A 57,671-nucleotide genomic window follows, 5' to 3' on the forward strand; every position below is an offset into this window, starting at 1 on the left:
CCGGGAACTTTACCATACAATGCAGCCGCAAAATTGGTTGGTGATGTTTTAGTGATTTCGTCAGCTTTTACTGTAGTAGTGGCATATCCCAAGGATCTTTTTTGCTGGCCAATTCCTAAAGCGGTTACTACCACTCCTTCAAGAGCGGAGGTTGATGTATTCAACACAATTGTTATGCTTGTTTGATCACCAACATGCAATTCCTTGGGTTCAAAACCAACCGAGGAAAGTTGCAAATTGTCTGTAGATGCTGCCTGGATGCTAAACTTTCCAGCCCCGTCGGTGGCCACACCTTGTTTTGTTCCGGCTACCTTAATAGTTGCCCCCGGAATTGCGTTACCGTTGTTATCTCTAACATAACCGGTAATTGTTCTTTTTGCCTGGGAAAAGGCAAGAGTACTCCACATGCCCAGAAATAAGCACAAGAGTATCCGAATTGCTTTTCTTTTCATAATAGTTGTTTAATTTTAGTAATAAAGTTTAAGATTAGGTTTTACGTTTCTTTGGATATTAAAGCAGTTTATTTAAAAATCAGTTAGTAAATGTTATTTATTGTCATTGGTTCTAGACAGCCTTTAATATGTCGTTGTATTGAACTAAGTGTTCCTTTTCAAAATGTTCCATTACGAGAGCCGCAGCCCCAATTAATTCCGCCTTCAGGCCTAATGTCGATATTTCAATATCGGTACTTTGCAAAAGCTTAGGAATACAATGTTCATTTAATGCCTGTTGAATGGGAGCGAGCCATATCTGCCCGGCTGACGAACCTCTACCACTTAGAATGATTTTTTTGGGATTCAAAAGGTGAATTAAGATTGCGATCCCTTTCCCGATGTTATAACCCGCTTTTGAAAAAAGCTCTATTGCAAATTGATCTCCATCTTCAATTGCTTTTATTATGCCTTCAAAGGTAAGCTCAAGGTCATCGAAAGGAAGCGAATTCAATTTGGAAAGTCTTCCGGATTTTAGTCCTTCTCTTGCTTTTTCAATAATGAGCAATAGCGAGGTTTCCGTTTCGAGACAACCTACTTTTCCGCACCAGCATAACTTCCCGTTGAGAAATAAGGGTATATGACTAAATTCACCGGCGAAGCCTTCGTGTCCTCTAAAAAGTTCACCGTTAAGAATCATTCCAAGTCCAATTCCCCACCCAATATTTACCACCATAGCATTTTTCTCGCCACGTGCACCGCCAAAATAATATTCCGCCAACGCTATTAGGCTCGAATCGTTATCGATAAATACCGGCAAACCGATTTTCTCGTAAATATGTTTTGTGATGCTTTTGTTATTGGGCAATTGTAAGAACGAATAATTAATACCCTTTTTTACATTTACAAAACCAGGCATACCTATTCCAACTCCGACAAATTTTTCTCTTGATATGCCGGACGCCTCAATTACGGCCGCAATTTTTTCTCTCAAAACCTCCAGGGCATTAGGATTATCAGGCAAAGGCAAAATGACTTTCTCTATTGGCGAAACAAAATTGTTATGCATATCCATGATGGCAATTTTAGTAACAAACTGATCCATCGCGACAGACACTAAATACATCATATCCTTTTGGATTGAGTACGTTAATGGCCGTCTGCCTCCCGTTGACGGGGCATAACCAGTTTCTATTACTAAATTTTCCGTGATCAATTCTTCAATTAATTTTGCTGTTATAGGAAAACTTTTACGAATTCTTGTACTTAAATCCACACAAGACAGGTTATCTTCAAAGTATAGCTCCTTCAAAATTTTACTCCGGAATAATAACTTCTTTTGAGTCATGCTATTTTCTCTTTAAGAGTCCCTGCCTTATTAGTTTTAAAACAAAGCTATTGATTCTTATTAAATTATTAAAGAAGTTTGCCACTTTTTTTTAACCTTTTATTAATATTAATCATAATCTGCTTGAAATTAAGCCGTTAGCAACAGCAAGATTTTTTAGAGAATTGAGTTAGGTCTGTAGAATTGTTAATAAAAATCCAACAAATGTATTTTTTCAAGGGATTTTTTAGCAACAGTAAAACATATCTGAAATAAGGGGAATTAACTGATTGGGGATTATACATTTAGTGAGCAAATCCATTAAATACAGAGATTTATAATAGCGCCGTTCTGTTAAGTCGGGATATAAACCAATAGTTCTGAATACTTTAACCGAATAACTGAAAATGCTGTTATAGCTAATGTTACTTAATAGCGCATTAATTTCGCGAATTAATTAAGGCCACCTTGTCCACGATATAATCGTATCGGCTTATCCAATATTAATTTTAATACGGTCATATAGGGGTCTTTTTCCTGCAGCGGTACATTGATAAAAACGAGCCCCGGAACCGGGCTCCACGATATCTTGCCCACAATTTTTGGTTGTAAATGCCTGGCCGTTCCTACCACCTGGATATCCTTTATTGTATTAATTAAGCCCTTTAGCATCACGTTCCCGGTAGTTTGACCAGGTAAAAAAAGATATAGAATTGTGGAATCTTTTGACATGGTAGTTGGCCCATAAAAGTGCCCTTGCGGTAAGCCAGGTAATGTCCCAAAAATTGCTTCTCCATTTTTTTTATTCCATTTTCCCAATTCCTTCAAAATATGTACTTGTTCAGGAGGAATGGTGCCATCCGCTTTGGGGCCTATATCAAGTAAAAGGTTTCCTCCATTGCTCACCGCATCAACAAAAATGCTAATCACTTCAAATGGCGTTTTATAGTTGGTATCATCAGGATGATATCCCCAATTGTTATTGGTTGTCATGCACAGTTCCCACCATTTAAATTTTGGGCGGCTTACCGGAAAATTTTGTTCCGGTGTATCGTAATCGCCATATCCCTGGAGCCTGCCATTTATAATAGCATTAGGATTAACATTCAAAATTTCTTCCCTCACTTTCTGAGCCTGCCATTCTTCCGGACTATGTTCCCAGTCGCCATCAAACCACCATAGGTCGGGTTTATATAATTGATTCACTTCTGCAATTTGTGCCTGGAAAAAATGTTGAAACTTCTCCCATCTTTTCGGATAGGCAGCTACGTTATACCTGCTGCTGTCTTTCAAGAATCCCGGGTAATCAGGGTAACTCCAATCAATTAATGAGAAATAAGCGCCCTTCCTGATGCCATCTTTATCCAATGCTTTGTAAAAAGGCATTAATACATCGCGTTTGGCAGGAGTATTTTCCGGCACATTATAATGATTTTGCTTGGTAGGCCATAATGCAACGCCATCGTGATGCTTCGTGGTGATGACCGCATACCGTGCACCACTTTCTTTTATCAAATCAGCCCATGCCTGTGGATCATATTTTGAAGCGGTAAAGCCATTCAATTGCTTCATATAATTTTCAAAGCTGATTTTCTTATTATGAAAACTCCAGCTTTCATCTATACCATTGACTGAATAAATTCCCCAGTGTATAAAGATGCCGAGCTTCGCATCCGCAAACCATTGCATTTTTTCCCGAATGGAATCAGGGTTAATTTTTTGTTGCGCCACGACAGGGCTGGCGGAAATAAAAACAACAAATATTAATAGGCCAGATAATAAAAAATACTTTCTTTTCATTGTGCAAAATTCAAGATTAAATACTTAGCTAATATAGCTTTTCCGGTTACATTGTTACTGACTAATTAAAGCCATTAAATTAATTTACAAGTCATAAAAATTGGTTCCTTTACGAAACAAAACCAAAATCGTTGACAGATGAATGGCTATTAATATTTATTGTTCCGCAAAATAAGAACCTGCGGAAAAGAAACAACACCCTTATAAAGAAGTTTGGTAAGCTCAGACATGCTGTAGATGTAGGATCCTAAAAAAATGTCTTTGTCACCATCCTTGTCAATATCCCCGATATCCATCGTCAGCCATTTGCCTTTAGCAGCCAGTTCTGTGGTTGAGGCTGTAAACTTTAAGTCACCTTTATTCTCCAAATACATAAAAGATTGTTCAGGCTTGGCCGGGTCATCATAAAATGATATTGCCGCAATGTCAAGATCACCATCGCCATCAAAATCACAAGCCATTGCCTTACTCGCTCCATAAAAAGGAATAAATAATTTCTCCGTGAAATTATTCTTTCCATCATTCATGAATATTCTAATACCGTGATAAAATTTTCTGATGGGCGAGAGGTCCCAGTTATCTCCGTTAGTTAAAAGTATATCCGGATGGCCATCATGATTGAAATCTGCTGTTTCAAAATAACTAACTCCATAAACAGGGGGAAACTGGTAAAGAATCTTTTCAGTAAACTGGCCGTTTCCCTGGTTCAGAAAAAGAACCAGTTCTTCCTTAGCCTGCGCCATCAATGCAATTATATCCGGTTTGCCATCTCCATTAAAATCTTTTACTTCAACTTTTCTTGCACCGGGCTGAAGCGCCAAAACGTGTTCTTTGCCAGCATCACCTCCATCAAACCAACTCAACTTTCCGGTATGATTTCCGAATTGGCAGATGATCAAATCTTTTTTCCCATCACTGTTCAAATCGGCATCTGCAAATTGAACAGGACGGGCCAGCTTTTCAAACTCTTTAATTTGAAGTTCGGATACAACAGAACCTGAATCTGCAATATATAGTCTTCCTTCCTTTTTTTCCGAAGGACTTATCGATCCGATGCAAAGCACGCGTGGAACACCCGGAGCCGGAAAATCAACATCAACCGGCGGACTATCTACTTTCCAGGAAGCACTAACCTGCAGGTCATTATTTATGGCATACAACTCATTGTTAGCATCGCCGACGTATAACAATGACGAAGTAGTATCAAATTTTACCATACAGGTCTTAGGCGTTAATTTCTGCCCTACAAAAACTTCCTCCGCATGAAAACCTTTTAGTTCATTTTGAAATGGCAACACTCCCTTTTGTGGTAACGGCTTTTGAGGTGCTGTTTGAACATAATAGTTAACGATCTTCTGCCAGTTATCTTTTGTAATGAGAGGTTCCAGCGGATATACATTTTCAGCCTTGACAATTTCGGCCTCATCTGGCTTCATATCAGCATACGGATCCTCGCCTGCTTTTCTTATTCCAAGGCGCCAACCCATATTTTGCAGTACGCTTTTTTGCCATGTTGATTTATCAAGCAAGGTGGGTGAAGGGAATATATGGCAGGTGGCACAATAAATTTTAGCAAGCTCCTCTCCTGTTTGAACAGGCTTATATAAGGAATCTTTTTTATCAGATCCGGCAAGTTTTGAAAATGATATTATTAAGAGTGAAAAAAGGATAATTATCGCGGGAGTTAATAAATTATTCTTTTTCATTTTTGAATTTTCAGGCGCTAAATTATTAATAAGATTCTATTGTATGGTTAAAGAAAAATAAAACATGCCAGATATTTCGTGAATTGTATAATAGAACAGATACATTCTTAATTTAGTTAATCTCCATATATCTAAATACAAATCGAATTAAGAACGAATTTCTCTAAAAAAAATGTCAATTAGTAAAAAGTTAATTGACTTAATGGTTTCGTGTAATTAAACAGTAATAATCAGGTGTGAAAATCTCATTTAATTTGTTTAGCTCATATTTGTGATTAAAAAATAAATTCGAATTATTTAATTATCTGCTATGAATAAACTTAGATTTTCGCTGGCAATTGCTCTTGTTTTTTCCACTTCACATTTATTTTCGCAGGACACTATTTATTTTAAAAAAGGATTGATGATAGCTGCGCCCGCTCAATACGGACGTGAAGCTATTGTTACCGACGAACTGGCTTACCGCCTTTATACCGACAAGCTCCAAAGACCGGTTGAGGGTGACGTTTTTGGAAAAGACGAGGATGGAAAAGATATAAGCTGGCAACCTCTCGTTGCTGATAGTCTCAACAGGCTAAGACCACTAACGAGGCCAGATAGACGCAGATGGCGCTTTGGCGGAGACTATATCTATCTCACTTACAATTCTGATAAAAAACAACCTGCGTTATTAAATATAAAGGGTAATAGTTTCCTTTTCCTAAATGGTCAACTTCATACGGGCGATCCATACGGTTCCGGCTGGCTCTATATTCCCGTGGAACTTAAAAAAGGTTTGAACGAATTTTATGTACGCGGCTATTTTCAAACTACGGCCAGCCTCATTTTTCCAAAGAAACCGGTTTCAATAAACACGGAAGACGCAACGCTTCCTTTTATTGTTTTGACACATAATAATAATTTGCTTCACGGCGCCATTGTAATTTTAAATGTTTCCGGCAAAGAAGTAAAAAACCTGCAAATAAAAAGTAGCATAGAGGGCAGGGAACTTATTACTACATTACCCACCATACCATCTTTAGCGACGAGGAAAGTAAGTTTTGATTTTGATGCGGGCAATATTTCGAAAAAAGATAAATACAATTGCAAACTAACGTTGCTGGATAAAGGCAAAGTGCTTGATGAGAAAATAATAGATATTGAAGCAGTAGATCCTTCGGACCACTATAGCGAAACTTTCACTAGTGATATAGATGGAAGCCTTCAATATTATGCAGTTACCCCTCAGTCTACACCTGAAAATAATGCTGCGTTGTTCTTATCAGTTCATGGTGCAGGCGTGGAAGCCATCGGCCAAGCAAGGGCCTATCATTCTAAAGATTGGGGAAATTTAGTTGCGGCAACCAATCGGCGTCCGCGCGGTTTTAACTGGGAAGATTGGGGAAGATTAGATGCGCTGGAGGTAATGAATATTGCAAAAAAAGAATTTCATCCGGATCCGCAACATATCTATCTCACCGGTCACTCAATGGGCGGACATGGAACCTGGTTTTTAGGAGCTACTTACCCGGATAAATGGGCAGCCATCGGCGCTTGCTCTGGCTATCCTACATTAAAAGAATATGGCTCTGCAGATGGTTTGGTGCCTGATAGCAGCAGATCCACCATGGAGCAAATGTTGTTGAGAGCGGGCAACCAAAGTGACGTAATTAAGCTGGCTCATAATTATAAAGCATTTGGCGTCTATATTTTACATGGCGATTCTGACAAAGTGGTTTCTGTAAAATATGCCAGGCAAATGAGAAAAGTGCTTGGAGATTTCCAGGCGGATTTTAGTTATTATGAATACCCCGGCGGAGAACATTGGTTTGGCAACCAAAGTGTTGACTGGAAACCTCTTTTTGATTTCTTTAAATGGCATTCCCTGCCCCTGGATAGCACCGTTAATTCGATAGATTTTACTACCGCCAGCCCTGGAATTTCTGCGGATTACCATTGGGTTTCCATTCAACAACAAATACATCCCTTACAGTTGAGCCATATACAACTATTAAGAAATAAATTAAACCGCAGTATTTCGGGAACTACTGAAAATATTCATTTGATGAAAATGGCGCTTAATGATTTTAATGCCGGCAGTGAGGTGAATATTGAACTGGACAATAATTCACTTCATTTCAAAACGGTTAGTAACAACGACAGTATTTTTCTTTTGCATGAAAACAATCAATGGTCGTTTGCAGGTAGGCCTTCCAGTTATGAGAAGGGTCCGCAGCGATATGGAACTTTTAAAGAAGCCTTTAATCATAAAATGGTCTTTGTGTATGGAACCAGCGGCAACAAACAGGAAAATGAATGGAATTCCAATAAGGCAAAATATGATGCAGAAACATGGTACTATCGCGGCAATGGCGCCGTTGATATTATACCTGATAAAGAATATTCCATTGAAAAATATCCTGGAAGAAATGTAATTATTTATGGAAATGCCAATTCAAATTCGGCATGGAACAGTCTGCTAGCCGATTGCCCTATAACGGTAACGCGTAGTGGTATTAAAGTAGGTGACAAAAACTTTACCGGTGATGACCTTGGAGCCTATTTTGTATGGCCGATGAAAAATTCACCATTAAATTCTGTAGGCGTAATAGCCGGTACAGGTATTAATGGAATGAATGCAGCAAACCCAAATCAATATTTTGCAGGCGCCAGTGGATTCCCAGATTTTATGATATTCAGGCTGGGCATGTTGCAATCCGGCGCAGATAAAGTTGAGATGGCCGGGTTCTTTGACGATAAGTGGAACCTTATGCCTGAAGAAATGGTCAGCAATACAAACTAACTCCGGAATTGGATTTATACACTACCTGTTTAGTCCGTTATATCAATAACTGCCGGCACCAGTATAAGTTAAATGTCAACTAATGGAAATGCCGGTAAAAATAGTTGGTTATTTTATTCTCATATCAAGCAGAACTTTCTTAATAAAATTATTTGAAAATATTTTTTCAGTCAATCAGAATTAACCGTACAAAAACAATTTTAAAACTACTTCTTCAAATCGGCAGCAGCCATGTTTTTTTCAGGATCTTTCAAAAATTCATCTTTACATTCCTTTGAACAAAAGCCAAGTACTTTGCCCTTGTAATGAGCTGTATCTCCAATACCAGCAGACACGGGCATTCCACAGGAAGGATCTTTTTTATTATCTACCATTGCAGCAGTAATTTTTACTGTGTCAGCATTCGTTACCAAAGCAACATTCGGTTCAAGATTTTTTTTTGATTGTTGATCGCTGCACGAAATAATCAACATCCCTGCTAACAAGAAGCTAAATAATATTGGTATGTTCTTCATATAAAAAGTGTTTGTGCAAATTTATTTTATTTTTGTCGGAACAGGCTCGCACGCAAGGTTCTATTATGTTGAAATAAAAAATAAACAAAAATTAATTTTCAATTATTGTTTTGTAATGTTCCACCATTGGAAATGGATCATAATAATGATGTAACAAGTTCTTCCAATGTTTATATTGCTCAGATTTCCTGAATCCTTCAACATGGTCTTCCAAAGTATTCCAATCTACTAACAGCAGGTATTTGTTAGTTTGTTCAATGCATCTTTTTAGCGTGTGACTTTTGTACCCCTTTACCGAACTGATATATTTTCCCGCTATCCTAAAGTCTTTTTCAAACTGGTCTTCCTGTCCATTCCTTACAATTAACAAAGCAACTTCCTGTATCATGATCAGATTATTTATACCCCTTAAATATCCATTCCCAAACTTCTCCATCCTCTGGATCGATAACTGTCCCGCCGAAAACAAAATCATTCTTTCTGAGAAGTTTCGTGGAGAAGTTTTCTTGAGGCAATGTTCGTGCTGTGATTGTTACTGAAGGATCTGTTTTTAATGACAAGTTTACCAACTGCCTGCAGATTGATGTGCCAATTCCCTGGTTACGGTATTTCCCGAATGTGCCATAAGCTATTTCGATTTTTCCGTTTACAGGCTTTCCTTTAAAAGCTGCGGCGCCTACTAATTCATTTTCGATTTTAACGTAATAAGAAATCCATGGTGGATTATATCCAACTTTTTTATAAAAATCAATCGCCATGTAAATTGAATCCTGGCATAAGGGATTTTCAACAAATGCGCCATTCTCTTCAAGTAACTCTTTTATTGGGACCAACTCCATCTTTTATATCTTTTACGACAGTAAATAATATTTCAATTGCTCGTAATTCGCTTTTAATTTAATGCTTCGCTTTTTCAATAATAACAAATCATTTATCAAAGCAGGCATTGGGATCTTTTCATTAATGACCGGCTCTACTACATCATAAAATTTTACCGGGTGCGCAGTTTCCAAAAACATTCCCTTTATATTGAGATGCTCTTTTAAGTATTTTTTTAGCGCCCCATAACCAACCGCACCATGGGGATCTACTAAATAACCGTCATTCAAATAAACTTCTTTTAAGATACCTTTTGTCTCTTCATCGGAAAAGGAATAACTGCTCATAACATTTTTGAGCGATTGAAATTCTCTATGAAATAATTCGAGTATCCGCACAAAGTTGCTGGGGCTTCCTACATCCATTGCATTAGATATTGTTGCGACAGATTTTTTTGGTACATAATTACCCGTCCGTAAATATTCTGTCACAACATTATTATCATTGCAAGCGGCAATGAAATGACTAACGGGTAACCCTGAACGATGCGCCAGCAATCCTGCACAGATGTTGCCAAAGTTTCCACTGGGAACGCTTATAACAGGCGGATTATTTTTATCCTTCCATTGCTGATAGGCAAAGAAATAATAAAATTGTTGTGGCAGCCATCTTGCAACATTGATAGAATTTGCAGAAGTGAGAAATAGTTTTTTATTCAGATCGACATCCGCAAAAGCCTGTTTCACCATTTGCTGGCAATCATCAAATGTGCCATCAATTTCGAGCGCCTTTATATTTTTTCCCAACGTGGTTAGCTGTAATTCCTGTACACTGCTCACTTTTCCCGAAGGATATAAGATAACTACATCTACGCCTTCCACATTATAAAAGCCGTTAGCAACCGCACCGCCGGTGTCGCCTGATGTTGCCACCAGAACTGTAACTTTCTGTTCATTGCCCTTGACAAAATAACCAAGGCAGCGGCTCATGAATCTTGCTCCAACATCTTTAAATGCCAATGTAGGACCATGAAATAATTCAAGCGAAAAAATATCTTCTTCAACTTTCACCAAAGGAAAATCGAAATTGACCGTTTCAGCTACGATACGTTCCAGGTTTTTTCTTGGTATTAATTCACCTATATAAGGCTGAATAACTTTAAAGGCAATTTCTTCTTTAGAATATTGTTCAATTTCACTAATGAACCCTTTATCCATTACAGGAATTATTTCAGGAAAATACAAACCTTTGTCAGGCGCCTGGCCCTTGATCGTCGCCTCTTTAAAATCAACTATGGGAGAATTATTGTTGGTGCTGAAGTAGCGCATAGCGAATTTCGGTCTCACCCCAACCCCTCTCCAGGGGAGAGGGAACTAAACACCTTGCGTCGCATTGTTTATTGGGATTGACTTTTGTTTGTTTAATGATTATTGATTAATAATTTTTATTCCTTCGTTATTGATTGTTGTAACATAGGTATGATATTTCAACCCGGTGCTATCATAAATATTTTTCATTATTTTTTCAACTTTTAATGCAGTATTTTTTTCTTCACACAACATAAAAATGGATGGACCCGAGCCGGAAATACCGCCACCTAACGCCCCCGCCTCAACGCTTTTTTTCTTTACGTCATCAAAGCCGGGAATGAGCATGCTACGCACGGGCTCTATAATTACATCTTCCAGCGAACGACTAATTAGTCCGTAATCATTTTTCATAAATCCGGCAACAAGGCCTGCAATATTTCCCCATTGTTTAATAGCATTTTTCAATAAGACTTCCTTGCGAAGAATTTCCCGTGCATCAGAAGTTTTAACTTCTATCTGCGGATGAACCACCGCAACAAACATGGGCGGTGCCGTTAATGATACAATGTCCAACGGAAAAATGGAACGTATTAATGTAATTCCGCCATAGATGCCTGGAGAAATATTATCAGCATGTTTCACACCGGAGGCAAGTTTTTCACCAGCCATAGCAAAGCGTACTAAATCTTCTTTTGAAAAAATATTGCCGAGCAAATGGTTAGCAGCCACTACGGCTCCAGCTGCGCTTGCAGCGCTGGAGCCCAAGCCGCTTCCGGGTTTTATATGTTTCTCAATAATTAAATCAAATCCAATTTTGTCATCAATTTCCTGCATCAATTCTAACAGCGACACACCTGCAACATTTTGTTCAGGTATTGCTGGAAGGTTAAAATCATCATTATGCTGAATGCGAATACCTGGTGTGTCACTGATTGATAACGTCATTAAATCACAGGGATCGTTTAACGCAAGGCCTAATACATCAAAGCCACAAACAAGATTAGCAATAGTGGCCGGCGCATAAACAGTCACACTATCCCTACCCCCTAAATGGGAACTACCTACATTTTCTTTTTGCTCCTGCTTGTACATATTCTATCTGTATAATGCTTTTAAATATCGTTACCCACTTTAGGGATAGAGTTGAATTTATCCCGCTGCTCTTATTATATCAGCAAACACACCAGAGGCAGTCACTTCAGCGCCTGCGCCTGCACCTTTAATAACTAATGGTTGCTCCGTATAACGGTTAGTATAAAACAACACCGCATTATCTTTTCCGTATAAATGATAAAAATCGCTTTGCGGATCAATATGCCTCAACCCTACCGACGCTTTTCTATCTTCAAACTTTGCGACAAACTTTAATTTCATACCCGCTTTTTTTGCTTCGTTTACAAACTTCAAAAAATGATCTTCATTCTTTTCCATCTCTTCGTAAAAATTCTCAACATCCCCATCCATGCATGAGGCAGGCATAAACGATTCATTGCTGATGTCCTCCATTTCTAACGTTTCGCCGGATTCCCTGGCTAATATCATAATCTTTCGCATTACATCCTTTCCGCTTAAATCAAGCCGCGGATCAGGTTCTGTATATCCTTCATCCTGCGCCTGCCTTACTACCTTTGCAAAACTTTTTTCACCGGTGTAATTGTTGAAAACAAAATTAAGCGTGCCACTTAAAACCGCCTCTATCCTGTTTACTTTATCGCCGCTTCTCAGCAAATCATTCAAGGTTCCAATAATAGGTAAGCCCGCGCCAACATTGGTTTCAAATAAAAATAACGCATTAAATTCCCTTGCAAGGTCTTTTAATTTTTTATAATATTCATATGATGATGAACAGGCAATCTTATTGCAAGCAACTACCGAAATACTTTTTTGCAGATATTCAGGATAGGTTTTAGCGATTGCGTCATTTGCTGTTACATCTACAAAAACAGAGTTGCGTAAATTCTTTTTTTGGATAGTGCTGATAAAATCATTCGTATCCATAGCTGCGGCACCCGACAATAATTCATTCCATTTAGATAAATCAACTCCTTCATCATTAAATAACATTTTTCTGCTGTTGCCAATTGCGGCTATGCGTACCTGTAAGCGAAGGTGCTCCAGTAAATGTTTTTGCTGCTGCTGCAATTGTGCCAGTAGTTTGCTCCCTACATTTCCGGTTCCGCTTATAAAAAGATTTACCTGCTTATAGGTAGTTTCAAAAAATTCTTCATGCAACACATTGATCGCTTTCTTTACATCTGCCAACGCAATTACTGCCGATATATTTCTTTCCGACGAACCCTGTGCAATCGCCCTTACATTCACACCATTTCTTCCTAAAGCGCCAAACATTTTTCCGCTGATTCCGGGATGATTTTTCATACTATCGCCAACCAAGGCAACTATGGCTAACCCTTTCTCTACTACAAGGGGTTCTACTTTTTTTATTTCTATCTCATAGGCAAAAGCCTCATCAATAACGGTTTTCGCTCTATCGGCATTTGCTTCTTCGATTCCCACACAAATGGAATGTTCTGAGGAACTTTGGGTAATAAGAATAACATTGATTTTTTCATTTGAAAGCGCTTCAAATAACCTTTTCGAAAATCCCGGAATACCCACCATGCCGCTTCCCTCAAGGCTTATGAGCGAAAGATTATTAATGCTAGAAATTCCGCGGATCGCATTTACATTTCTCGCAATATCATTACGAATCCATGTGCCAACATCGGAAGGTGCAAAAGTATTTTTAATCACTACGGGAATCCCTTTATTCATCAAGGGTTGAATCGTAGGTGGGTAAATAACCTTTGCCCCGAAATGAGAAAGCTCCATTGCTTCCTGGTAAGAGATTTCCTGGATGATCTTTGCATTGGAAACTAATCTTGGGTCTGCTGTCATCATCCCGGAAACATCAGTCCAAATTTCAACAATAGAGGCATTGATTGCGGCGCCGACAATGGCAGCGGTATAATCAGATCCACCTCTTCCCAAGGTGGTAGTGTTACCACTTTTATCTTTCCCGGTAAAGCCGGGAATGATAATTACCGAATTTTCAACCGTAGCCATAAAATCATTTATGTTCTTATTCGTTGATAGAAAATCGACGTTCGCATTTCCAAAATTTGAATTGGTTACAATAAGCTCGCGTGCGTCTTTCCAGGTATTATTGATGCCAAGTGATTTTAATTTTGCTACGAATATTTGAGATGATAATAATTCACCATAACTCACCACGGAATCTTTTGTGCGGGCTGACAACTCTTTCAATAAGAAGACCCCATTACAAGTGTCTTCAATTTCATTGCATCGCTTCTTAACCATGCTTAAAACGCTGCTTTGCTTATCGAGCGGAATTAGTTCCTTTACCGTTGTAAGATGACGCTGTTCAATAGCAAGTAATTTGTCTTTATACAACTGATCGCCTTCTGACGCCAGCGTTGCTGCTTCAAGCAAGGCATCTGTAATACCGCTAAGAGCCGACAGAACAATTACAATCCGATCGTTATCTGATTTAATATCTGCCTGTAACTTTTCCTGTACAATCGAAACCACGACATTCATATTTTTTGCATTCGCTACTGACGTGCCGCCGAATTTTAAAACTTGCATGTATTAATTATAAATTAAGAATTGAAAATTAAGAATTAAGACCTGAGTAATCACAACATTTTTTGTTTTGATTTTGAAATAGCCGAAAGCCCAAGGAACTATATGGAGATGTTTAACCCTTACGGGTTGTTGTAACTGTGGTAATAGAAGTGGACATCACTGCTGACGGAATAAACGGGTTGATATAATTGTTATTGTTTACCACGATGAGAGCCGAAATTACATCAATTGCCCGTAAAGAGAAAATTTAAACCAAAATTTTGAAGTATTTTCATGCCTCATTACGATTGCTGCATTTTTTGATTTTTAATTTTTGATTATTTATGGACAACCAGGCTTCCCGAGGGCTGCAGCACTTTAAAAACTATGTTGGCATTAAGTTTCAACTGTATAACAGCCTTTTTACATCATTACCGTTTCACCGAATTGAAAAAACGGGCATACTTCTATCTTTATTTGTAAACATTTGCGAAGAAGGCTATAAAAAGAAGTTGAGCCCTACGGAAATTATTAAGGAGTTCTTTAAAAAACATACCTCATTTACTTCGCAAGCTGACCAGCTTGACCTGCTTTTCCGCTTTACACAATTTGTGGAGAGGCAGGTTGTGTTATTTGATGCGCTGGAAGATGCAGCTTTCGTACATGTGCACGATATAGGCGGGGCCGGTACATTAAAGCAATTGGAACTGGAAGTAATTCAAAAAAATAAAGAAGCTGAACTGGCAAAAAAGCTGGAAGATTTTTCTATTGAACTGGTGCTTACCGCTCACCCTACACAATTTTACCCCGGTTCGGTTTTAGGTATCATTAATGATCTTTCAAAATCATTATCAGAAAATAATGCTGCGCAGATAAATATGTACCTGCAACAATTGGGCAAAACGCCTTTCTTTAAAAAGGAAAAGCCTACCCCATATGATGAAGCGCTTAGTCTCTTGTGGTATCTCGAAAATGTTTTCTTTGCCGCCGCGGGGCGGATAATTGCATTTTTAAAGAGCCAGTTTCCTGACGCCGTTGATGATGATAATCCGATAATAAAAATGGGGTTTTGGCCTGGCGGCGACAGGGATGGCAACCCCTTTGTAAATACTGACATTACGTTGAAGGTAGCTGATGCATTAAGAGGTGGCATTATAAAATGCTATTATCTTGAAATACGGAAACTCAGGCGCAGGCTTACTTTTAAAGGTGTGGATGTGCTCTTGGCAGACCTGGAAAAACAATTGTATAACAATATTTTTATACCGGGTAACCGTACCAGTTTAACCAGTAAAGAAATTATTGATGTATTAAATACAGTGAAGCAAAAAATAATTTATTATCATAATGGCTTATTCCTGCACCTGGTAGATAATCTTTTAAATAAGATAAACGTGTTTGGCCTCCACTTTGCGTCTATTGATATACGTCAGGATAGTTCCATACACAAAAAAGTATTCCAGGCATTAGCTTCGTCAGACAATATTTTACCAACAGACTATTCCAGGTTAAGCGAGGAAAAAAAGATTGCATTCCTGACCAATAATGATCAGGCGCTTGATAATAGAGATTACAAAGATCCCGTGATCAATGATACCATTGAAAGTATAAAAGCCATTAAATTAATACAGGAATATAATGGCGAACAAGGTTGCAACCGCTATATCATTAGTCATAGCAGCAGCGCTCTGAACGTATTGGAAGTGTATGGCTTGTTTATTTTATGCGGATGGAAAATAGAGGAATTGAATGTAGACATTGTTCCGCTTATTGAAACAATTGAAGACTTGCAAAACGCAGGAAAGATTGCAAAATCATTGTATGAAAATGAAGTGTATCGCAAACACTTAAAACGGAGAAAAAATATTCAAACTATTATGCTTGGCTTTAGCGATGGCACGAAAGATGGTGGTTATTTGATGGGTAACTGGAGCATTTATAAAACCAAGGAAGAACTTACAGCCGTTTCAAAAGAATATGGAATTGACGTTGTTTTCTTTGATGGGCGCGGCGGCCCACCCGCCAGAGGCGGTGGAAAAACACATAAGTTTTATGCTTCCATGGGCAAAAATATTGCTAACAAAGAAATACAGCTAACTATTCAGGGGCAGACCGTTAGTTCCAATTTCGGAACTATTGACGCGGCTCAATATAATATTGAACAATTAATACATGCTGGCATTTCAAACGATATTTTTTCGGATAAATCCATTACCCTGGAAGAAGACGAAGAAGCGTTGTTGCAGGAGATGGCAAATGAAAGTTTTGATGCTTACACAATCCTGAAGAATCATCCGGACTTTATGGATTATTTAATCCACATAAGCCCGTTAAAATTTTACAGTGAAACTAACATTGGCAGCCGTCCTGCCAAACGGGGAGGATCGGGTAAAATAAGTTTTGAAGATCTTCGTGCAATTCCATTTGTTGGGTCATGGAGCCAGCTTAAGCAAAATGTTACGGGTTACTATGGCGTGGGAGCCGCGTTGGAAAAGATGGACAAAGAAGGAAAATTGCCCCAGCTAAAATCACTATATCAAAATTCATTATTCTTTAAAACCGTTATTGACAATTGTGAAATGGCCATGAAGAAATGTTTCTTTCCCCTCACGGAATATTTATCGAAAGATGAAAAATACGGTGAGATATGGAATATGATTTACGAAGAATATGTAAACACAGAAAAATATTTGTTTCAACTTACAGGCAAAAATGAGCTGATGGCTGAATATGCAATTGAGCAACAATCAATCGGTATGCGGGAAAAAATAGTTTTACCGTTAGTTACCATTCAGCAATTTGCTATTTCAAATATCCGTGAAATTGAAAAGGAACTTGTTAATAACGAGATAAAAAATACATACGAAAAACTTGCCATGCGCTGTTCCTTCGGAATTATAAACGCCGGGAGAAATTCTGCCTGATATTAGTTTTTATCACCTAATGGTTTCATAACTCCGAATCACACATTTCGAGTACACTACCCCGTAATGAAAATAACTTTAAAAAAGGTGGCAAGCTAATTGTTTAGGTAATTCTGAACAAAAAAAAATAAAATGAAAAAATTATTATTACTGGCAGTGTTTACCATAGCCGTAGGCTTTGCCTCACAAGCACAGGACTCCCAAACAAAGGTCAAAAAGACTTCTACCGAGGGCAGAAAGTCCACAACACGTTTAGTAAACATAAACATCACAATGGATATAAAGTGAAGAAAGAAAGAAACGGCGTAAAACATAAAACCAAAGTGAACACCACAACCGGCGAAGTAAAACAAAAGACTGACAAAGATAAATAGCATGATGAGCCGTGTATATTTACCCGGCTTAAATTTGTTACCCGCCCTTAAAAAAAAACGAAAAAGTATTGCAATAAAAGCAATACTTTTTTAATATCTATATTCCATATTTCTGGAAATATCCCGTGATCATTCGGATACGCAATTAGGTATGTCGATCATAAACTTTGTCCCCACATTAATTTGCGATGCTATTTTTATCGTACCGCCCAATTTTTCGATTGCATCCTTTACAATATAGAGGCCAATACCCGAACCGGTAGTTATTTTATTCGCCCTGTAAAATAAAGTGAAAACATGATCAAGATGTTTTTCATCGATACCTTGCCCGTTATCTTCTACCATCAATTCTGCCCGTTTGTCAGTAGTATTCACCACAATCTTCAGGTAAGGATTCTCCTGTTCTTTGTTATGATATCTTAAAGCATTGGATATTAAATTACGCAGTACCATATCCAGCCTTGTTTTGTCGGTTACAAAATTTACCGGTTGATGTATTTCGACAATTCGACTGATACTTTCAGAGTTTTCAGAGAAAATATGGTCCTCTAAAGCACTTTCTATTAACTCCCGAAAATCTACCGGCTCATAATTCAGTTCTATTCTCTTATTTTTTGCAAAATCCAATGTATCCGTTATTAAGGAATCCAACCTGAATAAGGTATTTTTTTGCATGTTAAGATATTCATTTCTTTTAGCCTCATCCTTTTCTTCTTTAATAATTTCCACGAGCGTAAGAATTGAAGTTACAGGCGATCTCAAATCGTGAGAAGTTCTATAAACCAGACTATCCAGCTCCGCATTTAATTTGGTTAACTCTTCATTTGTTTCGTTAATGGTATTATTCTTATTACTTAACTCATCGTTTATTTGTTCAAGTTGTGCATTCACTATTTCAAGCCTTGAAAAGGTCCAGAAAAACTGCCTTGAAAGAGCTATCCCCTGCGAAACAACAAAAACAAAAAGGCCTGCATACACCAGGTGCACGCTTTCAATAATAAGGCTGGTATAAAGCAAATCGTTAATAAAAGTGATAAAAAACAAAACAAATCCGATCAAAAAGTAAACGCTCCCCGGCCTCTTATGTCTAACGGCGTTTGCATAAACATACAAGCCATAGCATGCGGTCAGGAACATATATACCTGGAAAAGGCGCAAGGAATACCGAAAAATGAGAGGCGAAGAGATCAACGTTATCAGTACAAATGGAACACTAACGATTACGATCATACGAAGTATTCTCTTTGAAAATTCATCGGGAAATAATTCATAAGAGAAAAGAGAGAGTATAGGAACTGCTAAATATAAAGACACAAACTCAATATGCTTTATAAATTGCCAACTCCAGTAGGCAACATAGTAAATGGCCATTTCATCGGTTACCAGCGGACGAATGGCAACTAATATACAAAAGATACTAAAATATAAAGGCGATAATCTCCTTCTGAAAAAGAGGTAGACTACAAAATAAAATACGCCCATTAGGAAAAAGCTGCCGGCAATAAAATAATCACGCGACACATTTTTTATCCAATAAGCATCAATCTGTTCCTTCGGTCCTAATTTTATGTAATCCCATAAACCTCCTGTGCCATAATCAAAATTTGATACCTGTATCAATATATTCAGTTCATTATTTTTCGGAATTACCGGAACGATTGCAGGCACGAAGGCGGCAGTCGCAGCAGCTTTGCTCGTTCCAACATTCCCCATTTGGAAGATTTGTTGGCCGTTTACAAATAATTTATATGCAGAGCTAATGGTCAAAAACTTTAGAGCAAGCTTTTCGTTAGATGGGGGACATAATACTTTCAGCCGGTAAGTAGCATAACCAAATCCTGGCTCTAATATTCCTTTTCCGGGAATAAGGCGATTCCAAAACCCAGGTACATTAGCATACGCACGGGACGATATATCAGCGGTGTCAAACGAAGAAGGTGTATATAATTTATTCCAATAAAACTCCCAATCGCCATTTAAATCAGTAATGCCATCTTTGTTCCAGTTCCAGGTACTAAGATCTAGTTCTCCTTGCTTTGCAGATATCTTTGACTGACAAAATGAAACATTTGACAGCATAAGCAACATTAGAAAGTAAGCCGGTTTTCTAATGCTTATCCACGTGACGCTGCATATGGGTGCCCTGTTGAGCTTCATAAATTCACCTGTTGATTTTAAAACATACGTATTGAATTACTTATCTAAAAAAAACCATTACGTGCTGCCGTAAGAGTTTACGGAAAATAAGGAGACTTAAATAAAATTCAGGAACTGCGTTGCGTAAGTTTTGATTAATGGGGTTATTATCACTAAAACTAAAAATGTTTTACGTCAAATGCAAATTTTGTCAAATTTTTTTATAAGCAAAAATTGGTATTAAGTTTAAATCAACGGGTCGACAGCCAGTAAGTTAGGTCGTTCGCTGGAATCAACTTTTGTCGAAATCCTTAAAATTATTAAGGCACGATGAGGGGGGAAGCTACGCTGTCAAGCCGGGCGCTTGTGAAAAAGATATCATGTAAATAAATAAACGCCGCATCTAACGGCCCTTATTAACTGATCGCATGTTTTCACTGATGTCCTGCCCCGGGGTTTGACTTACCTGGTTACGATCTTGCTTGCCGTAGCCGTCTTTCCTGCTCTGTGCCGGCGCGGAAATAAAGAATAAGGCAGCTATTAGTATTATTATTAACTTTTTCATCTTTTTAATTTAAGCGCTTCATCTTTTTCGAAAGTTGCCGCTTCCTTTTTTAGAAGTCGTTCATCTTTCTGAAATGAGCCTCATCTTTTCTGAAAAATATCAGAGTCTTTTGACAGTCTTAAAATATTTTACCCTAATTATTCACAAAGGACAGATATACAAATTTTATTTGGGTAAATCCTATATTTTCGCCAAAAAAGGTTTAACAAATTAGTTTTTTGAAAACAAATGACCTCAAGAAGTCGATATTCACAAGAAGTAATCTACATATAAATATTTATAATATAATAAACAACAGTAAGGCATGAAGTATTACGGGGCATTTGCACTTTTTACTCTGAAATCGCCGGTACTTTCACAACTGGTCCACGCGGCTACTTTGTACAATAGAATTTCCTCCAAACGTTTCGTTCATAACAGTCATCCATCCCACTCAACTGCCGAGGTTAAAGCATGTAAACCGACCCGGGGGGAGGATTTATTAAACAGGAACAGCGACTCAAAAATATTTATTACCCAAGCCGGTAGAAATACCAGATTTAGCAAGTCTTCTAATATCATTAGCAAACAGCGCTTAACTAACCTTTTCCCTTACCTGTATGTACCTTCAAATATCAATAGGGATCTCAATCTTGAGTCGACACTTATTTTCTTCCCGTTTCATGCTTTCTGGTGATTGGAATTCTTATACGCTCCTGTTGTAATACTAACTTTAAATGCATTGCTTTCTGCGGATACATCCTTTTAATAACAATTATCATTATATCTAACTATTTATTCTCAACTACCAAAATATACCAGCGTGAAAAAATTTGTTCCTTTTGCCATACTTCTACTAATCCTGATACTGACACTTATTTTCCCTTCTCATTCACTTGTACACATTGAAGGCAACAAAATTGATTCCGGCGATACAGCGTGGATGCTAACAGCCACCGCTCTCGTATTGATAATGACGCCTGGGTTGGCTTTCTTTTATGGCGGAATGGTTCGCAAAAAAAACGTACTCTCGACAATGATGCAAAGTTTTGTATGCATGGGTGTTATAACCGTCATCTGGGTAATTTTTGGCTTTAGCCTGGCTTTCGGGGATGATGTTCATGGCCTCATAGGGAATCCTTCGACTTTCTTCATGATGAAGGGCATGCTCGGCAATGCAACCTGGAAACTGGCACCCACCATCCCCATTGTACTTTTCGCCATGTTCCAGTTGAAGTTTGCAGTTATTACGCCTGCTTTAATAACAGGGGCGTTTGCTGAAAGAATCCGGTTTAATTCCTATCTTATTTTTCTGTGTCTTTTTATGATTTGCATCTACGCGCCGCTGGCCCACTCGACATGGCACCCGGATGGCTTAATGTTCAAAGCAGGTGTGCTGGATTTTGCGGGCGGAACAGTTGTGCACATGTCTGCAGGTTGGGCTGCGTTGGCATCGGCCATATATCTTAAACAAAGGCATGTTCAGGTGCATCAGCCCGCAAGAATCAGCTATGTATTATTAGGGACCGGGCTGTTGTGGTTTGGCTGGTTTGGATTCAACGCCGGGTCTGCATTGAGTTCAGGAGATTTGGCTGCTACCGCATTGGCCACCACGACTACAGCATCTGCTGCCGCTGCGATATCATGGATATTCTTTGATATTTTACGGGGTAAGAAACCGTCGGTAATGGGAGGCTGTATAGGAGCCGTTGTGGGTCTTGTTGCCATAACCCCGGCCGCAGGTTTTGTTACTATTCCGAACTCACTAACGATTGGCATAGTTGCCGCTGTTGTGAGCAACCTGGTTGTCATCTGGCGTTCCAGAACTTCAATTGACGACACCTTGGATGTATTCCCCTGTCATGGAGTTGGTGGCATGGTAGGCATGCTGCTTACCGGCGTATTTGCACATCAAAATGTAAATGCTGGTAATACCACGGGAAATGGTCTTTTTTATGGTGAGACGCATCTATTTACGGTGCATCTTATAGCTTTAGCAGCGGTATCGGTATTTGCGTTTTTCGGGTCGCTGTTGTTGCTGAAGATAACTGATCTCATCAGTCCTCTCCGGGTTTCCGCAGAAGATGAAATTGCGGGGCTTGATGTGAGCCAGCATGGAGAAGAACTATAAGCTGGTCCAATGTTTATTATGTCTTGATCATTGCTCCCACAAACCTGCCTGTCGGCAAACAGGGCCACGAAGAACACTAAGGATTCCGCATTGTGATCTTAGTGTATGCTTCATCTTAAAGTTGACACAACATTATATTTTTTGAACATCATAGTGCCTTGTATCAAACTTTAAACATGTAAATTGACTGCCTATTTACTGCCTTAATCCATAAATATTTTGGCTTTGAATAACAACAGTTTTTTAGGTTGAGATTATTTATTTTGAACAATTTGAATAAAATTCATTTATGAAAAAAATCCGTTGGGACCTTGTTGGAATTCTTGGTGGCATCGCGGGAGTAATTATAGCGGTGAGAGCTGTACTGAAGGCGGGCGGGCCAAACAGTATTCCTGTCGCTTTTGCGTTGGTTGTTGTTTTCGGCGGCATGGGCTATTTCTTATACAAATTTTTATGGCAGCCGAAATTTAATACCCGGCGATTACAAACCGAAGGCATTCCCGCGAAAGCGAAGATATTAGAGGTGCACGAAACCAATATCACGGTTAACCAAAACCCTCAATTCAAGCTTCTAATGGAAATTAAAAATAAGGAGGGGCAGGTGTATACGGCGGGTTGTAAAACAATCGTTTCCCGTAAACGAATGATGTTTTTTCAACCAGGCAAAGAAATAAACATTAGAATCGATCCGAAGAATGAAAAGAATGTGATTGTTGATGTCAGCTAAATCCAGGAAATGGTATTATCATCAGGCAGCTTTGGTTTTGATAACAGTCCCGTGAATTTATGTTTTTGCATTTTTCATTTTATTTACAACAGCAAGGTCGTTCATTGATAAAGAATCCCACCATTCGTCGGACACATCATCGAGCCTGTATTCTGTGTCGATATCGTAGTCGCCATTGGCATCAATTTCGTAGAAACAATTATTGAGAGTATCCAGTACACTGTTTACCGATTTCAACTCTACAAAGAATAGCCTGCTTACGATTTTTTTGTTTGCCTGTTGTTCCAGTATCTCTACACGCTTTCCGAGATCACCAATCCTGTCGTCCCGCCAGGCAAGAAAAATAACGGCTAATACAATTACCAGGATGAACCCTATTACTATTAACGTTGACATAATGATTTGACTGTTTTAATTGCTAAGCGTCAATTTATACAATTTCTTTAAAAGATGCCATAATACCTGAACTTTTCACTCCTGAAAGTTCAGCGCCCGAATTTAAAAAAGCCTTTCATAGAAATGAAAAGCTTTTTAGTTTCCAAAAGGGAAAATATTTCAAATCTATTTTTAGCAAGCAGCCAATGTTGCGCTCCAGTATTTAACCCATTGCCAATGAAGCCTGCGAATGTGTTAAAGGAGGTCGTTTGTGAGCAGGCTTTACAACAACCTTTGGATGAATCATTCTAAAATAAATAAAACTAAATAACATCGATAATACGAGACTTAAAAGAATCGAAATTTTCGCAATATCTCTATATGTTTCTTCGTGAAAGGCAAGCGCTGTGGTAAAGATCGACATGGTAAAGCCTATACCTGCCAATGAACCGACACCTAATAGCTGCTTCAAATTTGTATTGGTAGGCAGTTTTGCAATCTTAAGCGCAATCATAGCCCTGCTGAAAATAAAAATACCAATCGGCTTGCCGAGAACTAGTCCAAACATAATTCCCAAACTCACACTATCGTTCAATGAACCTACAATATCTGCAGGAATCATAATAGCCGTATTGGCTAAGGCAAAAACTGGCAGAATAAAGAAGTTAACCAGCTTATGAATAGCTTTCTCGAATTTTGGTAATGAATTTACAGGAATAGTAAAGGCAATTAGCACCCCGCTTATACTCGCTTCTATACCAGAATTAAATATCAGGTACCACAATGCAAACGAAAGAACAAGTTGTATAACACCTTGTTTCACCTTAAAGTAATTAAATGTCCAGATAGCTCCATATGCAAGCGCTGCTCCTAAAAGGAACATCCATTTTATTTGGTTGCCATAAAAAAGTGCAATTACTACAATGGCACCCAGGTCATCGATAATTGCCAATGCCATCAGGAATATTTTTAAACTTGCGGGCACTTTCTTCCCAAACAAAGAAGCAATACCCAATGAAAATGCAATATCAGTAGCTGTGGGTATTCCCCAACCATGAGCGAAGCTTGATGTTATATTGAAAGAAGAATAAATAAGAGCAGGGACGATCATTCCTCCCAAAGCCGCTCCAAAAGGCAACACCGCTCTTTTAAAACTTGACAATTCACCGGTTAACAGTTCGCGTTTTATTTCCATACCCGCGAGCAAGAAAAAAATGGCCATTAAAAAATCATTGATCCACGTTAAACCCGAATGAGGAAGTGGAAAAGGGAGTCCCAAATGGATATCGTTATTCCATAATCCCCTATACGCCTCACCGTTAGTTGAATTGGATAAGATTAATGAAACCGCTGTACATGCTAGCAATAATATTCCTGTAAACCTGCTATCCGATATAAAAATCCTTATAGGATCGATAGCTTTTCTGATGAATTTTGTCAAACCTAATTTTTTAAAAATTCCGGAAGCGCCCCAAAAGAGCGCCCCGGAAATATGGTTAATTAATCAACATAACCGTGAACACCCATTTCAGGAATATCAAGACCTCCTATTTCTTCCTCAGCAGTTGACCTGAGTCCAATCGCTGTACCTTTACAAATCTTGAAGAATATATACATTACCACAAATACAAATACAAAGCATGTTAAGGCGCCAATAAATTCAGCTAAAAATTGTTTACCATCGCCATAAAACAAACCTTTTACCGTACCAGCAACTCCGTTCCATCCATCGCCGTAAGAACCATCTGCAAATAACCCGAGAGAAAGAACACCCCAGATACCATTTGCACCATGAACAGCGAATGCACCTACCGGATCATCAATTTTTAATTTTGTATCAACGAATATTGCTACAACTATTACCAGTATGCCTGCAATAACACCTATAATAACTGCGGAGAGGGCATTTACAAATGCGCAAGGAGCAGTAATCGCAACCAGACCAGCCAGCATACCATTGGCCATCATTGCCGGATCCCATTTTTTTGTTTTTGCTTTCATATATAAAGCCGCTGCAAAAGCTCCGCCTGCACTGGCAAGCATTGTATTTACGGCAACAATTGAAATACGTAGGTCAGTTCCGGCGAGAGTTGATCCGGGGTTAAAACCGAACCAGCCAAATGCGAGAATAAACGTTCCTATTATTGCCATTGGAATATTGTGACCGGGAATAGTATTTACTGATCCATCTTTACCATATTTACCAATACGGGGGCCAATAACGATAGCTCCTGCCAAAGCTGCTACGCCACCTACTTCATGCACTACTGAAGAACCTGCAAAGTCAACGTGTCCATGTCCTAATCCAAAGTTGGCGCCAAGTTGGGATAACCATCCGCCACCCCAAACCCAGTTACCGAAAATTGGATAAACGAACATGGATATGAAGAAACCGAAAACAATAAAAGATTTGAAATGCCATCTTTCTGCCATTGCGCCCGTAGGTATGGTGGCAGTGGTATCCATAAACACCATCTGGAAAAGGAATAATGTGAAAACTCCTACATCATAAACATTACTATTTAGGAAATATCCTGCTTTACCCCAAAGTCCAAAATCATGTCCAAATAAATGGACTGTGAATTCACTGCTCGCAACTCCTGCAGCACCTCCTAAAGATGCCACGTTCAGGGCTCCTCCAAACATAAATGCGAAACCGCATATCCAGAAACCGAGCATACCAATTGCATACACCATAAAATTCATGGTCATGGTGTGGGCCACGTTTTTCTTCTGTGTAAAACCGGTTTCAACCATTGCAAAACCAGCCTGCATAAACATTACGAGGAAGCCTGTAATGAGCGTCCACATTATATTAATTGCAATTTTATTGTGGCCGGCCTGGTCGCCAATTTCTGTTACGGTTGGTTTCCCAACTGTAGCTGAAGTAACATCATTTATTGTTCCGGTTTTTGTGCCGGCGGCGTCCTGTGCAACAGCCGGAAGTGCGATAGTAATAAACAATACCATCAGCAGCGGGATAAAGATTTTGAAAAATCCTTTCCGCGAAAAGTAAAAGCTTTTAGTGAAATCAGATAATCTCATTGTTAAGGTTTTTGTGTGTAAAAAATGGTGGTTAAAGATTTAAAAATGATATGTGGCTGCGAGTATACCTGTAACCGTTGTTTTGGCGCCGGTTACGCCGTCACCTTTGAGAAAAATTTCATTGCTACCCGCATCTACTCTCAGCTCGGGAATTATAGTAAGGTTTCCTACTCTGAAATTAGGTGATAGTGTTAAATCAAATATGCCGGAAGCGGGCGCAGCAACCACGGCTTTTTTGTTATCAAAATATTCGCCGCGCAGTGTGATTCCAAAAGCAGCTGTAGGATCTGCTGTCAGGTAAACTGCAGAGCCCCACCAACTGGCACTTGAGCCGCCTTCCGGCTTTGTTGTCTGCACCGTGCCGTTATATCCAATGCTGAACTTGTCAGTAACAGCCGCGGTTAACACAGCGTCAAACTGGGTAGTACTGAAAGAGCCACCATACGAACCCTGGTAGTTCAAATAAAACTTTACTTTGTCGTCTGATGTGCCAGTACTGAATTGGGCGATTGCATATCTTCTCGAACCGGCCTCAGCCACTACATCAGTTGTGTTAGCTACGCCCAACATCAAGGCGCTCTTTTTACCAAGGCCTATATCAGCCTTAAGACCAGTGTGAGAAAAAGGTCCGTAAGAAAACATGTAGTCCATGCTGTAGTTACGATTCAGGTAAGCATCAGTTACTTCATATCCGATATGGGTTGCCCATTTCCCTATAGTAAGTTTGAATTTATCGGAAATCGCATAACTAATATAAGCTTGCTTGACTGCAAATAAAGTTGGATGATTTGGATCTCCGTAAGCAAATTCTTCAGCTCGCGTGCCGAATCCCAAATCTATTGTGGCGCTTGCTTTCCCGAAACTATGGTCAGCCCTTATGCTCGCCATCCCCAACTGGAAGGAATTCTGTGCATTTGTGAAACTGGTAAAATTGTTGGTGTGATCCTTTGGATCATTAAAATTATACCGGAAATAAGCATCAACGGATCCAGTGATCGTTGGCGCCGGCGAAGGTGGCGCTGTGGGTTTTGTAGAATCAGACTGAGAGAAACCTGAAATAAAAGTTAGACATACGATTGCACCTAAGAAAATTTTTCTTAACATTGTTTTAGATTTAAAGATTAATAATGAAAGGGGTGTAACTGATTAACTTTTCTCAGAAGTTAATCGATCAGCTACGCTCCTTTCCTTTTTTGGGCTAAAGCACCAGTAAATTCTACCAGCATCGTACTTTGTAAATGTTTTTCATACTGTAAGGATACTTGTTCATTTCCCTGACATTTTTGCTATGCCACGGAAAAATGTTGAGTTCGAATAATTGCTCTTGGCAGGCATACGAAAAAATAATAATATAATAATAATCGGAATAATTAATTTCGAATTTATTTCTCTATTATTTAAGTTCATAAGTCAAACATATTTAATTTTTTGATTTTTTAATCAATATAATTATATATTTATATTTATAATATATCTAACAATTTTATCAACAATATGATTATCAATTAATTACATCAATATTCCACAATTAACCACTCTCGATGTTAATAAATATTTTTTTATATATTTTAATTTTTAATATAAAATTTTCAACCTAAAAAATCCTGCTCGGCGCAGGACTCTTTTTAATATAAAGAATTATCTAAATCTCATGTAAAATATTCTGGTCTTTTGCCTCAAGCAAAGAATGCCCCATAAGATATTCATCTACTTTCCTAGCGCATTCCCTACCCTCCGATATTGCCCAAACAACTAATGACTGGCCTCTGCGCATATCGCCGGCCGCAAATATTTTTGAAATGTTTGTGTGATAATTTTTTTCCGAAGCTCTTACATTGCCTCTTTCATCCAGTTCAATTTCAAGCTGTTCAAGTAAGCCTTCGTGCTGAGGATGCAAAAATCCCATTGCCAACAACGCAAGCTCGCACGGAATTTCAGTCTCACTTCCTTCTACCTCCACAAATTTCGCCGGCCTATTGTCATCTGTAAATTTCCACTCAAGACTAACAATCTTCAAAGCTTTAAGATTACCTTCTTCGTCTCCAACGAATTCTTTAGTAGCAATTGCCCAATTACGCTCAACACCTTCTTCATGGGAACTGGTTGTCTTCATTAACATTGGATAGGTTGGCCAGGGCATATAAGAAGTGCGACTGTCGGGAGGCTTTGGCAATAGCTCGAATTGGGTTACTGATGCTGCTTTGTGCCGATTTGATGTACCGACACAATCGCTCCCCGTATCTCCACCGCCAATTACCACCACATTCTTATTAGAGGCAAAAATATTTTCCGCTTCTGTTTCAATATCCGAAACTCGTTTATTTTGTTGTTTCAAAAAATCCATCGCGAAATAGACTCCTTTTAATTCTCTTCCGGGAATACTTAAATCCCTAGGAATGGTAGAACCTCCTGCCAATACAATTGCGTGATATTCACGAAGCAGATCATTGATACTTATATCAACTCCCACGTTTGAATTACAATTGAAAACAACACCTTCTTCCTCCATTAATTTAATTCTGCGTTCAACAACCCATTTTTCTAATTTGAAATCGGGAATTCCGTATCTCAGTAATCCTCCAGGCATGTCGTCGCGTTCAAACACAGTAACCATGTGGCCTGCATAATTCAATTGTGCAGCCGCTGCCAGGCCAGCGGGACCGGAGCCCACAATGGCAATTTTTTTGCCTGTTCTTACATTTGGCTTTTTAGCCCTTACAAACCCGTGGTCGAATGCAATTTCAATGATATGTTTTTCTATTTCTTCAATTGTAATTGCGGGTTGATTAATACCTAATACGCATGATGTTTCGCAAGGAGCGGGGCAAATACGCCCGGTAAACTCAGGAAAATTGTTTGTTGAGGTGAGAATGTCGTAAGCCTCTTTCCAGCTTTTTCTGTAAACGGCGTCATTAAATTCCGGAATAACATTGCCTAACGGACATCCGTGATGACAAAAAGGAATTCCGCAATCCATGCATCGTGCCGCCTGCTGATTTAATTTTTCATCTGTATATCTCTCCACGAATTCATAGTAATCATTAACTCTTTCGCCCGGCGGTCGTTTTTGGGGAAGTTCCCTGGTAAATTCTAAAAATCCTGTTGGTTTTGCCATTCAATCTAACAATTAAATATTCTTATTTTTAAAAATCTTTATAAATTATAAATGCTTGTATTATTTTACGGGAATCATTTCTTTTCTTTCAACCAGTATTTTCTTGTAATCTTTCGGAAATACTTTTACAAAATTTTTCAATTGATTTTCAAAATCATTTAGAATGAACTTTGCAATAGTGCTTTTGGTCAGTTGGTAATGCTGACCGATCATGTGACGCAGTAACTTTTCATCTTTGCTGTCTCCGTCGACGGGATCCAAGTCAACCATTTCTTTATTACACAATGAATCGAAATTATGCTGGACATTATATACATAAGCAATTCCCCCGCTCATACCTGCAGCAAAATTTCTTCCCGTTTCTCCCAAGATAACGGCGTTACCCCCGGTCATATATTCGCAACCGTGATCCCCTACTCCTTCTACTACCACATTTGCGCCTGAATTACGAACACAAAAACGCTCTCCTGCTTTTCCGCGGATATAGGATTCTCCCGAAGTAGCGCCATAAAAAGCCACATTCCCAACGATAATATTTTCTTCGGGAACAAACCCTGCATCCTTTGATGGATAAACAATTAGCTTAGCGCCGCTAAGGCCCTTGCCAAAATAATCGTTAGCGTCTCCCTCTAATTCAAGCGTCACACCTTTTGTATTAAATGCCGCAAAACTCTGACCGGCAGTACCGGTAAATTTGAAGTGAACAGTATCATCGGGCAATCCCGCTGCTTTATATTTTTTTGAGATTTCATTTGATAAAATCGTACCAGTGGTTCTGTCAGTATTTTGAATATTAAATGATTGCTTCACTTTTTGAAGGTGATCAATAGCCGGCTCTGCCGCTTTTAATAACTTCCAATCAAGCACATTAGCTAAGCCATGATCCTGTTCTTCCGATTTGAACAAACCTGTAAATTCAGACGCTGGCTCTTTATATAAGATGGGTGACAAATCCAATTTAGCAAACTTAGGATGAGTTATATTTTCCCTTTTTTCAAGATAATCTACCTGGCCCACCATCTCATTAATAGTTCTAAAACCAAGCTCAGCCATTATCTCTCTTAATTCCTGAGTTAAAAATTTAAACAAATTAACAACATGGTCAGCATCGCCTGTGAAACGTTTTCTTAGTTCAGGGTTTTGAGTCGCAACGCCTACCGGGCAGGTATTTAAGTGGCATTTCCGCATCATGATACATCCTTCCACCACCAAGGCTGCCGTTGCAACACCCCACTCTTCGGCACCTAACAAAGTTGCAATTGCAATGTCCCTTCCCGTTTTTAATTGTCCGTCCGTCTGCACAATTACACGGCTGCGAAGTTTGTTTTTTACTAATGTTTGATGCGTTTCCGCAAGACCAAGTTCCCATGGTAGCCCTGCATGCTTTATAGAACTAAGCGGCGAAGCCCCTGTACCTCCGTCATGACCAGAAATCAAAATAACATCAGCCTTTGCTTTTGCGACACCTGCGGCAATAGTACCTACACCTGCCTTTGAAACTAATTTTACATTTATCCTGGCATTCCTGTTAGCATTTTTTAGATCAAAGATTAATTGAGCCAGATCTTCAATGGAATAAATATCATGATGAGGTGGAGGCGAAATTAACCCAACTCCTGCTGTTGCATGGCGAACCCGTCCAATCCAGTCGTCAACTTTATGTCCGGGTAATTGTCCACCCTCGCCTGGCTTGGCTCCCTGAGCCATTTTTATCTGCAGTTCGTCCGCTTCTGTGAGATATTCACTTGTAACGCCAAACCTGGCAGATGCAACCTGTTTTATAGAACTGCGCATTGAGTCACCGTTAGGCAATCTTACATACCTTACTTCATCTTCTCCACCCTCGCCAGTATTACTTTTACCGCCGAGCCGGTTCATTGCGATGGCCAGGGTAGTATGGGCTTCCCATGAAATGGAGCCAAAAGACATGGCACCTGTAGCAAACCTTTTATAAATATTTTCTGCAGGCTCTACGTCGTCTATCGAAATTGAAGGTCTAATATTTTTAAATTGAAAAAGACTTCTTAGTGTAGCAGCTTTTTCAGTTTGATCGTTTACCAGTTTTGAATATTTCTTAAAGATTGAATAATCATTCATTCTTGTAGAATATTGCAGCAAGTGGATTGTTTGTGGATTGAATAAATGAAATTCTCCTTTACGTTTCCATTGATAAGCGCCCCCAACAGTAAGCCGCTCAATCGGAATACTCTTCCTACTAAAAGAAAAGAAATGTTTGACTAACGTCTCCGTGGCGATTTCATCTAGTCCCATACCTTCAATTCGGGAGGTTGCTCCAATAAAATATTTGCTTATAACCGACCTGTCAATTCCTATTATTTCAAAAATTTGCGCTCCCTGGTAAGACTGAAATGTAGAAATGCCCATTTTTGAAAATACCTTCAGTAATCCGTCATTGACCGCCTTTACATAGTTTTTCTTAAGATCAGTCGAATTGAGATCTGTAATCAATTTCCCCGAAATCTTCATATCTCGTATGGTTGACAAGGCCAGGTACGGATTGATACACGTAGCACCAAAGCCGATAAGGCAAGCGAAGTGGTGCACTTCCCATACATCCCCTGCTTCAATAACCAAACCTACCTGCCCACGCAAACCTTTCTTAATTAAATGATGGTGAACGGCTGAAGTTGCCAACAAAGAAGGAATTGCAGCATGCTCTGAATCAATTGCTCTGTCTGATAATATCAATACTTCAAAACCATCAGCAACTGCATCGACAGCATAACGGCACAGGCGTTCAATACCTCTTTGTAATGAACCCGGCTTACCATCAGCCATAAAATAGGTCTGTAGCGTTTTTGCCTGAAAAATCCCGGTATCTATACTCCTGATTTTTTCCAATTCATGATTAGATAATACAGGATGTTTAAGGGCAACACAATGGCATGACAATGGATCTTCCTCGAGAAGATTTCCATTATTACCAACGAAAGTTGCAAGAGACATCACTAACTTCTCCCGGATCGGATCAATGGGAGGATTTGTTACCTGTGCGAAAAGCTGTTTAAAATAGCTGCTCAGGTGCTGGGGTTCATCACTCAAAACTGCTAATGGTACGTCGCTGCCCATTGAGCCAGTTGGTTCTTTTCCGGTCAAAGCCATCGGTGCAATCAATAAATCCAGGTCTTCCGTTGTATAACCAAACGCTTTTTGATATTTAAAAACCTGCTGGTGCTCCAGGTGGGTAAACATAACCCGCGGTTCCGGCAATTCTTCCAGCCGGATTTTATATTTATTCAACCATTCACTGTAAGGTTTTTGTGAACAGATTTTATGTTTGATTTCATCATCACTAATAATTCTTCCTTCTCCCAAATCGACAACAAACATTTTCCCCGGTTGTAATCTTCCTTTTTCCTTAATAAGTTTTGGATCTATGGGAAGTACCCCTGTCTCTGATGCCATAATTACCCGATCATCGGTAGTAATACAATACCTCGAAGGCCGAAGTCCATTCCTGTCTAAAGTTGCACCAATCAACCTTCCATCTGTAAATGAAATGGATGCAGGTCCGTCCCAGGGTTCCATAAATGAAGCATGGAATTCATAAAAAGCTTTTTTTACAGGATCCATATGTTCGTTACCGTCCCACGCTTCAGGAATCAACATCATCATAACATGTGGAAGAGAGCGGCCACATAATGTAAGCAATTCTATCATGTTATCAAGGCTGGCCGAATCGGACTGTCCCTGCTCCACAACGGGCAGCAACATTTCCATATCTTCCTTGCTGAAATATTGAGAAACAAAACTCTTTTCGCTTGTGCGTAACCAGTTTAAATTTCCCTGTAAAGTATTTATTTCACCGTTGTGGGCAATATATCTAAACGGCTGCGCAAGCTTCCAGGAAGGAAAGGTATTAGTTGCAAAGCGGGAATGTATAAGGCCAAATGCTGACACAATTTTTTTATTACTCAGATCAGGATAATAATTTCGCAATTGTAGGCTGGTAAGCTGTCCTTTATAGATAACTGTTTTGTAAGAAAGTGAAGCAACGTAAAACCCAATCGCATCCTTTCTTACTGTATTGTTAATTGTTTGTGCGGCATAATTTCTTAACACAAATAATTTTCTTTCAAAATCATCAGGATTGTTGATATGATCCGGGCAGGCAATAAAAACCTGCTCAATTTCTGGTTCTACTGATAATGCTGTAAGACCGATACCATCAGTATTCACGGGTACTCGACGATAACCGAGAATTTCCAGTCCCAGAGTTTCCGCAGAACGGTTGAAAATATCGCGACATTCTTCTCTAAGCCTGATGTCTTTGGGGAAAAACAAAACACCTACCCCGTATTTACTATAGGTTGGTAAGTGAATCCCCAACTTTAAACATTCATCAAAGAAAAATTCGTGTGGTGTCTGAATCAGGATCCCTGCTCCGTCACCTGTATTGGCTTCGCAACCACAAGCTCCCCGGTGTTCCATATTTTCAAGAATCGTCAAAGCATCAGAAATTATCTGGTGGCTTTTATTGCTTTTTATATTGGCAACGAATCCAATTCCACATGAGTCATGTTCAAATTGCGGATTGTACAAACCTTTATTGGCCATATTTACATTAAATATTTAAACTAAAATTAAACAGCAGTCCTCTAAATGTGATGACGGGCTAATTATTCTGATATCTGAAGCAACTGTAAAGTTGGTTAATTCTAAAAGGAAATTGGAAAAATACATCCTCCCCAAATTATTCCTATTCAATCGGGTATGGAAAACAAAAAATGTTACATTTTACAATGGGCAAATGTAATTATTTATCACGAAACATAGTGTGGTAGAAGGATTCTTCAATAAATATCTACAATGTCCAACCGGCAATCGAACAGCATCTTTTTAAACCTGATTTCATTTAAAATTGTGAATAAATTGTAGAATACTTCATTGCGGAAATGTGAAATAGAAACAGATAATTAATTTTCGGTTAATACTAATTTATTCCACGAGTTAATTAATCATTAGGGAGGTCATTGTGAGTGAGCCGGCCATTAATTTATCGTTGAAAATATGAGCTACCTCATTTTTACCTTGCAACCCCAATGTATATAAAAGCGGATAGTAATGATCAGGTGTGGGGATTGCCAGTTTCCCAGCGTTTCCAAATTTTTCATAATTAATTAACGCCAGGTGGTCGCGGTTCACGATGTTCTTTTTGAAAACTTCATTCATTTCAACAGCCCAATCAAAACCAAACTCTGTGTCAATTTTGTCGAAAGATACTAACCTGAGATTGTGAACCATATTACCGCTTCCCATTATAAGCACGCCTTTGTTGCGCAGAGACGCAAGCTCTTTCGCAAGGTCATAGTGATATTGTGCACCTTTGGTATAATCGATGCTTAATTGTAATACCGGGATTTTAGGCTCAGGATACATATTCTTCACAACAGTCCAGGCACCGTGGTCGAGGCCCCAATCATGTGTTAATTCCACATCAGCAGTTTTAATTAACGCTGCTGTTTCTTTTGCGAGCTCGGGATTGCCAGGTGCCGGGTATTCTACCTCGTACAATTCCCTGGGAAATCCTCCGAAATCATGTATCGTTTCGGGAAAATCCATAGCTGTTATTTTCGTTCCGCGGGTCAGCCAATGTGCAGACACCACCAAAATAGCAGCGGGCTCCGGAATCTCTTTTGCCAATTGTGCCCAATTATTGCTAAACTGGTTATGTTCAATCCCATTCATGGGTGAACCATGACCAATAAATAAAACAGGCATCAATTGATCCTGTTTCTTAAGATTTGCAGTAAATAACTTAAAGTCTGATAATGTTGTCATCGTTTCTGAGGTTAAAAAAGACGCCATATTACAATAGATAATTTAAGATCATTTATTCTTAGTAATTGCTGCATCAACACTCGCTTTTCCACCACCAGCGATCAACGGCATAACTACCAGGCCAAACAATAAAATAAAATATTCGTAGCCTTCGCCATGGTTAGGCTGCATTCCCCAGTTCATAAAAAAACCGTTGCCAATATGAACTGTAAATAACACTCCCAGGAAGCTAGCCATAGTTGCGAAGGCAGCAATGCGTGTGAGGAAGCCGAATATCAATAGAAGTGAACCAAAAAATTCGATTAAGATAACCAGCAAAGCTATAATCCACGGAAGATGAATTTGGCCGGTTAAAAATCCCATTGTTCCATTATAGCCGTAGCCTCCAAACCAGCCCAGTAATTTCTGCGCACCGTGCGGAAATATTGTGATTCCTAATGCGAGTCTTGCCACCAATACCATCCAGTTATTTGGATTTGTAGATAATAATTTTTTCATTCTTTGTTTTTTTGATGATTTTAATTTAACTATACTAAATGTGTAATAAAAAGCTTTTCTTTTTCTCTCCTCACTTTTGGAAGATTTACCAGCCAATCTTTTTCTTTTTCGCGATATCCAAGTGGAAGTAGTATAAGACTGCGAAGACCTTTCTCTTTTAAATTTAATAACTCGTCCAAAGCTGCATTATTGAAGCCTTCCATCGGTGTAGCATCTACTCTTTCTTCTGCAGCTGCAGCTATCCCCGTGGCAAAAGCTATATAAGTTTGGCGTGCAGCCCATTCGAAATTTTCATCTTCCGGACGAATTGAAATGTTTAAAAGTTTACTCTTTAAACCATCAAGAGATTCAACAGAAACATTTCTCATTTTTGCATTAAGGCTTATAAAGTCTTCAACACGTTCCGTTGTTATTTTATCCCATGCTGCAAATACCAATAAATGTGAAGAATCAACAATTTGTTGCTGATTGTTGGCAATGGGTAATATTTGCTTCTTTAGTTCCGGATCGGTAATAACTATCACGCTATACGGTTGCAAGCCAATGGATGAAGGGGCAAGCCTTACAGCTTCCAATATATTTTCTACTTTATCTTCGGGTACTCTTTTACCGTTCATTTTTTTTGAAGCATAGCGCCATTCAAGTGCATTTAATAATTCCATTTTCTAAAATTTTTATAATGCAAAGCTAGGCCTGGTTGATGGCTTCGTCCATTGAGATGGAATAAGAAATTACATTGATATGGATCAATTAGAAATATTCATTTTGATAAATGATACATACGACGTAGTGGGTTTTTCTCCTGGTAAAATTTTTTTTTAATCATACAAAAAAAATTAATCATAAATATTTCTTTTAATCAAACTATTGAAATCAATGCCTGTCAACACTTTAAGATTAGTTCACAGCTCAATTATGTAAATATTTTTATAATATCGTTAAGAAAGAAAACAGGCGTGTTTAAAAATATTTGTAATTTTTAAAATTCTATATCCTACTTTTGTGGTAGACTATTAGATTTTTTAATATATGAAACACTTATCATTTCTATCACAGGTGTCTATGCCAAACTACTCAATGAGTTGTTGTTACTGGTCAATAATTCGATGAAGCGACAACCATATTTTCAAAAATTCCCTTTTAAAATAAAAACTAAAAAATACCTATTCATTAAATGTCACAGGAGTTAAAAGATCATACTTTATCTCTCGCCGAAACAGCAAAAGTTGTAAGCATTGATGAATATCTGTTGATGTTAACCAGGCAGTTTCCGGGTGCTGTAACCTTTTCTACCAGCTTTAGTTATGAAGACCAGGTTATTACCGATAAGATATTAAGTAATCAGCTTCCGATAAAAATTTTCACGCTGGACACAGGAAGATTATTTCCCGAAACTTATTCTGTGTGGAGGGCTACCAATGAAAAGTATAACACCCACATAAAGGCATACTATCCTGACGCTATTTCATTGGAAAATTTTGTAGCAGAAAAGGGTCCTAACGCATTTTATGAATCGGTTGAAAACAGGAAAGACTGTTGTTATATAAGAAAGGTAGCTCCGTTAAAAAGAGCTTTAAAAGATAACTCAATCTGGATTACTGGCCTTAGGGCAGAACACTCTGCAGATCGCCACAATATGCCACAGGTTGAATGGGACGAAAGTAATAACATAATAAAATATCATCCTATTCTCCACTGGACAACAGAAGAGGTAAAACAATATATTAATGATAATGATATTCCTTATAACTCATTACATGATAAAGGATTTGTAAGTATCGGATGTGCACCATGTACAAGGGCTATAAGACCTGGAGAAGATTTTCGTGCCGGGCGCTGGTGGTGGGAAGACAATACAAAAAAAGAATGTGGCCTTCATGTTCATGAGCAGGCTTCGTTATCTAAATAAAATTAAAGATGAGTAAATACCATTTGGATTATTTGGCGCAATTAGAGTCGGAAGCGATTCATATTATGCGTGAAGTGGCAGGACAGTTCGAGCGTCCTGCATTGTTGTTTTCAGGTGGCAAAGATTCCATAACGTTAGTACATCTCGCTCTAAAAGCATTTCGTCCCGGAAAATTTCCTTTCCCATTGGTGCATATTGATACGGGTCATAATTTTCCTGAAGCATTACAATTTAGAGATGAATTGGTAAATGAAATCGGTGAAAAATTAATTGTAAGAAAAGTAGAGGACACCATTAAAGAAAAAAACCTAACCGAACAGAAAGGGAAATTTGCAAGCAGGAATTCGCTGCAAACCTATACCCTGCTTGACATTATCGAGGAGTTCAAATTTGACGCCCTGATCGGCGGCGCCAGGAGAGATGAGGAAAAAGCAAGGGCAAAAGAAAGAATATTCTCTGTGAGAGATGAATTCGGTCAATGGGATCCAAAATTACAGAGACCTGAATTATGGAATACCTATAACGGTAAAATTCATAAAGGAGAAAACGTTCGTGCTTTCCCGATCAGCAACTGGACTGAACTTGATATCTGGAACTATATAAAGAGAGAGGAAATTGAATTACCATCTATCTATTTCGCTCATGAAAGAGAAGTCATCGAGTATGAGGGACAGTTAGTTTCTGTTTCAGAATTTATAATTCCAGATGAAACTGATGTAGTATCAACAAAGAAAGTGCGCTATCGCACCGTTGGCGACATGACGTGTACAGCGGCGGTTGAATCCAATGCGTCAAACATCGATGATATCATCAAAGAAATTATAGCCACCAAAACAAGCGAGCGTGGCGAAACCAGAATAGATGATAAAGTTTCCGAGGCCGCAATGGAAGACAGGAAGAAGACGGGTTACTTTTAATTTATGATGTTTGATGTACGATGTTTAACGATTATTATAAAATGACAACAAAATAAAATGGACATTTTAAGATTTATAACCGCTGGAAGTGTTGATGATGGCAAGAGTACATTAATTGGAAGACTGCTGTACGATAGTAAATCAATCTTGATTGATCAGTTGGCTGCCATCGAAAAACAAAGCAAAAATAAAAGTAATGGAGAAATTGATTTGGCATTACTAACGGATGGCCTACGTGCAGAAAGAGAGCAAGGCATTACGATTGATGTCGCTTACAAATATTTCTCAACACCCAAGCGTAAATTTATTATTGCCGATGCGCCCGGGCATATTCAATATACTCGAAATATGGTTACCGGTGCTTCCAATTCAGAACTGGCTATCATTTTAGTTGATGCAAGAAATGGTGTTGTTGAGCAAACCCGCCGGCACTCAGTAATTGCTTCGCTACTAAATATTCCCCATGTAGTAGTTGCTATCAACAAAATGGACCTGGTAGGTAATTCGCAGGATGTATATAATAATATAGTTATAGACTACCAGGAAGTGGCAAAATCCCTGGGACTTGAAGATGTAAAATATATTCCCATCAGTGCATTAAACGGGGCGAACATTGTAGAAAAATCCGAAAATTTCCCCTGGTATGAGGGTGAATCGTTGCTGCATCATTTAGAAAATGTTCAATTAGATTCAGATATTAATATTACTGACCCGAGGTTTTCTGTACAGTATGTTATTCGTCCTCAATCGGAAGATCTTCACGATTACAGGGGTTATGCAGGAAAGGTCATCAGCGGTATTTATAAAAAAGGTGATAAGGTAACAGTGCTTCCTTCCGGTGTTGAAAGCACAATCGCTGCCATTGAAATTGGAGGTAAGGAGATTGACGAAGCTTATGCACTACAAAGTGTTGTGTTGCATTTGGCAGACGATGTCGATGTAAGCCGGGGAGATATGATTGTTGCAGAAAATAATCAGCCGAAAACTTCGCAGGAGTTTGAGGCGATGTTGTGCTGGATGGATAATAAGCCATTGAAACCCGGCAACAAATATTTTCTCCAGATTAACAGCCGGCTAGTTCGTTGCGTTGTGAAAGAAATTCAATACAAATTAGATGTGAACACACTGAAAAAAAATGAATCACCTGATAAAGCTAAATTAAATGACATTATAAGGGTAACCATAAAAACTGCCTCGCCAGTTGCATTTGATTCGTACAAAGAACTGCGGCAGAATGGCGGCGCTATACTAATTGATGAAACAAGTTGTGTAACCGTTGGTGCTTGTATGATACAATAAGATATAAAATTTTTTTGAAAATATACCCTACTAAATAAGTAGACCTATAATGGGACAACAATTAAAAAACGGAAAACTGGTAATTGCAGGAGCTGGCCCTGGTGACCCTGAATTTATAACGGTTAAGGCTGTACGATACTTACAGGAAGCTGATATAGTACTTACTGACCGCCTGGTGAGTGATGAAATTTTGGGTACCTACGTTAACCCCGATGCTGAGATTATTTTAGTAGGCAAACAATGCAGGCATGGTATTTCAACACCCCAACAAACTATCAATGAATTAATTGTTCACTATTGCCTGCTTGGCAAATTAGTTGTTCGCCTGAAAGGAGGAGACGTATCTCTTTTTTCGAATATCCTGGATGAGTTAGAAACTGTGGTTGCCCATAACATTCCTTATGAAATAATTCCCGGAGTTACGGCTGCATTGGGTGCAGCAGCAACTGCGGGTATCCCTCTCACAGCAAGAGGTTATGCTACTTCTGTCCGTTTTCTCACTTACTACAAATCTGATATTGTTAGTGATGCTTATTGGAAAGAGTTAGCCAATACAGATGACACATTGGTTTTCTATATGTCGTCTGAAACATTAGACAATGCGGTTGAGAAATTAACAATAAATCACATTCATGAAGATAAATTGCTCGCCATTGTGGAACAGGCAACAACACCTTTGCAAAATGTGATCATAACCAATCTCTATGATTATAAAAACACTTTAAGAGGTCGGAAATTTATTTCTCCCTCATTAGTAATTATTGGCAAGGTGGTATCACTTCATGAACAATTTGAATGGCTTACTAATAATAATAATCGCGAATACTATTTTAAGCCGATGACAAACCAGGTAATCAAAATTAATAACCCGGAAAACTTGCAACAGAATGTTAGCTGAAAATAAACTAAAGACTTTATTGGATCTTATCGAACAATCAACTAACGAAGAATTGATTTGGATAAATGGTTATCTGAATGGTATTGTATCAACAAAGTCACCGGTTCAGAAGACAATCACGAAAAACGGCGTGAATAAAATTACCATTGCTTATGGAACTGAAACAGGAAATTCTAAAAAGCTTGCTACCGAATTTGCCGCCAAAGCAAAGAAACAAGGCATCCATGCGAAAGTTCAAAGCATGGATCAATACAGACTCAATGACCTGGCTAAAGAAGAATACTTCCTTGCTGTGATCAGTACTCACGGTGACGGTGAACCACCGGCAGCTGCAAAAAAGTTTTATGACCATGTACACAATAACGGATTCAAACTGGATAAATTAAAATACAGTGTGCTTGCATTAGGAGATACCTCCTATCCGTTATTTTGTAAGGCAGGTGAAGATGTTGATGAGCAATTGACCAAGTTAGGTGGTAAACGCTTGTATCCAATTCAAAAATGCGACGTTGATTATAATGCTGAGGCGGAGCAATGGTTTGATGAAATATGTAAAGCATTAAACAATGACGGGGATGCAACGGAATCAGTCGTTGCACCAAGGATTGTTTCAAAAAAATCGCCGGGTAAAAAAATATATAACGGACAATTGCTTGCTCACATCAATTTAAATGATCGCGGCAGCAACAAAGAAACGTTTCATATTGAGATCGAGGCAGAAGAAGTAAGCTATCAACCGGGTGATTCAATAGGTATCATTCCTGAAAATAATAAAGCAGTTGTTGAAGAGATTATCGCCTTGACAAAGATTGAGGATACTACCAGTGTTGATTATAAGGGGGAGTTAATTTCATTATACAACCTTCTTCACAAAAAACTGAATATAACTTACCTGCACGAGCGGGTGGTAAAGCAATATGCTTCAATTGTTCAAAAAGATTTCGTCATTGAAAGATGTGATTTATTAGATCTTCTTAAAGATCACCCGGTAAAAAATCCGGATCAATTTACAGAGATCGTAAAAATATTAGAACCCACCGCTCCCAGGCTGTATTCCATTGCGTCTTCGCCGGAGGCGCATTCAGGTGAAATACATATTACTGTAGCAAGAAATTCATTTAAAGTTGATGGTGACATCAAATACGGTTTAGCATCTAATTTCTTATCACATTTCGACTCAGGCAATGCGTTACCTTTTTACATTCATCCCAACCATCGCTTCAGGTTACCCGAAGAAGATAAGAACATAATTATGATAGGACCCGGAACCGGAATTGCGCCATTCCGCTCCTTTATCGCGGAGCGTGATGCAACTGGCGCGAGTGGAAAAAATTGGTTGTTTTTCGGAGAACAGCATTTTGTGACGGACTTCCTATACCAAAGTGAAATTCAAAACTGGTTTGAAACAGGAACGCTAACTAAAGTTACCACGGCTTTCTCCAGAGACCAGCAAGAAAAAATTTATGTGCAGCATAAAATGTTGCAACATGGAAATGAATTTTTTGAGTGGTTGCAAACCGGCAGCTATGTTTACGTTTGTGGCACAAAAGATCCTATGAGCTTCGATGTGGAAAATACAGTAATAGATATCATTGAAAAATTTGGCGAAAGATCAAGGGTTGACGCAGTTAAATACCTTGACGATTTGAAAGAAGATGGCCGGTATATAACCGACGTATATTGACCCCAACCCCTGAAGGGGCTTTGGCTTTTATGGATTGAGATAATCCCAATTAGCAAAAAGCGGGGAACAAATGGTATCGGAGACTAAGATTGAAAATTCAAAAGATAATTCTAATAATCCTTGTCCCTCTCCTTCTGGAGAGGGACAAGGATGAGGCAAAAAAAATTAAAATGGCGGAACAACTATCACCGATAGAAAAAATTAAAACTGAAAGCGACGGGTTACGGGGAACTATTGTTGAAAGTCTCCACGATGAATTAACGGGAGCCATTCGTGAAGACGATCAATCGTTAATAAAATTTCACGGGATGTACCAGCAGGATGATCGCGACAGGCGTGAAGAACGTGCAGAAAAAAAACTGGAACGTTTATTTTCATTCATGATACGACTTCGTTTGCCGGGCGGGTTTCTCACTTCAGACCAATGGATAGCAGCGCATGAAATTGCAGGAAAGAATTCAACCGGGGTTATAAAAATTACGACCCGGCAAACTATACAGTTGCATGGAATCTTAAAATCAAAAATAAAACCCACTATAAAGGAGTTTAATCAATCAAAATTGGATTCTATAGCAACATGTGGCGACATTAACCGGAACGTAATGTGTAGTGCTCATCCCAAACAGTCACCCATACACGAAGAAATATTTGCTTATGCAGACAAGATCAGCAAAATGCTCATGCCTAAAACAAGAGCCTATTATGAAATTTGGCTAGACGAAGAAAAGATTTTAGATAAAAAAGATGAAGAAGATCCGTTGTACCAGGAAAGGTATATGCCGCGAAAATTTAAGATCGCCATTGCAATCCCGCCTAACAATGATATAGATGTTTTTACCAACGATATTGGACTCATTGCTATTATCGAAAATAATAAACTACTTGGTTTCAATATAGCAATTGGCGGCGGTTTATCCACAACTCACGGAAACGCACAAACGTACGCCAGGCTGGGAACGATAATTGGATTCGCCAATAGCGAAGAAAAAACACTAAAAGCTATCTATGAGATTTTAACCGTGCAAAGAGATTTCGGTAATCGAAGTGACAGGAAAATTGCAAGGCTGAAATATACGGTAGACAGATTAGGTGTTGAAAATTTTAAAGAGGAAGTTGAAAAGCGTTTGGACTTCAAACTGGAAAAAGAGAAACCTTATTCCTTCAATAAACGGAGCGATTATTACGGCTGGGACAAAAATGAAGAAGGCAAATGGTATTATACTCCATTTATAGAAAATGGAAGAATCCTGGATGATGAGACAGTCTCTTTAAAATCTGCATTGCTTGAAATTGCCAAAACCGGAAAAGTAAATTTTCGGTTCACGGGCAACCAGAACATTATCATCAGCGATGTTGCAGAAAGCGACAAAGAAGAAATAAATACAATACTGGAACGCTTCAAAATAATTGAACACACTAACGGTGCATCAATCATCAGAAAAAATTCCATGGCCTGTGTTGCGCTGCCAACATGCCCTTTAGCGCTCGCAGAGGCACAACGTTATATGCCTTCACTTCTCACTAAAATTGAAACTTTGCTCGCAAAAAATGATTTAAGTGATGAAGAAATTATTATAAGAATGACGGGCTGTCCTAACGGATGTGCCAGGTCGTACAACGCCGAAATCGGTTTTGTAGGAACCGCAATGGGCAGATATAATTTACATCTTGGTGGCGATCATGAAGGTCTTCGGCTCAATAAAATTTATAAAGAAAGCCTTGATGAAAAGGCTATCCTCGTGGAACTTGATGAATTATTTGCTGCCTTTAAAAAAGAAAGGAAAGCGAATGAAAAATTTGGAGACTATTCTTACAGAAAAATATTTAATTAACTAAGTGACTAGTGGAAAAAATATAGCGCTTGTAATTATGTTGATGCCTGTTGCATCTAAAGCGCAGCATACAAGCCGGCACATAAATATTTTATGGGCAGGATATAATAATACTTTGCGTTTTGATAAAAAATGGTCGTTAGTGACTGATGCCCAGCTAAGAACAACTGATTGGGCTGGTAAATGGTTACTCTATGGAATTAGGCCAGGAGTAAACTATAGTTTTAATGATCGCCTTGCATTGGAAAGTGGTTTCCTGTTGTTTAGAACGGCTCAATATGTGGGAAGCGATTTCTTCTTTAAGAACGAATGGAGACCGTGGGAAGGAATAACTTATAATATTAAATTAAACAGGTCAAATATGTTTCAACGTTTAAGAACTGAACAAAGGTTCTTGCAAAAAACTGCTAATAACAAAAAAGTCAATAGCTACCAATATATATTCCGCCTGCGTTATCGCTTCGAATACCAGTTTCCGTTAAAAAAAGATATTATGAAATTATCTTTTGGAAACGAGGTCTTTGTTAATCCGGGCTATTACAACAATACTTTATTTTTTGATCAGAACAGAACCTTTACAGGATTAAATTTCAAATTAGGTTCGCACTCAGTTTTACAAACCCAGTACATTAAGATATTTCAATGGAGAAGTACTACATCAATCCTTGAAGACCAAAATATAATCAGGGTAAATTTTGTTCAGCAATTCAATTTAAAAAAAGAAAGGAAATCAATTTAATTAGGAGTGATTCAAGAAAAAGAAAATATAATAGTTGAAGAAGGAAATAAACTTTTTCCTGTTTTCCTAAAGCTGGAAACATTGCACCTGCTTATTATTGGAGGTGGCAATGTTGCACTGGAAAAATTAAATGCGGTTACAACAAACTCGCCCGAAACTTCTATTCACCTTGTAGGCACAACTGTCCAGGGCAGTATTTATGAACGTTCGAAAGATATTTCAAAAATAAAAATTGAAGCGCGGCCTTATTCATTTGCTGACATCGAAGATGCCGATATAATTATAGCCGCAGTGAACGATATTGTTGTAAGTGAACAGATTAGAGACGATGCTCACCGTGCCGGCAAGTTGGTGAATGTGGCTGACAAGCCCGAGCTCTGCGATTTCTACCTAAGCTCAATCGTAAAGAAGGGGAATCTAAAAATTGCGATATCTACTAATGGCAAGTCTCCAACTATTGCCAAACGTTTAAAGGAACAAATCAATGAAATGATTCCAAATGAAATTGAAAATGTATTGGATAATATGCAGTTGATCCGAAACGGTATCAACGGTGACTTTGAAGCGAAGGTTAAACACCTGGATGATATAACGAGTGTATTGGCCGCTAAACAAATCACTAACGATGAGCCTGCTAATAAGACTGGCGCCAAACAATGGCAAAAAATTGTTGGCTGGTGCCTGCTTGCTTTTTTCTTCATGATATTAGGGCACGGTATTTTGTCTTACGTTCCATTCAACAAATTAATAGATGGAATAAAAACAGTTCCGCAGTATGTAGATACAAAACCGTTCTTCATTATGCTCTTAACCGGCTTTATTGCCCAAATGGTAGATGGTTCCTTAGGCATGGGATATGGAACTATATCAACCACTTTTTTGTTGGCCAATGGAGTCAATCCCGCAATCGTTAGTAGCAGGGTTCACTCTGCGAGAGTTTTTTCGAGTGGGGTATCGGGTTATAGTCATCATCGATTTGGTAACATAAATAAAAAATTATTCAGAAGTCTCGTAGTACCAGGAATTATTGGAGCAGTTATCGGGGCAACACTTGCATTTTTTGCTCAGAAATACGCCGCGTATATAAGAATACCCCTTTCATTTTACACACTATACCTCGGATATTTTATTTTAAGAAAGGCTTTTAAAAAGAAGCTGGTTAATGCTAAAATAAAAAGAGCCGGCTGGTTAGCAACCATCGGAGGATTTATGGATTCGTTTGCGGGTGGCGGATGGGGAACACTTGTTACCAGTACATTAATTTCAAAAAGAAAAAGCCCGAGATACGTTATAGGATCGGTTTGTCTTGCAGAATTTTTTGTTGTGCTATGCAGTTCCATTACATTCTTTATTTTTTTGAAAAGCTTGCCGTTAGTAGAAATAGCCGGATTAATATTTGGCGGATTATTAGCTGCGCCTATAGCCGCACGATTGGTTGGAAAAGTGCCCGTTAAAAAAATGTTTATTGCAATTGGTGCGTTGGTGATACTTACAAGCTGTATGACACTATGGAAAGTTATTACCCATTTAATTAATTAAAAATTTTTTAGATTATTACCCTATAAATTTGGTAGACTACTAAAAATGACTTTATATTTGCATATAGAATCGTTTATGAACATTTTAAAAATCTTACCAGTGCCTGGCTCATTTAGTTTCCGAATGCGATGTTACCCTAATTTATTTATCGCCGTCTGCAGTCAATAGCAGAAACATTTTCACCAAATATTTTTTTATACTTTTAGTCTACTAATTTTGTAGACTATGTATCACGAACAGTTTACCCATTTCACAAAAAAGTACAAATATTTTTAATTAGTCTATAAATATTGTAGACCAAAAATCAAGATCAAATAACATGAAACGTATTCTTTTACTTCCAGGATTTTTATTGCCTGTTCTTGCATTCGCACAACTCGCTGGTCACGTAGTTAATGAAAATAGAGAGGGTGTTCCTTACGCCAGCGTGTTAATAAAAAATACTGCCACAGGAGTCAATACAGATTCTTTGGGTTATTTCTCCCTCCCCGTTGATCAAAAGTTTCCCTTTACATTAATAATATCTTCTGCGGGGTATAAACCTGAAGAACGGGTTATCAGGAGTGCAAATACCAATAATATATTGGTTCAGCTGCAGGCATTGTTTCGAAGAGATACCATTATTATTACAGCCAGGCGTCGCAGGGAAGTACTGCAGGACGTTCCAATTCCTATTTCGGTTGTAGGCGGCAAACAAATAGATGAAGCCGGCGATTTCAATGTAAACCGCGTAAAAGAACTGGTTCCATCTGTTCAACTATACTCGTCTAATCCCCGCAATACCGGACTTAATATCCGGGGACTCGGATCACCATTCGGGCTTACTAATGATGGACTTGATCCGGGTGTGGGATTCTATGTAGATGGCGTTTATTATGCCCGGCCTGCTGCGGCAACACTCGATTTTATAGACATAGAACGTATTGAGGTGTTACGGGGCCCGCAGGGAACTTTGTTTGGCAAAAACACCACCTCTGGCGCTTTCAATATTACAACACGTAAACCGGGCTTTAAACCGGGAGGAAACTTTGAAGTGAGTTATGGCAACTATGGTTATATTCAGGCCAAAAGCTCACTAACGGGGCCTTTGAGCAGGAAATTTGCAGCCCGCTTATCTTTCTCTGGTACACAACGCGACGGTACAGTTAAAAACGTAAGTACCGGAAGATATACTAACGATATTAATAACCTCGGCCTTCATGGCCAGTTGTTATACCAGGCATCAGATAATACCGCTGTTACGTTTTCAGGAGATGCCTCACGCCAGCGCCCGGATGGGTATGCACAGGTAATAGCAGGCGTGGTGCAGACAAAGCGTGCCGCATATCGTCAATTCGATGCCATCATTGCAGATCTTAACTATAAGTTACCAAGTACGAATCCTTTTGATCGCTTGATAGATACCGATACTCCGTGGAGATCAGACAATGATCTTGGTGGCGCATCTGTAAATGTTGACACAAAAGTTGGCTCTGGCACATTAACTTCTACTACAGCTTATCGTTACTGGAACTGGAATCCTTCCAACGACAGGGATTTCACGGGTTTGCAGGCATTGGAGAAATCACAAAATCCGTCCAAACACCACCAGTGGTCGCAGGAAGTGCGTTATGCAGGTGACTTTTCTTCTAATTTGAGTGGTGTGATTGGCCTGTTTGTCCTCGGGCAAGAAGTTACTACAAATGGAAACGAAGAATCGGGCAAAGATCAATGGCGATTTGTACAAAGTTCAACCAGCGATTTGTGGAAAACACCTGGTCTCTTTGATGGCTATGGTGCACTAACCAACTCTACGATTAAATCGGTGAGTGAAGCCGCCTTTGCCAATATTGATTGGAAACTTACTAAAGCGCTGCATGTATTGCCCGGTATCCGTTTTAATTACGACAAAAAAGATGTAACCTACGCCCGAACCACTTATGGCGGCCTGCAAACAACTGATTCTGCCTTAATAAAATTACAACAGGGCGTATATAGTAACCAGTCGTTCGCAACCAGTGGCCATGAGAATCATATTACCTGGCAAATTACGTTAGCCTACAAGGCCAATGATTATATTAATGCCTTTGCAACCTATTCCACCAGCTACAAACCAATAGGTGTTAATGTGGGTGGTTTGCCGGTTATTAACGGCCAACCGGCACTTGACCTGGCAGTAATAAAACCAGAATATGTAAAAGATTATGAAGTTGGTATTAAGACGACACCCACTGCAAACTTTACGTTGAACCTTACATTATTCAATACAGATATTACAAACTATCAGGCGAATGTGCAATCGCCTGAGTTAGGTGTCAACCGTGGTTATCTTGCCAACGCCGAAGAGGTAAACGTAAAAGGTGCTGAACTTGACGCCAATATTACTGTCAACAGGCATTTTTCCTTCTATGGTGCCGGTACTTATACAGATGCTAAATATGTAAAATTTACGAATGCTCCACTGCCGCTTGAAGAAACCGGCTTAACAGAAAATGGAGTGCAAAAAGCATTCAAGGATATTTCGGGCAGCGAACTTCCGGGCATCTCCAAATGGGCAGGGTCGCTTGGCGGTGAGTTCACTACACCAGCCGCTTTTCTCGGTAAGGCGGGCAAATTTTTCTTAGCCTTAGATGGCTACTATCGTTCTTCTTTTTCTTCAAGTCCCTCACCTTCAGAATACCTTAACGTAGACGGTTACACGCTGATGAACGGGAGGCTTGGCTTTAGGGCTATCAATGGTCTTTCAGCTTTTATATGGGGACGTAATTTGTTTAACAAAGACTATTTCGAGCAACTTTTACCTGCGGGAGGTAATGCCGGGCAATATGCTGCAGTACTTGGTGATCCTATGACATACGGTGTAACGTTAAAGTATTCATTCTAACTATAATCAGATACCAAACGGGCTCAGAATGTAGGAATATGAAAAAATCATTTCTTTGAAAACAGGGTGTAAATCTAACGGAAGTGTGTAGGTTTCATTTTGGTCATGTGGCGGAACGGCTAGGCCCAGGTTTGCAAAACCTGTTACGGCGGTTCAAATCCGCCCATGACCTCTGCAGGCTTTTTTCCTGCAAATAATAGTCTAACCGGGGCGGTGTTTTTACATTGCCTCTTTTTATTTTAAAGAATAATTGCAATATCTACACAGGGTTTATTACTTGTTGTAAAGACATTCATGAACTACATTTGCAATCCAATTAAACGAAGAACCATTTAAAAGTATCGTCCAAATGAAGTTGCATCCCATCACTGAAGCTATCCGTATCCAGGCAGAACGTTCCAATGAAATGGAGCATTCAACGCCTTTATTTTTGACCAGCAGTTTTGTTTTCGATAATGCCGAAGAGATGAGGGCAGCATTTGCTGACGAAACTGACGATAATATTTACAGCAGATTTAGTAACCCGACTGTACAGGAATTTATTGATAAAATGGTTTTGCTTGAAGGTGCTGAAGCAGGTGTTGCAACAGCAACCGGCATGAGCGCCGTATTTGCCAGCTTTATGGCAATATTAAAAAAAGGAGATCATCTTATATCTTGTGACGCAGTTTTTGGGAGTACACACAATATTGTAAAAAAGTACTTACCCAATTATGGAATTGAATGTACTTATGTGAGCTCACATAATCCTGAAGAATGGGAAGCGGCCATCCGCCCTAACACTAAAATGATCTACCTGGAAACACCGACGAATCCGGGCCTTGAAATTATCGATCTTGGAATAGTGAGCGCTCTTGCAAAAAAACACAATCTCATTTTGAATGTTGATAATTGCTTTGCTACTCCTGTTAATCAAAAGCCAATTGAATTAGGTGCAAACCTGGTTGTTCATTCTGCAACCAAATGGATAGATGGGCAAGGAAGGGTTTTAGGCGGAGTAATTGTTGGCGATAAAAAGCTTGTTCATGACATCTACCTGTTTTGCCGTAACACAGGCCCATCCTTATCTCCATTCAATGCCTGGGTGCTAAGTAAGAGTTTGGAAACATTAGATGTACGCATGGAACGCCATGCAAAAAATGCGTTGCAAATTGCAATTCAATTGGAAAATCATCCAAAAATATCCTGGCTGAAATATCCATATTTATCAAGTCACCCGCAACATAAGATTGCTATTAAGCAAATGAAAAACGGAGGCGGAATTATTTGTTTCGAATTGAAAGGTGGGATAGAAAGTGGAAGAAAATTCTTAAACGGCCTGGAAATGCTTTCACTAACGGCTAATCTCGGGGATTCAAGAAGTATTGCTTCTCATCCTGCAAGTACTACACATAGTAAACTAACGGAGGAGGAGAGATTAAAAGTAAATATAACGCCGGGGCTTATACGCATTTCAGTAGGACTTGAATATGCTGATGATATTCTCAACGATATTTTACAGGCATTGGAAAAATGTTGACAAGAAACAAATCTCTCAGCACAATTTGCAGTACTATGCTATTGCAAAGAAAGGTCGCAAATGAGATCCGTATCGTCAACTACCGCTCCCATTTTTTTATAAAACTCAATAGCATTAGTGTTCCATCCTGATACGAGCCACCTCACTTTTTTACATCGCTCTTTTTTTGCAAAGTCAATTACTGCATCCAGTAATTTCTTACCAACAGATTGATTTCTGAAACCTTCTTTTACATACAAATCATCGAGGTAAAGACCCTTTCCGGTCCACGAGTAATACGTAAAAAAGAAACTGGCAAAACCGACAATTTCACTATTATCCGTTTCTGCCACAAGGCATCGAAAAATATCTTTCTCAGCAATTAGCTGCTCCAGGGTAAGCGTAACTTTCTCAGGCGTTTTTTGAAATATCGCAAACTCTTTCATTAACGCAAAGATGAACGGGAAATCCCGTTCATCTGCTTTACGTATGTTCATATTTTAATTGGCAATTTAGTTTCAACAATTACCATTTTAATTTATCCAGATCTATCGTCATATATAAATCAACCCATCTTTAAAAAATCAGTTAGCGGCCGCTTCTATTTTAGAAGTTTTCTTAACCGGTTCGTCTGCTGCCGGTTGGTTCTCAGGACGCAAGCTTCTAACAGTTTTTCCAGACTGCCACATCTCACTATCAGCCAATTCTTTTAACTCTACTTCCAGCTTTTCCCTGTAATCAGTTTTGCTGTTACTTTCAATCGAGCGGGCAGCTTCTTTACCGGTAGCTACGCTCTCATACAAATCATTAAATACGGGTAACGTAGCATCACGAAATTTTTTCCACCAATCCAATGCACCACGTTGAGCTGTGGTAGAGCAATTAGCGTACATCCAATCCATTCCATTTTCTGCCACTAACGGCATAAGAGATTGCGTAAGCTCTTCAACAGTTTCGTTAAATGCTTCAGAAGGTGAATGACCATTTTTTCTTAAAACCTCAAACTGTGCAGCAAATATTCCTTGTATGGCACCCATTAATGTTCCGCGTTCACCAGTCAAATCGCTGTATACTTCTTTCTTAAAAGTAGTTTCAAATAAATATCCGGAGCCGATAGCAATACCTAATGCAACCACCCTTTCAAAAGCTTTACCTGTTGCATCCTGGAAGATGGCATAGCTGCTGTTTAATCCACGGCCCTGCAAAAACATTCTTCTTAATGAAGTACCGGAGCCTTTAGGAGCTACCAGGAAAACATCGACATCTTTAGGAGGAACAATTCCTGTTTGATCAAGGTATGTGATACCAAATCCGTGAGAAAAATATAAAGCTTTGCCGGGAGTTAAATGTTTTTTTACGGTAGGCCACATGGCTATCTGCGCCGCGTCACTTAATAAATAACAAATGATGGTTCCTTTCTCTAACGCAGTCTCAATGTCGAATAAAGTTTTACCTTCTACAAAACCATCGCGTACCGCTTTGTCCCAGCTTTTGGAATTTTTACGCTGACCAACAATAACGTTGATGCCATTTTCTTTTTGATTTAATGCCTGGCCGGGGCCTTGCACGCCGTAACCTATCACAGCTACTACTTCATCTTTCAATACTTCCTGTGCTTTCGCCAACGGGAATTCATCGCGGGTAACAACGTTTTCTACAGTGCCACCAAAATTTAACTTTGCCATTTTTTTGTGTTTTATTTTATAGTATAAAGTTCTGTTTGTTTATTTTAAAATACCCATTTTCTTTTCGTTTAATCGATTCCGTTATGCCTGTTCTTTTTTTTCATTAAATGATAGCCTGTTTCCAAAAGGATCTATTACTTCCACGCACCAAGAACCATAAAAAGTTTCTTCCAAACCAGGCCTGTTGTACTTATATTTTTTATCGATCAGCATTTCGTGATAATCCTTTAAACCGCTGACCCAAAAAAACACCCTTGTTCCCGGCGTAGAATCTCCGTGATGTTCACTAAGATGAATAGCTAATCCTTCTCTCACAATTTCAATATACTTCGGCATGCCCTCTTCAAATACATGTTCAAATGTAATTGTAAAACCAAGCCAGTCAACATAAAATTCAATTGCCCTTTCGTAATCGAATATCCTTAATATTGGTATGGTTTGAAGAACAAGCACCTATAAAACATTACATGCTAAACACTTCTTCCTGCTTGTCTAAAAATTCATTTTCTATCACTTCTTCGCCGGGCTGCATTTGTTCAAACTCCTTTACTTTAGCGTGAAAACCCTGACTGTCCTTAATTATCGCGACTCTCGCACTTCTCACAAATTCAATAAGTCCATACGGCTCCAAAAACTTAATGAGTTTATCAGTTTCTTCACGATGGCCGGTTGCCTCAAACACAGTATAGTCCTTTCTTATAGCAATAGCACGGGCGCCGAATTCATGAAGCAATCGCTCCACTTTTACCTTTTCGGTTATAGCATCTGTCGGCATTTTATACAAAGCCATTTCCTGCCATATGATTTCGTCATTATTATTATAATACGCCTTTAAAACATCTACCTGTTTCTCAATTTGACGTACCAATTTTTTTACCACTTCTTCGGTTTCATCAATAACAATGTTGAACCGATGAATTCCCGGAACTTCAGACGGTGAAGTGTTTAACGTATGTATATTGATTTTCCTTCTCGAAAAAATGATTGTTATCCTGTTTAGCAAACCAATCTGGTCTTCGCTATAAACTGTTAATGTGAATTCCTGTTTCATTTAATGCTTTTTTAAAAATTATTTTTTTCAATTCTTTTGTTTGAATGCTACCACTCTCAATCGCCTGTAATCAGCATACCAGCTTCCATTTCTATAATTTGTAGGTTCCAATATATCCTGTACATCAGTTAGAATAGTTGCAACACTGCTTTCTTCAATTCCATTGAAATAATGCGTAGCAAACATTTTCAGCCAATCCTTAATTCCATCCTTATCGTCATTCAGCTTTGTTTCCCTGTCATAGTATATGGCATAGTTGACCCGAAACCCCTTTGACTCTAACAGTGACGTATACTCGCCCAACGTTGGAAAATACCACAAGGTCATTTCCGCATTTTCGACAAAGCCGTTTTTTACCAAACTCTTTTGCAGGGCTTTAATGATCTTCATCACATTATTTCGACCACCCATTTCCAATACTAACCTTCCGTGTCTTTTCAAATTATCATAAATACAGTCAACGGCTTTTTCTCTTTCCAGTATCCAGTGTAAAACAGCATTTGAAAAGACCGCATCAAAATGTTCATCAAAATGAAAGTCAGTTGCGTTTTGCACCTGGAATTCCAAATACGGATATTCTGTTTTGGCTTTCGTCACCATTTCTATCGAGCTATCAATTCCTATCACCTTGGCGCCGGAAGCCGCGATTAAACTTGTCAAATAACCAGTACCACAACCCAAATCCAATATTCGTTCGCCATTTTTAGGCCTTAAAAGTTCAACGAGATCTTCACCATACTTAAAAACAAACGAATGTTTATCATCGTACAAACTGGCGTTCCAATCTGTTAATCCCATAGGTGTTTTCATTTCCAAATAGCAATTTTTAAATCACTGCCTCAATACTGTTAGCTTATAATCAAATTATTTAAGTCTTATTTCTGCAACGCTACAACCTTGCGGAACCATAGGGAAAACATTATTCTCTTTACCTACCATTACTTCGAGCAAGTAAGAATGGTTACTTCCCAACATCTCTTTTATGGCATCCTTCAATTCATCCCTTGCTGAAACCCTTTGTCCTTCAATATTATAGGCTTTTGCCAAGGCAACAAAATCCGGGCTTTTCATATCAGTAAAAGAATATCTTTTTTCATGAAAAAGTTCCTGCCACTGCCGCACCATTCCAAGAAACTGGTTATTAAGAATTACGATCTTTATATCGATACCTTCCTGCATAATAGTCCCCAATTCCTGTAGCGTCATTTGAAAACCGCCGTCGCCTATTATGGCAATTACGGTTCTGTTTTTTGCGCCATACTTTGCACCAATAGCAGCAGGTAATGCAAATCCCATCGTCCCCAAACCTCCGGAAGTAACATTACTTTTCGACTGATTAAATTTTGCATATCTGCAGGTAACCATTTGGTGTTGCCCAACATCGGTAACCATCACCGCGTCTCCCCCGGTTAATTCATTCAGGACGTTTATTACCTCCCCCATTGAAAGTTGTTCGGACGTTGGATTTAGCTCTTTTGTTATGCAGGTATCCATTTCCTCTTTTGCATACTCAGCAAATTTTGCAATCCATTTTGAATGATCTTTTTTGTCGATAAGTTTTGTAAGCAAGGGTAAGGTCTCTTTACAATCACCCCAAACGGGAACTGTTGTCTTTACATTCTTATCAATTTCCGACGGATCAATATCGAGGTGAATTACTTTGGCCTGTTTTGCGTACTTATCAAGCCTTCCTGTAACACGGTCATCGAAACGCATACCAACCGCTATTAAGACGTCGCATTCATTTGTCAAAACATTGGGTCCATAATTACCATGCATTCCCAACATACCAACATTTAAAGGATGATCTGTGTTTAAAGCACTCAGACCAAGAATAGTCCATGCCGCCGGAAGACCGCCTTTCTCGATAAAATTTTTAAACTCTTTTTCCGCCTTCCCAAGAATAATTCCCTGCCCAAAAATTACAAACGGTTTCTTCGCGCTATTAATAAGTTTCGCTGCTTCTTCGATATATTCTTTTCGTACAATCGGCTTGGGACGATAACTGCGGATGTGATTGCATTTCGTATACCCGTTATAGTTAAACATCTGCAATTGAGCATTTTTAGTAATGTCAATTAACACAGGCCCCGGCCTTCCGCTCCTCGCAATGTAAAAAGCCTTTGCCAATACTGACGGTATCTCGGTTGCATCCGTAATTTGATAATTCCATTTCGTAACCGGTGTTGTAATGTTGATCACGTCTGTCTCCTGGAAAGCATCCGTGCCCAACAGATGTGCGTATACCTGCCCCGTTATACACACAAGTGGAGTGCTGTCAATCATTGCATCGGCCAGCCCGGTTACAAGGTTGGTGGCACCCGGACCACTGGTTGCAAAGACGATACCGGGTTTACCCGATGTTCTTGCAAAGCCCTGGGCAGCATGAATGGCGCCTTGCTCATGGCGAACCAGGATATGGTTTAGCTTGTCTTTATAATTCCACAAAACATCGTAAACAGGCATAATAGCCCCACCAGGATAGCCAAAAATTACTTCTGTATTTTCGGCAATAAGAATTTCCAGCAAAGCTTCTGAACCCGAAACGGACGTGTTTGCTTTCGGCTGCGTCGTTACTTTGTTTTCTATTTTTTCAAGAATCTCTTCCATAGCAATATTTTTAGATTTCGAATAATTTATTTTATTATGATCTTTTGAAATTTCACTTATCTGTTATACATCCTTCTGCGGCCGTCGTAACAGATTTAGCATATTTATATAATACTCCTCGCGTTGCTAATAACTCCGGTTGTTTCCATTTCTTTCTTCGTTCTTCGATTATTTTTTCATCAACTTTTAAAGTAATTTTTTTATCAGGAACACTTAATTCGATAATATCATCATCCTCTACAAGTCCCAGCAATCCGCCATCGAAAGACTCCGGAGTTATATGTCCGACGACGAAACCATGCGTGCCGCCACTAAACCTTCCATCAGTAATCAACGCAACATCTTTGCCGAGGCCTGCGCCAATGATTGCTGAAGTAGGCTTTAGCATTTCAGGCATGCCAGGAGCACCTCTCGGGCCTACATGTTTTATCACAACAACATCTCCTTTTTGATTTTTCCAGAATTGATTCCGCTAATTAAATGATGTTCTCCGTCAAACACCCTGGCAGGTCCTTCAAATTTCTCGCCTTCTTTGCCGCTGATTTTTGCAACACTTCCGCCTTCGGCTAAATTGCCATATAAAATTTGCAGATGTCCTGTTGCTTTTATTGGCGCCTCTAAAGGAAGGATAATTTTTTGAGTCTCAAAATTCAACTGGGGAACATGCTCCAAATTTTCTGCAATTGTCTTTCCCGTCACAGTTAAGCAATCGCCGTGCAACATATTCTTTTGCAATAAAAATTTCATAACTGCGGGTACGCCTCCAATGTTATGAAGGTCTTCCATTAGATATTTTCCACTTGGTTTTAAATCTGCCAATACAGGCGTCTTATCACTTATTCTTTGAAAATCATCCTGGGTTAATACCAGCCCAACACTATTAGCCATCGCAATCAAATGCAATACAGCATTGGTACTTCCCCCCAGCACCATAACAATGGTCATTGCATTTTCGAATGCCTCTTTTGTCATAATATCTGAAGGCTTAATATCTTTTTCTATCAACAAACGAATCGCCGCTCCTGCTGCACTGCATTCATTTTTCTTGGCTTCACTTAAGGCTGGGTTTGATGATGAGTAAGGTAAACTCATTCCCAAAGCTTCAATAGCGCTTGACATGGTGTTGGCCGTGTACATGCCACCACATGCACCTGCCCCAGGACATGAATGCATTACAATTCCTTTAAAATCCTCTTCG

The 57,671-nt window shown here is 38.9% G+C and carries 41 protein-coding genes, 1 tRNA gene and 1 pseudogene (1 of these 43 running past the window's edge); 15 read left to right on the forward strand and 28 right to left on the reverse strand.

Features of this window, described 5'->3' with window-relative positions:
* The 4 genes from ACO1O5_RS07785 to ACO1O5_RS07800 all read right to left on the reverse strand — a co-directional run.
* On the reverse strand, positions 1–452 hold a 452-nt coding region (locus ACO1O5_RS07785), incomplete at its 3' end, for a carboxypeptidase-like regulatory domain-containing protein (protein ID WP_486269276.1).
* A 112-nt stretch (positions 453–564) separates the two neighbouring features.
* Positions 565–1,779 (reverse strand): ROK family protein, encoded by a 1,215-nt coding sequence (locus ACO1O5_RS07790; protein ID WP_486269277.1) that lies wholly within the window; start codon positions 1,777–1,779, stop codon positions 565–567.
* Positions 1,780–2,211: 432 nt separating this feature from the next.
* Positions 2,212–3,558, reverse strand: a complete 1,347-nt coding sequence (locus ACO1O5_RS07795; RefSeq protein ID WP_486269278.1) for an alpha-L-fucosidase — start codon at positions 3,556–3,558, stop codon at positions 2,212–2,214.
* Positions 3,559–3,707: 149 nt separating this feature from the next.
* Positions 3,708–5,264, reverse strand: coding sequence for an FG-GAP repeat domain-containing protein (locus ACO1O5_RS07800; RefSeq protein ID WP_486269279.1), 1,557 nt, complete (start codon positions 5,262–5,264; stop codon positions 3,708–3,710).
* A 310-nt stretch (positions 5,265–5,574) separates the two neighbouring features.
* Here ACO1O5_RS07800 and ACO1O5_RS07805 point away from each other — a divergent pair, with 310 nt between their 5' ends.
* Complete coding sequence (locus tag ACO1O5_RS07805) at positions 5,575–8,046, forward strand: carboxylesterase family protein (RefSeq protein WP_486269280.1); 2,472 nt, start codon at positions 5,575–5,577, stop codon at positions 8,044–8,046.
* Positions 8,047–8,252: 206 nt separating this feature from the next.
* Here the strand turns inward: ACO1O5_RS07805 and ACO1O5_RS07810 are convergent, their stop codons facing one another.
* The 6 genes from ACO1O5_RS07810 to thrA all read right to left on the reverse strand — a co-directional run bounded on the left by ACO1O5_RS07810 (position 8,253) and on the right by thrA (position 14,299).
* Entirely contained in the window at positions 8,253–8,561 is a 309-nt protein-coding gene (locus ACO1O5_RS07810; RefSeq protein WP_486269281.1) for a YHS domain-containing protein, read from the reverse strand.
* Between the two features lie 91 nt (positions 8,562–8,652).
* Positions 8,653–8,949, reverse strand: a complete 297-nt coding sequence (locus ACO1O5_RS07815) for an antibiotic biosynthesis monooxygenase family protein (RefSeq protein WP_486269282.1) — start codon at positions 8,947–8,949, stop codon at positions 8,653–8,655.
* A gap of 7 nt (positions 8,950–8,956) precedes the next feature.
* Positions 8,957–9,400 (reverse strand): GNAT family N-acetyltransferase, encoded by a 444-nt coding sequence (locus tag ACO1O5_RS07820; RefSeq protein ID WP_486269283.1) that lies wholly within the window; start codon positions 9,398–9,400, stop codon positions 8,957–8,959.
* A gap of 12 nt (positions 9,401–9,412) precedes the next feature.
* Positions 9,413–10,708: a threonine synthase gene (gene thrC / locus ACO1O5_RS07825; protein ID WP_486269284.1), complete on the reverse strand. Its 1,296-nt coding sequence runs from the start codon at positions 10,706–10,708 to the stop codon at positions 9,413–9,415.
* Between the two features lie 99 nt (positions 10,709–10,807).
* The gene (locus ACO1O5_RS07830; protein ID WP_486269285.1) at positions 10,808–11,782 is read right to left on the reverse strand and encodes a homoserine kinase; all 975 of its coding nucleotides are present in this window, start codon (positions 11,780–11,782) and stop codon (positions 10,808–10,810) included.
* Between the two features lie 57 nt (positions 11,783–11,839).
* A complete protein-coding gene (gene thrA, locus ACO1O5_RS07835; RefSeq protein ID WP_486269286.1) occupies positions 11,840–14,299 on the reverse strand; it encodes a bifunctional aspartate kinase/homoserine dehydrogenase I in 2,460 nt (819 codons plus the stop codon).
* Positions 14,300–14,622: 323 nt separating this feature from the next.
* Here thrA and ACO1O5_RS07840 point away from each other — a divergent pair, with 323 nt between their 5' ends.
* Entirely contained in the window at positions 14,623–17,202 is a 2,580-nt protein-coding gene (locus tag ACO1O5_RS07840; protein ID WP_486269287.1) for a phosphoenolpyruvate carboxylase, read from the forward strand.
* A gap of 503 nt (positions 17,203–17,705) precedes the next feature.
* On the opposite strand, the gene ACO1O5_RS07845 is transcribed toward ACO1O5_RS07840, so the two are convergent.
* Together ACO1O5_RS07845 and ACO1O5_RS07850 are read right to left on the reverse strand one after the other, a co-directional pair.
* Positions 17,706–19,733: a 7TM diverse intracellular signaling domain-containing protein gene (locus ACO1O5_RS07845; RefSeq protein WP_486269288.1), complete on the reverse strand. Its 2,028-nt coding sequence runs from the start codon at positions 19,731–19,733 to the stop codon at positions 17,706–17,708.
* Positions 19,734–20,115: 382 nt separating this feature from the next.
* Positions 20,116–20,277 (reverse strand): hypothetical protein, encoded by a 162-nt coding sequence (locus tag ACO1O5_RS07850; RefSeq protein WP_486269289.1) that lies wholly within the window; start codon positions 20,275–20,277, stop codon positions 20,116–20,118.
* An 802-nt stretch (positions 20,278–21,079) separates the two neighbouring features.
* Here ACO1O5_RS07850 and ACO1O5_RS07855 point away from each other — a divergent pair.
* Positions 21,080–22,387 carry an ammonium transporter gene (locus ACO1O5_RS07855; RefSeq protein ID WP_486269290.1) on the forward strand — a complete coding sequence of 436 codons (1,308 nt, stop codon included), beginning with the start codon at positions 21,080–21,082 and terminating at the stop codon, positions 22,385–22,387.
* Between the two features lie 289 nt (positions 22,388–22,676).
* Complete coding sequence (locus tag ACO1O5_RS07860) at positions 22,677–23,114, forward strand: hypothetical protein (RefSeq protein WP_486269291.1); 438 nt, start codon at positions 22,677–22,679, stop codon at positions 23,112–23,114.
* A gap of 57 nt (positions 23,115–23,171) precedes the next feature.
* Here ACO1O5_RS07860 and ACO1O5_RS07865 read toward each other — a convergent pair whose 3' ends face one another.
* From ACO1O5_RS07865 to ACO1O5_RS07905, 9 genes are all read right to left on the reverse strand, one after another.
* Positions 23,172–23,510, reverse strand: a complete 339-nt coding sequence (locus tag ACO1O5_RS07865) for a hypothetical protein (RefSeq protein ID WP_486269292.1) — start codon at positions 23,508–23,510, stop codon at positions 23,172–23,174.
* Between the two features lie 202 nt (positions 23,511–23,712).
* Positions 23,713–24,930: a Na+/H+ antiporter NhaA gene (nhaA, locus tag ACO1O5_RS07870; protein ID WP_486269293.1), complete on the reverse strand. Its 1,218-nt coding sequence runs from the start codon at positions 24,928–24,930 to the stop codon at positions 23,713–23,715.
* Between the two features lie 59 nt (positions 24,931–24,989).
* Positions 24,990–26,534, reverse strand: coding sequence for an ammonium transporter (locus ACO1O5_RS07875; protein WP_486269294.1), 1,545 nt, complete (start codon positions 26,532–26,534; stop codon positions 24,990–24,992).
* Positions 26,535–26,573: 39 nt separating this feature from the next.
* Positions 26,574–27,638: an outer membrane beta-barrel protein gene (locus tag ACO1O5_RS07880; protein ID WP_486269295.1), complete on the reverse strand. Its 1,065-nt coding sequence runs from the start codon at positions 27,636–27,638 to the stop codon at positions 26,574–26,576.
* A 538-nt stretch (positions 27,639–28,176) separates the two neighbouring features.
* Positions 28,177–29,649 carry a glutamate synthase subunit beta gene (locus ACO1O5_RS07885; RefSeq protein ID WP_486269296.1) on the reverse strand — a complete coding sequence of 491 codons (1,473 nt, stop codon included), beginning with the start codon at positions 29,647–29,649 and terminating at the stop codon, positions 28,177–28,179.
* Positions 29,650–29,709: 60 nt separating this feature from the next.
* Entirely contained in the window at positions 29,710–34,227 is a 4,518-nt protein-coding gene (gene gltB / locus ACO1O5_RS07890; RefSeq protein ID WP_486269297.1) for a glutamate synthase large subunit, read from the reverse strand.
* 393 nt (positions 34,228–34,620) lie between these two features.
* Entirely contained in the window at positions 34,621–35,451 is an 831-nt protein-coding gene (gene ygiD / locus ACO1O5_RS07895) for a 4,5-DOPA-extradiol-dioxygenase (protein ID WP_486269298.1), read from the reverse strand.
* A gap of 48 nt (positions 35,452–35,499) precedes the next feature.
* Positions 35,500–35,949: a DoxX family protein gene (locus ACO1O5_RS07900; protein ID WP_486269299.1), complete on the reverse strand. Its 450-nt coding sequence runs from the start codon at positions 35,947–35,949 to the stop codon at positions 35,500–35,502.
* 29 nt (positions 35,950–35,978) lie between these two features.
* Complete coding sequence (locus ACO1O5_RS07905) at positions 35,979–36,611, reverse strand: nitroreductase family protein (RefSeq protein ID WP_486269300.1); 633 nt, start codon at positions 36,609–36,611, stop codon at positions 35,979–35,981.
* Between the two features lie 512 nt (positions 36,612–37,123).
* Between ACO1O5_RS07905 and ACO1O5_RS07910 the strand changes: the two genes are divergently transcribed.
* The 11 genes from ACO1O5_RS07910 to ACO1O5_RS07960 all read left to right on the forward strand — a co-directional run bounded on the left by ACO1O5_RS07910 (position 37,124) and on the right by ACO1O5_RS07960 (position 51,148).
* Positions 37,124–37,858, forward strand: a complete 735-nt coding sequence (locus tag ACO1O5_RS07910; protein ID WP_486269301.1) for a phosphoadenylyl-sulfate reductase — start codon at positions 37,124–37,126, stop codon at positions 37,856–37,858.
* Positions 37,859–37,866: 8 nt separating this feature from the next.
* Entirely contained in the window at positions 37,867–38,775 is a 909-nt protein-coding gene (gene cysD, locus ACO1O5_RS07915) for a sulfate adenylyltransferase subunit CysD (protein ID WP_486269302.1), read from the forward strand.
* Positions 38,776–38,832: 57 nt separating this feature from the next.
* Complete coding sequence (locus ACO1O5_RS07920) at positions 38,833–40,074, forward strand: sulfate adenylyltransferase subunit 1 (protein WP_486269303.1); 1,242 nt, start codon at positions 38,833–38,835, stop codon at positions 40,072–40,074.
* Positions 40,075–40,123: 49 nt separating this feature from the next.
* Positions 40,124–40,972, forward strand: a complete 849-nt coding sequence (cobA, locus tag ACO1O5_RS07925) for a uroporphyrinogen-III C-methyltransferase (RefSeq protein ID WP_486269304.1) — start codon at positions 40,124–40,126, stop codon at positions 40,970–40,972.
* Complete coding sequence (locus tag ACO1O5_RS07930; RefSeq protein ID WP_486269305.1) at positions 40,962–42,656, forward strand: diflavin oxidoreductase; 1,695 nt, start codon at positions 40,962–40,964, stop codon at positions 42,654–42,656. Before cobA ends, ACO1O5_RS07930 begins: the two co-directional genes overlap by 11 nt.
* Before the next feature lie 89 nt (positions 42,657–42,745).
* Positions 42,746–44,488: an NADPH-dependent assimilatory sulfite reductase hemoprotein subunit gene (locus ACO1O5_RS07935; protein ID WP_486269306.1), complete on the forward strand. Its 1,743-nt coding sequence runs from the start codon at positions 42,746–42,748 to the stop codon at positions 44,486–44,488.
* A gap of 4 nt (positions 44,489–44,492) precedes the next feature.
* Positions 44,493–45,227: a DUF2490 domain-containing protein gene (locus tag ACO1O5_RS07940; protein WP_486269307.1), complete on the forward strand. Its 735-nt coding sequence runs from the start codon at positions 44,493–44,495 to the stop codon at positions 45,225–45,227.
* A 6-nt stretch (positions 45,228–45,233) separates the two neighbouring features.
* Positions 45,234–46,766: a TSUP family transporter gene (locus ACO1O5_RS07945; protein WP_486269308.1), complete on the forward strand. Its 1,533-nt coding sequence runs from the start codon at positions 45,234–45,236 to the stop codon at positions 46,764–46,766.
* Between the two features lie 319 nt (positions 46,767–47,085).
* Entirely contained in the window at positions 47,086–49,629 is a 2,544-nt protein-coding gene (locus tag ACO1O5_RS07950; protein ID WP_486269309.1) for a TonB-dependent receptor, read from the forward strand.
* Between the two features lie 101 nt (positions 49,630–49,730).
* Positions 49,731–49,801, forward strand: a tRNA-Cys gene (locus ACO1O5_RS07955).
* Positions 49,802–49,978: 177 nt separating this feature from the next.
* Positions 49,979–51,148: a trans-sulfuration enzyme family protein gene (locus tag ACO1O5_RS07960; RefSeq protein ID WP_486269310.1), complete on the forward strand. Its 1,170-nt coding sequence runs from the start codon at positions 49,979–49,981 to the stop codon at positions 51,146–51,148.
* 38 nt (positions 51,149–51,186) lie between these two features.
* On the opposite strand, the gene ACO1O5_RS07965 is transcribed toward ACO1O5_RS07960, so the two are convergent.
* The 7 genes and pseudogenes from ACO1O5_RS07965 to ilvD all read right to left on the reverse strand — a co-directional run.
* Positions 51,187–51,624 (reverse strand): GNAT family N-acetyltransferase, encoded by a 438-nt coding sequence (locus ACO1O5_RS07965; RefSeq protein ID WP_486269311.1) that lies wholly within the window; start codon positions 51,622–51,624, stop codon positions 51,187–51,189.
* Positions 51,625–51,711: 87 nt separating this feature from the next.
* Positions 51,712–52,812: a ketol-acid reductoisomerase gene (gene ilvC / locus ACO1O5_RS07970; protein ID WP_486269312.1), complete on the reverse strand. Its 1,101-nt coding sequence runs from the start codon at positions 52,810–52,812 to the stop codon at positions 51,712–51,714.
* Positions 52,813–52,893: 81 nt separating this feature from the next.
* A complete protein-coding gene (locus ACO1O5_RS07975; protein WP_486269313.1) occupies positions 52,894–53,265 on the reverse strand; it encodes a glyoxalase superfamily protein in 372 nt (123 codons plus the stop codon).
* 10 nt (positions 53,266–53,275) lie between these two features.
* Entirely contained in the window at positions 53,276–53,863 is a 588-nt protein-coding gene (ilvN, locus tag ACO1O5_RS07980) for an acetolactate synthase small subunit (protein WP_486269314.1), read from the reverse strand.
* A 27-nt stretch (positions 53,864–53,890) separates the two neighbouring features.
* On the reverse strand, positions 53,891–54,673 hold the full coding sequence (locus ACO1O5_RS07985; RefSeq protein WP_486269315.1) for a class I SAM-dependent methyltransferase: 783 nt from the start codon (positions 54,671–54,673) through the stop codon (positions 53,891–53,893).
* A 54-nt stretch (positions 54,674–54,727) separates the two neighbouring features.
* Positions 54,728–56,473 carry a biosynthetic-type acetolactate synthase large subunit gene (gene ilvB / locus ACO1O5_RS07990; RefSeq protein WP_486269316.1) on the reverse strand — a complete coding sequence of 582 codons (1,746 nt, stop codon included), beginning with the start codon at positions 56,471–56,473 and terminating at the stop codon, positions 54,728–54,730.
* Positions 56,474–56,525: 52 nt separating this feature from the next.
* Positions 56,526–57,671, reverse strand: a pseudogene (gene ilvD, locus ACO1O5_RS07995) (dihydroxy-acid dehydratase); it runs 533 nt beyond the window's last position.

It is taken from the genome of Ginsengibacter sp., assembly GCF_057362405.1.

Excerpts from the sequence above, each read along its gene's own strand:
- ACO1O5_RS07790 (WP_486269277.1), bottom strand. The coding sequence starts at position 1,779 with ATGACTCAAAAGAAGTTATTATTCCGGAGTAAAATTTTGAAGGAGCTA.
- ACO1O5_RS07795 (WP_486269278.1), bottom strand. The coding sequence starts at position 3,558 with ATGAAAAGAAAGTATTTTTTATTATCTGGCCTATTAATATTTGTTGTT.
- ACO1O5_RS07800 (WP_486269279.1), bottom strand. The coding sequence starts at position 5,264 with ATGAAAAAGAATAATTTATTAACTCCCGCGATAATTATCCTTTTTTCA.
- ACO1O5_RS07805 (WP_486269280.1), top strand. The coding sequence starts at position 5,575 with ATGAATAAACTTAGATTTTCGCTGGCAATTGCTCTTGTTTTTTCCACT.
- ACO1O5_RS07810 (WP_486269281.1), bottom strand. The coding sequence starts at position 8,561 with ATGAAGAACATACCAATATTATTTAGCTTCTTGTTAGCAGGGATGTTG.
- ACO1O5_RS07815 (WP_486269282.1), bottom strand. The coding sequence starts at position 8,949 with ATGATACAGGAAGTTGCTTTGTTAATTGTAAGGAATGGACAGGAAGAC.
- ACO1O5_RS07820 (WP_486269283.1), bottom strand. The coding sequence starts at position 9,400 with ATGGAGTTGGTCCCAATAAAAGAGTTACTTGAAGAGAATGGCGCATTT.
- thrC (WP_486269284.1), bottom strand. The coding sequence starts at position 10,708 with ATGCGCTACTTCAGCACCAACAATAATTCTCCCATAGTTGATTTTAAA.
- ACO1O5_RS07830 (WP_486269285.1), bottom strand. The coding sequence starts at position 11,782 with ATGTACAAGCAGGAGCAAAAAGAAAATGTAGGTAGTTCCCATTTAGGG.
- thrA (WP_486269286.1), bottom strand. The coding sequence starts at position 14,299 with ATGCAAGTTTTAAAATTCGGCGGCACGTCAGTAGCGAATGCAAAAAAT.
- ACO1O5_RS07840 (WP_486269287.1), top strand. The coding sequence starts at position 14,623 with ATGGACAACCAGGCTTCCCGAGGGCTGCAGCACTTTAAAAACTATGTT.
- ACO1O5_RS07845 (WP_486269288.1), bottom strand. The coding sequence starts at position 19,733 with ATGAAGCTCAACAGGGCACCCATATGCAGCGTCACGTGGATAAGCATT.
- ACO1O5_RS07850 (WP_486269289.1), bottom strand. The coding sequence starts at position 20,277 with ATGAAAAAGTTAATAATAATACTAATAGCTGCCTTATTCTTTATTTCC.
- ACO1O5_RS07860 (WP_486269291.1), top strand. The coding sequence starts at position 22,677 with ATGAAAAAAATCCGTTGGGACCTTGTTGGAATTCTTGGTGGCATCGCG.
- ACO1O5_RS07865 (WP_486269292.1), bottom strand. The coding sequence starts at position 23,510 with ATGTCAACGTTAATAGTAATAGGGTTCATCCTGGTAATTGTATTAGCC.
- ACO1O5_RS07875 (WP_486269294.1), bottom strand. The coding sequence starts at position 26,534 with ATGAGATTATCTGATTTCACTAAAAGCTTTTACTTTTCGCGGAAAGGA.
- ACO1O5_RS07880 (WP_486269295.1), bottom strand. The coding sequence starts at position 27,638 with ATGTTAAGAAAAATTTTCTTAGGTGCAATCGTATGTCTAACTTTTATT.
- ACO1O5_RS07885 (WP_486269296.1), bottom strand. The coding sequence starts at position 29,649 with ATGGCAAAACCAACAGGATTTTTAGAATTTACCAGGGAACTTCCCCAA.
- gltB (WP_486269297.1), bottom strand. The coding sequence starts at position 34,227 with ATGGCCAATAAAGGTTTGTACAATCCGCAATTTGAACATGACTCATGT.
- ygiD (WP_486269298.1), bottom strand. The coding sequence starts at position 35,451 with ATGACAACATTATCAGACTTTAAGTTATTTACTGCAAATCTTAAGAAA.
- ACO1O5_RS07900 (WP_486269299.1), bottom strand. The coding sequence starts at position 35,949 with ATGAAAAAATTATTATCTACAAATCCAAATAACTGGATGGTATTGGTG.
- ACO1O5_RS07905 (WP_486269300.1), bottom strand. The coding sequence starts at position 36,611 with ATGGAATTATTAAATGCACTTGAATGGCGCTATGCTTCAAAAAAAATG.
- ACO1O5_RS07910 (WP_486269301.1), top strand. The coding sequence starts at position 37,124 with ATGTCACAGGAGTTAAAAGATCATACTTTATCTCTCGCCGAAACAGCA.
- cysD (WP_486269302.1), top strand. The coding sequence starts at position 37,867 with ATGAGTAAATACCATTTGGATTATTTGGCGCAATTAGAGTCGGAAGCG.
- ACO1O5_RS07920 (WP_486269303.1), top strand. The coding sequence starts at position 38,833 with ATGGACATTTTAAGATTTATAACCGCTGGAAGTGTTGATGATGGCAAG.
- cobA (WP_486269304.1), top strand. The coding sequence starts at position 40,124 with ATGGGACAACAATTAAAAAACGGAAAACTGGTAATTGCAGGAGCTGGC.
- ACO1O5_RS07930 (WP_486269305.1), top strand. The coding sequence starts at position 40,962 with ATGTTAGCTGAAAATAAACTAAAGACTTTATTGGATCTTATCGAACAA.
- ACO1O5_RS07950 (WP_486269309.1), top strand. The coding sequence starts at position 47,086 with ATGAAACGTATTCTTTTACTTCCAGGATTTTTATTGCCTGTTCTTGCA.
- ACO1O5_RS07960 (WP_486269310.1), top strand. The coding sequence starts at position 49,979 with ATGAAGTTGCATCCCATCACTGAAGCTATCCGTATCCAGGCAGAACGT.
- ACO1O5_RS07965 (WP_486269311.1), bottom strand. The coding sequence starts at position 51,624 with ATGAACATACGTAAAGCAGATGAACGGGATTTCCCGTTCATCTTTGCG.
- ilvC (WP_486269312.1), bottom strand. The coding sequence starts at position 52,812 with ATGGCAAAGTTAAATTTTGGTGGCACTGTAGAAAACGTTGTTACCCGC.
- ilvN (WP_486269314.1), bottom strand. The coding sequence starts at position 53,863 with ATGAAACAGGAATTCACATTAACAGTTTATAGCGAAGACCAGATTGGT.
- ACO1O5_RS07985 (WP_486269315.1), bottom strand. The coding sequence starts at position 54,673 with ATGAAAACACCTATGGGATTAACAGATTGGAACGCCAGTTTGTACGAT.
- ilvB (WP_486269316.1), bottom strand. The coding sequence starts at position 56,473 with ATGGAAGAGATTCTTGAAAAAATAGAAAACAAAGTAACGACGCAGCCG.